The 57,671-nt window shown below is 38.0% G+C and carries 55 protein-coding genes, 2 pseudogenes and 1 riboswitch (1 of these 58 running past the window's edge); of the genes and pseudogenes, 15 read left to right on the forward strand and 42 right to left on the reverse strand.

The features are described from left to right. Positions 1-8 precede the first annotated feature (8 nt). The 12 genes from N178_RS18650 to N178_RS18705 all read right to left on the reverse strand — a co-directional run bounded on the left by N178_RS18650 (position 9) and on the right by N178_RS18705 (position 13,491). Positions 9-1,388, reverse strand: coding sequence for a DUF6612 family protein (locus N178_RS18650; protein ID WP_045293998.1), 1,380 nt, complete (start codon positions 1,386-1,388; stop codon positions 9-11). 213 nt (positions 1,389-1,601) lie between these two features. Then, positions 1,602-1,979, reverse strand: a complete 378-nt coding sequence (locus N178_RS18655) for an FAS1-like dehydratase domain-containing protein (RefSeq protein ID WP_013055587.1) — start codon at positions 1,977-1,979, stop codon at positions 1,602-1,604. Between the two features lie 104 nt (positions 1,980-2,083). Beyond that, entirely contained in the window at positions 2,084-2,902 is an 819-nt protein-coding gene (gene nei / locus N178_RS18660; protein ID WP_045294000.1) for an endonuclease VIII, read from the reverse strand. A gap of 192 nt (positions 2,903-3,094) precedes the next feature. Beyond that, positions 3,095-4,111, reverse strand: a complete 1,017-nt coding sequence (locus N178_RS18665) for a FecCD family ABC transporter permease (RefSeq protein ID WP_045294001.1) — start codon at positions 4,109-4,111, stop codon at positions 3,095-3,097. A gap of 6 nt (positions 4,112-4,117) precedes the next feature. After that, on the reverse strand, positions 4,118-5,152 hold the full coding sequence (locus tag N178_RS18670) for a FecCD family ABC transporter permease (RefSeq protein ID WP_045294002.1): 1,035 nt from the start codon (positions 5,150-5,152) through the stop codon (positions 4,118-4,120). Between the two features lie 79 nt (positions 5,153-5,231). After that, positions 5,232-6,176, reverse strand: a complete 945-nt coding sequence (locus tag N178_RS18675; protein ID WP_045294004.1) for an ABC transporter substrate-binding protein — start codon at positions 6,174-6,176, stop codon at positions 5,232-5,234. Between the two features lie 171 nt (positions 6,177-6,347). After that, a complete protein-coding gene (locus N178_RS18680) occupies positions 6,348-7,007 on the reverse strand; it encodes an HAD family hydrolase (RefSeq protein ID WP_045294006.1) in 660 nt (219 codons plus the stop codon). A gap of 113 nt (positions 7,008-7,120) precedes the next feature. Beyond that, positions 7,121-8,500: an APC family permease gene (locus N178_RS18685; protein ID WP_045294008.1), complete on the reverse strand. Its 1,380-nt coding sequence runs from the start codon at positions 8,498-8,500 to the stop codon at positions 7,121-7,123. A 298-nt stretch (positions 8,501-8,798) separates the two neighbouring features. Beyond that, positions 8,799-9,755: an agmatinase gene (gene speB / locus N178_RS18690; RefSeq protein ID WP_045294009.1), complete on the reverse strand. Its 957-nt coding sequence runs from the start codon at positions 9,753-9,755 to the stop codon at positions 8,799-8,801. A gap of 122 nt (positions 9,756-9,877) precedes the next feature. Beyond that, positions 9,878-11,254, reverse strand: coding sequence for a putrescine aminotransferase (locus N178_RS18695; protein WP_028407593.1), 1,377 nt, complete (start codon positions 11,252-11,254; stop codon positions 9,878-9,880). 25 nt (positions 11,255-11,279) lie between these two features. Then, entirely contained in the window at positions 11,280-12,767 is a 1,488-nt protein-coding gene (locus N178_RS18700) for an aldehyde dehydrogenase family protein (protein ID WP_045294011.1), read from the reverse strand. Positions 12,768-12,903: 136 nt separating this feature from the next. Continuing rightward, positions 12,904-13,491 carry a TetR/AcrR family transcriptional regulator gene (locus N178_RS18705; protein WP_080890218.1) on the reverse strand — a complete coding sequence of 196 codons (588 nt, stop codon included), beginning with the start codon at positions 13,489-13,491 and terminating at the stop codon, positions 12,904-12,906. A gap of 240 nt (positions 13,492-13,731) precedes the next feature. Here N178_RS18705 and N178_RS18710 point away from each other — a divergent pair. Beyond that, positions 13,732-14,171: pseudogene (locus N178_RS18710) on the forward strand (ABC transporter permease); the annotation flags it as partial. Positions 14,172-14,209: 38 nt separating this feature from the next. Here the strand turns inward: N178_RS18710 and N178_RS18715 are convergent. Further along, complete coding sequence (locus N178_RS18715; RefSeq protein WP_045294015.1) at positions 14,210-14,983, reverse strand: class I SAM-dependent methyltransferase; 774 nt, start codon at positions 14,981-14,983, stop codon at positions 14,210-14,212. Positions 14,984-15,048: 65 nt separating this feature from the next. Then, on the reverse strand, positions 15,049-16,167 hold the full coding sequence (locus N178_RS18720; RefSeq protein ID WP_045294017.1) for an AbrB family transcriptional regulator: 1,119 nt from the start codon (positions 16,165-16,167) through the stop codon (positions 15,049-15,051). A 140-nt stretch (positions 16,168-16,307) separates the two neighbouring features. Between N178_RS18720 and N178_RS18725 the strand changes: the two genes are divergently transcribed. Then, on the forward strand, positions 16,308-17,180 hold the full coding sequence (locus N178_RS18725; protein ID WP_045294019.1) for a LysR family transcriptional regulator: 873 nt from the start codon (positions 16,308-16,310) through the stop codon (positions 17,178-17,180). Between the two features lie 238 nt (positions 17,181-17,418). Here the strand turns inward: N178_RS18725 and N178_RS18730 are convergent, their stop codons facing one another. From N178_RS18730 to pdxR, 9 genes are all read right to left on the reverse strand, one after another. Further along, positions 17,419-18,387 (reverse strand): tripartite tricarboxylate transporter substrate binding protein, encoded by a 969-nt coding sequence (locus N178_RS18730; RefSeq protein ID WP_045294021.1) that lies wholly within the window; start codon positions 18,385-18,387, stop codon positions 17,419-17,421. 24 nt (positions 18,388-18,411) lie between these two features. Further along, on the reverse strand, positions 18,412-19,083 hold the full coding sequence (locus tag N178_RS18735) for a response regulator (protein ID WP_029324842.1): 672 nt from the start codon (positions 19,081-19,083) through the stop codon (positions 18,412-18,414). Between the two features lie 27 nt (positions 19,084-19,110). Beyond that, positions 19,111-20,700 carry an ATP-binding protein gene (locus N178_RS18740; protein ID WP_045294024.1) on the reverse strand — a complete coding sequence of 530 codons (1,590 nt, stop codon included), beginning with the start codon at positions 20,698-20,700 and terminating at the stop codon, positions 19,111-19,113. A gap of 153 nt (positions 20,701-20,853) precedes the next feature. Continuing rightward, positions 20,854-22,158 (reverse strand): CitMHS family transporter, encoded by a 1,305-nt coding sequence (locus tag N178_RS18745; protein WP_045294026.1) that lies wholly within the window; start codon positions 22,156-22,158, stop codon positions 20,854-20,856. Positions 22,159-22,484: 326 nt separating this feature from the next. Continuing rightward, positions 22,485-23,048, reverse strand: a complete 564-nt coding sequence (locus N178_RS18750; protein WP_045294028.1) for an ImmA/IrrE family metallo-endopeptidase — start codon at positions 23,046-23,048, stop codon at positions 22,485-22,487. A 239-nt stretch (positions 23,049-23,287) separates the two neighbouring features. Then, on the reverse strand, positions 23,288-23,788 hold the full coding sequence (locus tag N178_RS28050) for a CBO0543 family protein (RefSeq protein WP_420329710.1): 501 nt from the start codon (positions 23,786-23,788) through the stop codon (positions 23,288-23,290). Between the two features lie 310 nt (positions 23,789-24,098). Continuing rightward, on the reverse strand, positions 24,099-24,731 hold the full coding sequence (locus N178_RS18760; RefSeq protein ID WP_045294032.1) for a fumarylacetoacetate hydrolase family protein: 633 nt from the start codon (positions 24,729-24,731) through the stop codon (positions 24,099-24,101). A 294-nt stretch (positions 24,732-25,025) separates the two neighbouring features. Then, positions 25,026-25,961: a homocysteine S-methyltransferase gene (gene mmuM / locus N178_RS18765; protein WP_045294034.1), complete on the reverse strand. Its 936-nt coding sequence runs from the start codon at positions 25,959-25,961 to the stop codon at positions 25,026-25,028. 134 nt (positions 25,962-26,095) lie between these two features. Next, positions 26,096-27,493: a MocR-like pyridoxine biosynthesis transcription factor PdxR gene (gene pdxR, locus N178_RS18770; RefSeq protein ID WP_045294086.1), complete on the reverse strand. Its 1,398-nt coding sequence runs from the start codon at positions 27,491-27,493 to the stop codon at positions 26,096-26,098. A gap of 111 nt (positions 27,494-27,604) precedes the next feature. On the opposite strand from pdxR, the gene N178_RS18775 reads away from it, so the two are divergent. After that, a complete protein-coding gene (locus N178_RS18775; RefSeq protein ID WP_045294036.1) occupies positions 27,605-28,075 on the forward strand; it encodes a GNAT family N-acetyltransferase in 471 nt (156 codons plus the stop codon). 229 nt (positions 28,076-28,304) lie between these two features. Continuing rightward, positions 28,305-28,505 carry a YolD-like family protein gene (locus N178_RS18780; protein ID WP_074893948.1) on the forward strand — a complete coding sequence of 67 codons (201 nt, stop codon included), beginning with the start codon at positions 28,305-28,307 and terminating at the stop codon, positions 28,503-28,505. Positions 28,506-28,581: 76 nt separating this feature from the next. On the opposite strand, the gene ltaS is transcribed toward N178_RS18780, so the two are convergent. Then, positions 28,582-30,510 (reverse strand): lipoteichoic acid synthase, encoded by a 1,929-nt coding sequence (gene ltaS, locus N178_RS18785; RefSeq protein WP_045294040.1) that lies wholly within the window; start codon positions 30,508-30,510, stop codon positions 28,582-28,584. Positions 30,511-30,903: 393 nt separating this feature from the next. Between ltaS and N178_RS18790 the strand changes: the two genes are divergently transcribed. The 6 genes from N178_RS18790 to N178_RS18815 all read left to right on the forward strand — a co-directional run bounded on the left by N178_RS18790 (position 30,904) and on the right by N178_RS18815 (position 34,040). Further along, on the forward strand, positions 30,904-31,086 hold the full coding sequence (locus tag N178_RS18790) for a YolD-like family protein (protein WP_013081871.1): 183 nt from the start codon (positions 30,904-30,906) through the stop codon (positions 31,084-31,086). A 148-nt stretch (positions 31,087-31,234) separates the two neighbouring features. Continuing rightward, positions 31,235-31,453, forward strand: coding sequence for a helix-turn-helix transcriptional regulator (locus tag N178_RS18795; RefSeq protein WP_013081870.1), 219 nt, complete (start codon positions 31,235-31,237; stop codon positions 31,451-31,453). Continuing rightward, the gene (locus N178_RS18800; RefSeq protein WP_045294043.1) at positions 31,443-31,913 is read left to right on the forward strand and encodes a DUF2178 domain-containing protein; all 471 of its coding nucleotides are present in this window, start codon (positions 31,443-31,445) and stop codon (positions 31,911-31,913) included. The genes N178_RS18795 and N178_RS18800 overlap by 11 nt, the downstream gene beginning before the upstream one ends. 215 nt (positions 31,914-32,128) lie before the next feature. Then, on the forward strand, positions 32,129-32,551 hold the full coding sequence (locus N178_RS18805; protein WP_045294045.1) for a hypothetical protein: 423 nt from the start codon (positions 32,129-32,131) through the stop codon (positions 32,549-32,551). 12 nt (positions 32,552-32,563) lie between these two features. After that, positions 32,564-33,487, forward strand: coding sequence for an FAD:protein FMN transferase (locus tag N178_RS18810; RefSeq protein WP_045294046.1), 924 nt, complete (start codon positions 32,564-32,566; stop codon positions 33,485-33,487). Further along, positions 33,462-34,040: a ferric reductase-like transmembrane domain-containing protein gene (locus tag N178_RS18815; protein WP_045294048.1), complete on the forward strand. Its 579-nt coding sequence runs from the start codon at positions 33,462-33,464 to the stop codon at positions 34,038-34,040. Before N178_RS18810 ends, N178_RS18815 begins: the two co-directional genes overlap by 26 nt. A gap of 32 nt (positions 34,041-34,072) precedes the next feature. Here N178_RS18815 and gdh read toward each other — a convergent pair whose 3' ends face one another. The 4 genes from gdh to N178_RS18835 all read right to left on the reverse strand — a co-directional run bounded on the left by gdh (position 34,073) and on the right by N178_RS18835 (position 38,223). After that, a complete protein-coding gene (gdh, locus tag N178_RS18820; RefSeq protein ID WP_045294049.1) occupies positions 34,073-34,858 on the reverse strand; it encodes a glucose 1-dehydrogenase in 786 nt (261 codons plus the stop codon). A gap of 17 nt (positions 34,859-34,875) precedes the next feature. Continuing rightward, the gene (locus N178_RS18825) at positions 34,876-35,736 is read right to left on the reverse strand and encodes a RhaT/GlcU family sugar-proton symporter (protein WP_045294051.1); all 861 of its coding nucleotides are present in this window, start codon (positions 35,734-35,736) and stop codon (positions 34,876-34,878) included. 219 nt (positions 35,737-35,955) lie between these two features. Next, positions 35,956-36,642, reverse strand: coding sequence for a response regulator (locus N178_RS18830; protein WP_045294052.1), 687 nt, complete (start codon positions 36,640-36,642; stop codon positions 35,956-35,958). Between the two features lie 12 nt (positions 36,643-36,654). After that, positions 36,655-38,223, reverse strand: coding sequence for an ATP-binding protein (locus N178_RS18835; protein ID WP_045294054.1), 1,569 nt, complete (start codon positions 38,221-38,223; stop codon positions 36,655-36,657). A gap of 108 nt (positions 38,224-38,331) precedes the next feature. Between N178_RS18835 and N178_RS18840 the strand changes: the two are divergent. Both N178_RS18840 and N178_RS18845 read left to right on the forward strand, forming a co-directional pair. Continuing rightward, a pseudogene (locus tag N178_RS18840) lies at positions 38,332-39,391 on the forward strand (DctP family TRAP transporter solute-binding subunit). A 145-nt stretch (positions 39,392-39,536) separates the two neighbouring features. Next, on the forward strand, positions 39,537-40,805 hold the full coding sequence (locus N178_RS18845) for a dicarboxylate/amino acid:cation symporter (RefSeq protein ID WP_013055541.1): 1,269 nt from the start codon (positions 39,537-39,539) through the stop codon (positions 40,803-40,805). Between the two features lie 75 nt (positions 40,806-40,880). Here N178_RS18845 and N178_RS27205 read toward each other — a convergent pair whose 3' ends face one another. After that, entirely contained in the window at positions 40,881-41,018 is a 138-nt protein-coding gene (locus N178_RS27205; RefSeq protein ID WP_169746692.1) for a hypothetical protein, read from the reverse strand. Positions 41,019-41,152: 134 nt separating this feature from the next. Next, positions 41,153-41,818: a TerC family protein gene (locus tag N178_RS18850; RefSeq protein WP_028412106.1), complete on the reverse strand. Its 666-nt coding sequence runs from the start codon at positions 41,816-41,818 to the stop codon at positions 41,153-41,155. A 383-nt stretch (positions 41,819-42,201) separates the two neighbouring features. Between N178_RS18850 and N178_RS18855 the strand changes: the two genes are divergently transcribed. Then, positions 42,202-42,384: a YolD-like family protein gene (locus N178_RS18855; protein WP_013081858.1), complete on the forward strand. Its 183-nt coding sequence runs from the start codon at positions 42,202-42,204 to the stop codon at positions 42,382-42,384. A gap of 79 nt (positions 42,385-42,463) precedes the next feature. Here the strand turns inward: N178_RS18855 and bioA are convergent, their stop codons facing one another. The 5 genes from bioA to N178_RS18880 all read right to left on the reverse strand — a co-directional run bounded on the left by bioA (position 42,464) and on the right by N178_RS18880 (position 48,220). After that, positions 42,464-43,837, reverse strand: coding sequence for an adenosylmethionine--8-amino-7-oxononanoate transaminase (bioA, locus tag N178_RS18860; RefSeq protein WP_045294056.1), 1,374 nt, complete (start codon positions 43,835-43,837; stop codon positions 42,464-42,466). Then, entirely contained in the window at positions 43,818-44,540 is a 723-nt protein-coding gene (gene bioD, locus N178_RS18865; protein ID WP_045294058.1) for a dethiobiotin synthase, read from the reverse strand. Before bioD ends, bioA begins: the two co-directional genes overlap by 20 nt. A gap of 32 nt (positions 44,541-44,572) precedes the next feature. After that, positions 44,573-45,136 (reverse strand): biotin transporter BioY, encoded by a 564-nt coding sequence (locus N178_RS18870; RefSeq protein ID WP_045294059.1) that lies wholly within the window; start codon positions 45,134-45,136, stop codon positions 44,573-44,575. Positions 45,137-45,272: 136 nt separating this feature from the next. Further along, the gene (locus N178_RS18875; protein WP_045294061.1) at positions 45,273-46,709 is read right to left on the reverse strand and encodes an amino acid permease; all 1,437 of its coding nucleotides are present in this window, start codon (positions 46,707-46,709) and stop codon (positions 45,273-45,275) included. A gap of 317 nt (positions 46,710-47,026) precedes the next feature. Continuing rightward, positions 47,027-48,220, reverse strand: coding sequence for a NupC/NupG family nucleoside CNT transporter (locus N178_RS18880; protein ID WP_045294062.1), 1,194 nt, complete (start codon positions 48,218-48,220; stop codon positions 47,027-47,029). Between the two features lie 137 nt (positions 48,221-48,357). Continuing rightward, positions 48,358-48,459, reverse strand: a riboswitch (purine riboswitch). 387 nt (positions 48,460-48,846) lie between these two features. Between N178_RS18880 and liaG the strand changes: the two genes are divergently transcribed. Continuing rightward, a complete protein-coding gene (gene liaG, locus N178_RS18885; RefSeq protein ID WP_045294063.1) occupies positions 48,847-49,716 on the forward strand; it encodes a LiaG family protein in 870 nt (289 codons plus the stop codon). 320 nt (positions 49,717-50,036) lie between these two features. Here the strand turns inward: liaG and N178_RS18890 are convergent, their stop codons facing one another. From N178_RS18890 to folP, 3 genes are all read right to left on the reverse strand, one after another. Continuing rightward, the gene (locus N178_RS18890; protein ID WP_013055532.1) at positions 50,037-50,231 is read right to left on the reverse strand and encodes a hypothetical protein; all 195 of its coding nucleotides are present in this window, start codon (positions 50,229-50,231) and stop codon (positions 50,037-50,039) included. A 236-nt stretch (positions 50,232-50,467) separates the two neighbouring features. After that, positions 50,468-51,601 carry a zinc-dependent alcohol dehydrogenase gene (locus N178_RS18895; RefSeq protein WP_045294065.1) on the reverse strand — a complete coding sequence of 378 codons (1,134 nt, stop codon included), beginning with the start codon at positions 51,599-51,601 and terminating at the stop codon, positions 50,468-50,470. Between the two features lie 119 nt (positions 51,602-51,720). After that, positions 51,721-52,569 carry a dihydropteroate synthase gene (folP, locus tag N178_RS18900; RefSeq protein WP_080890220.1) on the reverse strand — a complete coding sequence of 283 codons (849 nt, stop codon included), beginning with the start codon at positions 52,567-52,569 and terminating at the stop codon, positions 51,721-51,723. A gap of 353 nt (positions 52,570-52,922) precedes the next feature. On the opposite strand from folP, the gene N178_RS18905 reads away from it, so the two are divergent. After that, the gene (locus tag N178_RS18905) at positions 52,923-53,909 is read left to right on the forward strand and encodes a S8 family peptidase (protein ID WP_080890221.1); all 987 of its coding nucleotides are present in this window, start codon (positions 52,923-52,925) and stop codon (positions 53,907-53,909) included. 69 nt (positions 53,910-53,978) lie between these two features. Here the strand turns inward: N178_RS18905 and N178_RS18910 are convergent, their stop codons facing one another. The 4 genes in view from N178_RS18910 to yknW are tightly spaced (each overlapping or abutting the next) and all read right to left on the reverse strand, a layout consistent with a single transcriptional unit that may run on beyond the window. Beyond that, complete coding sequence (locus tag N178_RS18910) at positions 53,979-55,175, reverse strand: ABC transporter permease (RefSeq protein WP_045294069.1); 1,197 nt, start codon at positions 55,173-55,175, stop codon at positions 53,979-53,981. Next, positions 55,172-55,861, reverse strand: a complete 690-nt coding sequence (locus N178_RS18915) for an ABC transporter ATP-binding protein (RefSeq protein ID WP_045294070.1) — start codon at positions 55,859-55,861, stop codon at positions 55,172-55,174. Before N178_RS18915 ends, N178_RS18910 begins: the two co-directional genes overlap by 4 nt. Beyond that, entirely contained in the window at positions 55,858-56,988 is a 1,131-nt protein-coding gene (locus N178_RS18920) for an efflux RND transporter periplasmic adaptor subunit (protein ID WP_045294071.1), read from the reverse strand. Before N178_RS18920 ends, N178_RS18915 begins: the two co-directional genes overlap by 4 nt. Then, on the reverse strand, positions 56,989-57,671 hold the 3' portion of the coding sequence (yknW, locus tag N178_RS18925) for a YknW family membrane protein (RefSeq protein WP_045294073.1). It continues 4 nt past the right edge of the window; only the last 683 of its 687 coding nucleotides appear in the window; its start codon lies beyond the right edge, outside the window; its stop codon occupies positions 56,989-56,991.

Below are 57,671 nucleotides of genomic sequence, written 5' to 3' on the forward strand. Positions count from 1 at the left end.
ATGTCTATTTATGATTGTTGAGCAAATGTTAACAGATACTCATCTTGCATTAAAACTTCGTAATCTTTTTCACCATTTCTTACGACGTGTACAGGGACTGTTTTTGCCGGAAGTAATTCAACTGGCTCACGATAGCGTTTTGCTACTCCGTCAATAAGTTCGTTTACTAACTGCTCGTTACTCAGCTCACCCGCCTGATATTTTTCTGCAAGTGGTGTCATAACTTCTGCTAATACACTTGCATCGTTAAACCCTTGAATTTCGACTTGTACGACGTACGCATCATCTTCATCACTATACGCTGCATCTTTAATGGTATATTTTGTAGATGAAAGAGCTTTTAGAAAAGCGCTGCTTACTTCGTTTAACTGCTCGTCGGTTATATTTGAGCTCAATGATGATAAAGCACCTTTAAAATTCGTTTCAAAAAACTCTACAAAGGAACTCTTTTGGAACTCCCCTTTTTCTTTTACCTGTTTCTTATCTTGTTGATTCGGATGTTTAGCAGCAAATTGATCTGTATTTTGATAAACAGTTGCTTGAATTAAAGCATCCACGTATTGTCCCGCTTCCTTCGCATAAGCAGCTTGCTTTTCTTTACTTGGCGTTTCGGTGCTGCTATCTGTAGAAGCAGCACCGGCTTTTGCTTCCACTTTTGGTTTTGTTACATTGTCTAATCGGTTATATGTATACGTATACGTTTGCTTAGACGTTGAATTTTCTGTTTTTCCGTCTACTTTAACTGAATACGACTGATTTTTTACTACTTTCTTTATTTGCTTCGTTTCTTTATCAATTGTCACAACAAGCGAAAAATCTTTTCCTTTAATTTGCTCAAGGTCTACAGCGGTATCGCTGCCTTGATTTGTTATTTTATAATAAGCTTTGGCATCACCTGCTACAATTTTTTGCTTTTTGTCTTTGTCTCCGTTAAATGTTAATACATACTCTTTGTCTTTCTCGGTGACGTCAAATTCATTTGGAAGATTTTTATCATATTTTTGATAGTAGCGTATTGGATTTTGTTGAAGCTCCATGGCGTTATTAATTAAAGCCGTAACGTACTTTTTTTCTTCTCCCTGTACTTTTGTGTTTTCTTCTCCAGCCACGGCTAACGTTTCAGCACCGTCATGATACATCTTCAATTCTTCGCCGTTCATTTTTGTGTTTACATAGCCTGCTTTATTTTTGAAATCAAACTCTTGTACTCCGTTTACTTGGTAATCAGAGGATCCTTCTTCTTTCCCCGTGACCTTCACTTGAACATTTTTCACCTTTTCTTGTGCTTCTTTTACGTCACCCGTTAATTCCTCTGAAGACGGCATCCTACATGCCGAAAGCAATAGAGCGAATAATAGTGCTAAGCCTGTATTCATTATTTTTTTCATATAAGAACTCCTTTTTAAATATTTTTCCAGAAATAAGAATCTATGTACTTAATAAATACACAATTTTACCATTTAAAAAACCCAACTTTACTAAATTACCATATTTACATTTAAATGGTAACCAACAAAAGAAGGAAATTGCACAATAAAAAAGTCACGAATCCGTGACTTTTCTAGCAACATTCATAACTTATTTTTGTTAACGTTTTCATTTCAATCTCTAATAATTCCATTACTTGTCCCTATCAGTACTTCTTTACCTTGTTGATTTCGATATACTGATTTAATTTTCACTTTTTGAAAGCCATCTGCTTTTTCTACTTCAGTTAATATGCATTCACAGGTAACTGTATCTCCCGCAAAAACTGGACGAAGAAATTCACTCACCATTTCTCTTGCAATGTAGTTTAAGTCTCCTCCTATTTTTGTCCCAATACTAGCAGTCATAAGTCCATGTACCATTAGCCGCCCTTTTTCGTCACGTTCTATATGATGTTTGCCCCGGTCTCCAGTCATCTCCGCAAACTGCATGATTTCTTCCTCTTGAAACGTTCTTTGCCACGTAAATGTATCTCCTGCTTTACATTCCATCTTATCCCTCCTCTTAAGATTATGACTTTACTTTTTAACTATATCACAGAAATGAATAGTCGTTCATTTCCACATCAAAAAAATAGCAGAATAAATATATCCTGCTATTTTTGACAAGTAGGACAGTAATAAAGCCTTCTAGAAGCAGCCTGCACTTTTAAGATAGGCGTGCCGTCAATTCGGCAAGCTTCTCCTTCACGATTAAAAACCCAGTGGCGGTATGCAGAGCGCTTTTGGCCTTTCTTTTTTAACGTTTCAGCAAGCTTTACATCGTTTGTAATGCCGCCTGTTTTATAGGACTGTTTTACAAGAGAAATGGTTGCTTCAGCTGCCTTTTTAAGCTGTTCTTCCGTGCAGTCTACTGGACGAGCTGCAGGATTAATTCCCGCTACAAATAGAATTTCACTGCGCAAATAATTTCCAATCCCAGCTATAAAGCTTTGGTCTAACAGCAGCGACGCCCATTTTCTGCGGTAAAATGGTTTAGAATAAAAACGATCTAAAAGCTCACCTGCCGTTACTTCTTCACTTAAGATATCAGGACCAACTCTTGATACGAAAGGATGAGCTGGAACTTCTTCATCACGCAATACTTCAATATCAGAAGCGCTATAAAGCAGCGCTGATTTTTTTTCATTATGAATCGCAAGACGCAGCTGTCTGTTTGTAGATGGATAATTGTAAGATGAACGAACATACCATTTTCCATAAAGCTGATTATGTGAGTAGATGGTATAGCCGTTGTCAAAACGAATAAGCATAGCCTTTCCTTTTGTATCTACTCTTTTAATGCGAGCTCCTGTTAATACTTCTTCATAGTGCTGCAAAGATGGAAAAGCAAACCATATCTCGCTGACGGGAAGACTGATAATCGCTTTTTCCACTTCGTCAGCTGCTCGTCTAATTTCTGGACCTTCTGGCATATAATGAAACTCCTTTCTTGCCTGACTTTCTTCATTTATTATTTCGGTTTTGTTTCTGCTTTGCAAGAAAGAAGCGGTTGAGTTCTTCTTTTCCTAAAAGAACCTTTAAATTATGCATGACGATTACTCTTATAGTAAAATGTTGATGGATAGTTCGTGTTTAACTTTAACCACACTGCTTTTGTCACAGCCTCATTTTTTAGATTCTCTCCACAATAAATAAAGAAAATACGGAGCGCCGATAATGCCAATGATTAATCCGGCCGGAATTTCAAGCGGAGGAGCAATTCCTCGCCCAATCAAATCTGCTGCTAGTACAAATAAAGCGCCAAGCAAAGCGGCTGTAGGAATTAGTTGTTTATGTCTCGGTCCCACTAACCGTTTGGCCACATGAGGAATAATAAGCCCTACAAATCCGATGGTGCCAACAACCGATACAACAGCAGCCGTCATTGCCACTGCACTTGCTAGTAATACTAGACGAATTAACTCTACTCTAGCCCCTAGTCCTCGAGCCACTTCATCACCTAAATGAATTAAATCTAATCGGGCAGCTAACAGCCAAATCAGCGGTAATAATATAATTATCCACGGAAGTAAACCAATTAATTGATCCCATGTTCTTCCCCATAAGCTGCCGCTCAGCCAAATCAGTGCTGCATTTACGTTTGGGTTCGCTTTTGAAATTAACAAGTGAATACCGGATGAACAAAAAGCGCTGACCGCTACACCTATTAATGCAAATCGAATAGGTTCTACTCCTTTTTTATAAGCAAGCAAATAGACGATTACAAAGACAAGCGAGCCTCCTGCAAACGCAGCGGCTGATAAAACAGACGGGCTTGCTAAAGGCAGTAAAATAGTGACTGCAACAGCAGCTAATCCTGATCCGCTTGAAAGACCTAATGTATCTGGACTAGCCAGCGGATTTCTCATAATAGACTGCACGACGACTCCGGACACAGCTAGACCGATTCCCGTTAAAATAGCCAGCAAAATACGAGGCAGGCGAAATTCTACCAAAATAGATGTCAAGTCAGGATCGCCAATGCCAATAAAAGACGTAATAATGTCTAGAGGAGGTATGTTAATGTCCCCTAAGCTAAGGCTTATCAAGCTCAGCGCTATAATTAAGACAGAAAGAATGATAAACAGGCCGACAGACTTGAATCGAGATGGCTGCTTTTTTGTTTTATTGACAGTCTGCATATATACTCATGCCTTCCTTTCTGTTTTTTTGCGTCTCGCTAAGTAAATAAAGTACGGCGTTCCAAGCAATGCTGTTACTGCACCTACAGGAGTCTCATACGGGTATGTAATAAATCGCGACAATACGTCTGCTAATAGTAATAAAGATGCACCAAGCAGCGCGCTCATTGGCAAAACAACTCGGTAATCTACGCCTATTAAATAGCGCACCATGTGAGGAACAACAAGCCCTACAAAGCCAATAGGACCCGCAATAGCCACTGAAACACCAGCTAATACAATCACGACAAATGCCGTGAACGCTCTAATGGCAAAGACTCGCTGCCCGAGTCCTCTAGCTACATCATCTCCTAAAGACAACAAAGAAGACGCTCTTCCCAAACCAAAGGCAACAAGCAGACCTACGATGCTGAAAGGAAGCAATACGTGAACATGTCCCCAATCCCGTCCAATAACTGAACCGGTGAGCCAGAACATAACGCCTTCTGTTTTGCTTTCATTAAAAATCAGCAGCGTTTGCGTGAGAGACATAAGCATACCTTGTATAGCAACACCTGTTAGAGCAAGTTTTACATCACTGTCGCCTCCTTTAATCAACGAACTCATGACGTAGACAATAACAGCAGCAAAGGTCCCTCCTAAGAACGCACCAAATACCCCGCCAATCATGCTTACACCCGGCACTAAAACCGTTAAAAATACCATTGCTGCTGAGGCCCCGGCATTAATACCAAAGATACCAGGAGAAGCTAATGGATTTCTAGTTAATGCTTGCATCAGCGCTCCGGCGACCGCCAAGTTAGCACCAACAAATGCCGTTACCAATAAGCGAGGCAGGCGGACAGTTTGAATAATAGATTGTTCTTTTGACCCGTCAAAATTTAGTAAAGCTTGCTTAATCGTTCCAAAAGAAATATGTATAGAACCGATGGAAATAGATAAAAACATTGAAATCAGTAAAAGAATAATAACCGCAAGGAAAATAGCTATTATACGAAGTGGAGATTTGTTTCTTTTGGATAAACCGTGAACAGCTTTCATAGTAGACTGCGCCTCCTTCCATTTGAAAGTTCAATAAAAAGAAAAAAACAACCCCGCTGGATTGTTCTTTTCCTCGTTATTATTTGCCTTCAAATAATAACTTTTCTGCTTCATCTGCAATACCATTTGCACCTTGTACACTTCGGCGAAGAGACCATTTAAATACATCAACTTCATACACTTGATTATTTTTAACCGCTTTTAGCTCTTTCCATAATGGCTGTTTCGCTAAAGGCGTATGACCTTTTTCATTTCGCATAACAATGAGTTTGTCCGGATCTGCTTTTACAAGCTGTTCCATTGTCATTTTTACACTGTACTCTTTTGTAGGATCTGTTAATGCATTTTTGAAGCCCAATTGCTCAAGAACACCCGTTGTAAAGAAATTTGAAGTTCTAGCATTAATATTACCATTTGCATCAGCGATAACAAGTACATTGCCCGGATTTTTTGGCGCTTTTGCTTTTAAATCCTTCATTTTTTGCTTATGCTCTTCTATCACTTTTTCAACTTTTGCTTTCTTGCCAACTGCTTCTCCTACTTTTAACTCTGTATTTAGTAAATCATCATAATTAGCATTTAAGTTTTTTAGTTCAATCGTTGGCGCAATTTTCGATAATTCTTTGTATACATTTTTATGGCGTTCTGAATCAGCGATAATCAAATCTGGCTTCAGCAGTTTAATCGATTCCAGGCTTGGCTGTGCTCGCGTGCCAACTGATTTGTATCCTTTGATTTCTTTTAGTACATCTTTATCAATAAGCTGTTCTGCTTTATCATCATCAGCTACTCCTACAGGTTTGATACCAGCATCTAACAATGCATCAATAAAACCTAACTCTAATACGACTACTCGCTTTGGATTTTCTTTTACCTTTGTCTCTCCAAGCTCATGTTTGATCACTCTTGTTTTTTCATTTTTTTCATCAGCTGAATTTTCCTTATTCGTGCTGCTGCAGCCGATAAGCATTCCGATTGCCAGCATTGTAATAAAAACCAGCAGTCCTATTTTTTTCTTATTCAAATGTCATTCCTCCTGCTTGTATCTTTATGTAGATAATTGACTCTTGAAACTGATAATCGTTATCATTATATCAGTTTTATCTATTTAAACAAGCTGATTCGTTATTTTTTAATTAAAAAATTGTATCTATTCTATAAAAAAGAAAGGACGCAGCAGGAGCGTCCTTTCTTTTTAATCTTCAATACAAAGATACTGAATCACTTCTTTTAAACTTTTCTCTTTCATCGATTCGATATGTAAGTGATATCTTTCGAATGACAGATGTTTAGTTAACGGATTTGGTACAATCACACAGCGCAAGCCTGCTGCCATGGCAGCTTTTGCTCCATTAGAAGAATCTTCAAATGCTAAAGCTTCAGAGGGTTCTACTCCTAGCTTTTCAATTGCATTTCGGTAAAGAGCCGGATCTGGCTTCACTTTTTCTACATCATCGCGCGTTTGAATGACTTCAAAATAGTGCAGCAAATCTAGCTCTTTTAAAAATGCTGTTACCCAGTCGCGATATGAGCTGCTTGCTAAACCAATTTTTAATCCAAGTTCTTTTGCTTCTGCCAGGTACTCTGCTACACCTTCTCGGGCTACTAATAATTTCATTTTTTCTTGATGACGTCTTAACGATTCTTGAGCCAGTTCCTCTTTCGTGAACTCATTGTTAAACTGCTGAAGCAAGTAATCGTAAAGTGCCGTAGCATCCGTTCCCACATAAGAAGCAAATGTTGCAATCGGCAGATCTACTCCCCTGTCTTCTAACATTTCGCGGTACACCTCGTACCACACTGATTCTGTATCAATAATTAATCCATCAAAATCAAACACAACTGCTTTAATCATAATTTACCTACCTTTTTCTATCTTATCGTCCTTACATAGTAACACGTTCAAAATACGTAATCCATAAATGTGGCTTCCTTAATAAGATAGGCTTAAATAGGTGGTTTCTATCCTTACTTTTCTCCAACTTTCATCAAAGGTGACATTTCTTCTGTTTCCTTAAACTCAATGGAAGACAGCTGCCTTCTAAAACCTTTCGTTGCATACACCAAATAAACTAAACCAGCAATCGCCCAGCCAATACCAAGTAAAAATGAATTGCGCTCCAAGTTAAGCCATAAGACGCCAATCGCCGCTGCTCCTAATAGTGGCATAACAATGTATGACCAAAAACCCTTAGCCGATCGGTGCTGCTTTTGATGAACAGCATAGTGCGCAATAACCGAAATATTAACAAAAGAAAACGCAATGAGTGCTCCAAAATTAATAAATGACGTAGCCGTTGCCAGACTGAAGAAAATGGCAGTTGCTGATACAACTCCGACTAATACAATATTTCGCGAAGGTGTACGCAGCTTAGGATGAACATAACCAAAAAATGACTGAGGTAAAATTCGATCGCGTCCCATTACGTATAATAAACGCGAAACGCTTGCATGCGATGACATGCCCGATGATAATGTGCCTGCGATTCCTCCAGCTAAAAAAACAATTTGAAACAGCGTACCGCTCACATACATAGCAATTTCAGGAGCGGCAGCGTCTGGATGCTTGAATCCTTCTAACGTTGGAAAAACCGCTTGAATAAAATAAGATGTGAGGGTAAACATGACTCCTCCAATTAACGCAACTAAAAAAATAGCTCGCGGAATCGTTTTTTTAGGATTGGGCGTTTCTTCTGATAACATAGCCACGGCATCAAATCCTAAATAGGAAAAACACATAAGTGTAGCTCCCGCTATGAGCCCTGATGACGTCATGTTTTGATTAAAAAAAGGCTTCATAGAAAAAAGAGTACCTTCCCCCATTCCGCCTAGCAAGGCTTTGATTGAAACAGCAACAAACAATACTAAAATCGTCATTTGAAATATAACAAGAAACGTATTAAAATTGGCGGTGAAATTAACACTTCGTAAATTTAGCAGCGTAACGATAATGACGAAGCTGACAACCCAAATCCACGATGGTACCGAAGGAAAAATAGATGATAAATAAATTTGAAAAATAAGTGCGTTAACCATCGGTAAAAAGAGATAATCCATTAGTGCAGACCAGCCAACCAAGAACCCTAAATGCGGATTGATTGTCTTTTGCGTATATGTATAAGCTGACCCTGCATTTGGAAACACTTGAATCATCTTTTTGTAGCTTACTGCCGTGAGAAGCATCCCGACAAGGGCTATGATATAAGACGTGGGAACGTGTCCATTCGTCATATCAGACGCAATCCCAAACGTATCAAACACTACCATCGGAGTCATATATCCGATCCCCATTAATACAATCTGCCATAATTTCAACGACCTTTTTAATGTTACTGTTTCATGTTTCATTTATCTTCCCCCTTCTTTTATTAAGAACATTCTGACAATTAAATCCATAAATGCCTGTATTTCATTTCTTTATATAAAAATGAATGACTTTCATTCATTTTTATATAAAGGGCTGTTACATTTACTATAGCAAATATATGATTTATTTCTTTAAGTAGGTAAGGGTTGCTAACAAACTATCTTTTTCTTTTATCATATTATGAAAGCGCTCTATTTTAAATAGCTATATGTTCCTAATCTCCTGCTATATCAACGCAGAAATACCCTCTGAATAAGAGGGATTTCTGCTTACAAACCGTTATTCAATCATCGTATCCAATGACTCTCTTTTCGTTTTCACTGCAACCAAACTAGCAAAATCATGAATGATTGTAGCTGCAAGCAAAGAGGTTATCTGCGTTGGATCATAAGAAGGCAGCACTTCTACCAAGTCAAATCCTACATAGTTAAATCCCGTCAGAGAACGGATCATTTGCAGTGTTTCTCTGCTGCTGAATCCGCCTACTTCAAGCGTTCCCGTTCCTGGTGCACAAGAAGGATCAACAAAATCAATATCAAATGTTAAAAAGCACGGCGTATCTCCAATCGCTGTCTTCATTTGCTCTAAAATCACTGAAAATCCCTTATGTTCAAGCTCTCCTGCTGTCACAACATGATAACCAAGGTCTTTGCTTTCTTGAACATCTCCCGGATGATTTAATGTTCCGCGGATACCAATTTGAAAAACCTTCTTTGGATCTACTAGTCCTTCTTCATATGCGCGTATAAAAGGAGATCCGTGCCAATATTTTTCATCATAATACGTATCCCACGTATCTGTATGGGAATCAAAATGAATCATAGCCACTGGACCATATCTTTTAGCAGCAGCACGAAGACTTGCCAAAGTAACCGAATGATCTCCTCCAATTCCAATCGGAACGATTCCTCTATCCATAAGAGCTCCTACCGCTTCTTCCATTAATTCGTAGCTTCTGTGAATATTATGAGGAATAACCGGCACATCACCGATGTCGATGGCATTTGTATCATCGAATGGATATACGTCGTGTACCGGGTGATAAGGAAACAGCGTCATGGAAGCTTGCCGAATGGCTTGAGGTGCAAAGCGTGCACCTACTCTGAAAGATGCTGCCGTATCAAACGGCATCCCTACTAACCCTACTTTTGCATTTTCTCTTTCCGCTGGAAGCCTCATAAATGAGCCTGTTGTACAAAATTCTGGTTTGACATCTGGGGACAATGGATATTTCATAATTTACTCCTCCGTTTCGATGATTTCAGTTAGTCGCTAGGCTTTTCCATTACTAAAATCATAGAAAGCAACACAGGAATAAGAAACGTTTGCCGACTCATATTCATTGCTCCTTGTTACATTTATTGGTGGTTCAGCTCATTTAACACTTTTTCAAATGTAGAAATAACTTGATCTACTTCTTCCGCTGAAATAGTTAACGGCGGCTCAATACGAATTGTTTTAGAGTTTACAAGTGTACCGGCTACTAGAATTCCTTCATCAAACATTCCCTTCGAAAGCGCGTAGCCAATTTCATCTTGGTGGAACTCAATTCCAATCATTAAACCTTGCCCTCTGATTTCAAGTACTTTATCTCCATGTTTTTCAGCAGCTTTCTTTAAACCAGCAAGGAAATATTCCCCTAGCTCTTTTGCACGGTTTGGCAGCTGCTCTTCGATCAATACGTTAATAGTAGCAATAGCCGCTGCGCAGGCAAGCGGGTTGCCTCCAAACGTTGTTGTGTGCATAAACGGATTATCAAAGAAGCTTGAAAACACTTTTTCTTTGGCTACAACCGCGCCAGCAGGCATAACTCCTCCTCCAAACGCTTTAGCAAGACATAAAATATCTGGTACAACATCGTATAATTCTGATGCAAACATTTCACCGGTACGTCCCATGCCTGTTTGAACTTCATCAAAAATTAAGATAGCGTCGTACTCATCACATAGTGCACGCACCTCTTTTAAATAATTTTCAGGAGGAAGAATAATGCCGCCTTCTCCTTGAATTGGTTCTAATAGAACAGCTGCTACATCTTCTCCTACAAGCGCGCACGTTTCAAATGTTTTGCGCATCATGTCAATATCACCAAACGGGACGTGACGGAAACCTGGAATTAACGGCAGAAATGGTTTACGGAACATCCCTTTTGCAGTACCTGATAAAGAACCTAGACTTTTTCCATGAAAAGAACGTGTTGTAGAAATAAACGTTGTTCGATCACTATACATTTTCGCTAATTTTAAAGCGGCTTCTACACTTTCTGTTCCGCTGTTTGTGAAAAAGGAATACTTCAAATCACCCGGTGTAATATCTGCTAAAATTTTAGCAAGCATTGCACGAAGTGGATCTAATAAGTCTTGGCTATGAAGCGCTTGACGCTGAAGCTGATCTTGAACAGCTTTGACTACTTTAGGATGACGGTGCCCCACGTTATAAATTCCAAATCCGCCCAAACAATCAATGTATTTTTTACCGTTTACATCAGTAAAACAAGAACCTTCATCTGACCATTCAACAGCTGCAAACTGCGTATCCACCGTTACTGTTTTACGATATTCTAAAAAGCCTGGGTTAACATGCTCGCGAAATCCGTCTACTGTTTCTTTCGTAATCCACTGTGCTTCTTCAGCTGACACTTCGCTTTTTTCAATAAGTCCTAGCACTTTGTTGATATATTCATTTACTTCACCGTATGCTTTGTTTACCTCTTGATTTTTCGTCACTGTATTCATTTTAATATCGCTCCTTCTCTACTTTTTAATTTTTAAACCAGCCGATTGGCTCTACTTGTAAGCTAATGTTAATTTGTTTTACTTCTTGAAATTCTTCCAAACCAAACGTGCCTAGTCCTCGGCCAATTCCGCTCTGCTTATATCCGCCCCAAGGCGCTTCATTAAACGTAAAATGGTACGTGTTTATCCAAGTGATACCCGCACGCAGCTTTTTAATCACCCGAAGAGCTTTTGCACCGTCTTTTGTAAACACGCTGCCTGCCAAACCATATTCCGTATCATTTGCAAGCTTAATAGCTTCTTTTTCATCTTTAAACGTTTGAATAACGACAACGGGCCCAAAGATTTCCTCTTGCACAATTTTCATATTTGACGTAACGCTACTAAAAACCGTAGGTTCTACAAAGAATCCTTTTTCCAATCCACTGCTGGTGATTCGATCGCCTCCGCATACAAGGTGGGCGCCTTCTTGCTTTCCAATTTCGATGTATTTTAATACTTTTTTCATATGTTCCTCACTTACAAGAGGACCCATTTCAATCTCTTGATCCATTCCATTTCCTACTTTAATTTTTTGAGCACGTTCTGCAAAACGTTCGATAAATCGCTCAGCAATGCTTTCTTCTATTAAAATACGAGAACCTGCAGCGCAAATTTGGCCGCTCCCTGCAAAAATTCCAAATAAAGCATAATCTACAGCTGTTTCAAAATCAGCGTCAGCAAATATAATGTTCGGTGACTTTCCTCCAAGTTCTAAAGAGACCTTCGTTACATTTTCTGCTGCTTGACGCATAATGTGTTTTCCAGTTACCGTTCCGCCTGTAAAAGAAATCTTATCAACACGATTATCTTGAATAAGCGTATTTCCCACAGTATCTCCGGCTCCCATAACAAGGTTTGCTACTCCTTTTGGTAATCCTACGCTTTCTAAGATCTCAAAAAGTTTTGTAGGAGTAACCGGTGTCACTTCAGAAGGTTTAAATACAATCGTATTTCCTGCAGCTAAAGCAGGTGCAATTTTCCACACGCTCATCAATAGCGGATAATTCCAAGGTACAATCAATCCGCACACGCCGATTGGTTCTTTTATAACCATTGCTTGCATAGGTGCAGGCACACTGTACGTTTGACCGTCTGGCTTTGTAATTAACCCAGCGTAATACCTAAAACAAGCAGCTGCATCTTCCACATCAGCCTCAGCTTCACGATATGGCTTTCCGTTATCCATTGTTTCTAATGCTGCTAGTTCTTCTTTCGCTTCCTCAAGCTTATCGGCAATTTTGAATAAGATGGCTGCTCTTTCAGATGCAGAAGTCTCAGACCAAATTCCGCTGTCAAAGGCTTCTCGTGCTGCTTCAATTGCTGCTTTCATATCTTCTGCGCTGCCTTCTGCAGCATATCCAATCACTTCACCTGTAGCTGGATTAACAGTAGAGCGCTGCTTCTCTGCTTTTCTCCACTCTCCGTTTATGTACATATTCAAGGTTAAAGTTTTAACAGCTGTACGATCCATAAGATACCTCCTTATTGAATAACGACTGATTGTCAGTCATTTTAAACGATTAAAAAACTTATAATTCTGATAATTTATTGTATGTTTTGAATGAATGTCAGTCATTTTAATAGGTGTAATATCAGCAGTGCTAATATTACACGGATGGCACAAGAGAACGCTTTAAGAACTGAAATAGTTCTTCCTTTGATTGCTGAAGTGTGACATCTTGCTCTCGCCCGATATAAAAAAGTTCAGCAGCATTTTCAATCAAATTAATCATCGTCTTAGCTGTCCATTTAACGTTAAGCTGCTTGATGACTTCTTCCTTTCCAACAGCCTGATTTAATACCTCTTCAAACCAGTTGTAATAAGGTAAATAAATTGCTTCCCATGTTTCTAATGAATAGTCAAAAGCGAGCCCTGAATAACATAAAACAAGAACATCCCTATACTCATCTGTTGTTTTATACGTTTCGTCAATCATTACCTCTAATGTACTTAAAAAATCCGTTGCAGTTTTAGCTCGTTCTTTGATTTTTTCAAGTGACAAAGAAAGTAAGTTTTCTGCAATAGCCGGAACAAGAGCATTTTTAGATCTAAAATAAAGATAAAAAGTCCCTTGTGCTACGCCTGCACGCTTTACAATGTCTGAAATTGATGTTTTATCAAGTCCTTTTTCAGATATGACTTCAATCGCTGCCTGTAAAATTTTATCGTATTTTTCACTTGTGCTTGTAACCAAATCTTTCCCTCCACCTATAAAATGAATGACTTTCATTCATTTTACTATAAGAAGCTGAAATTATGCAAGATAAAATTTTCTGAATCTTTAAATTTAATCAAAAGTTCATCCGTATGGTGCTTCAAAAATATTTTTTATTGTATCAATTTTCTCTCACGTTTCTTCTATGTCTCACTGTTTTTTTTCTTCTTTTTACAATTCAAGGTAAAAGCTGATGCAAAGCTCTTTAATCAATTATTAATGCCCGCATTTGTTTATTTGATTCCAGCCTTTTCTTCTTTGGAATCGGTGTGGTGCCAGGTGTTATCTCATCTGTTATATTTGCAATGCCTCCGACGTTTCGCTTCACGAACCTAGGTATTCGTGAAGTATCCGCTGACTTAGTAGAAGCAGCAAATGCCAACGGTTCAACAACAAAACAAAAATTATTTAAAGTACAGCTTCCATTAGCTACAAAAACAATTATGGCAGGAATTAACCAAAGCATCATGCTGTCTCTTTCAATGGTTGTTATCGCCTCTCTTGTAGGTGCTCCGGGACTTGGTGCGGAAGTATATCGTGCAGTTTCTCGACTTGAAGTCGGCATGGGCTTTGAAGCTGGAATTTCAATCGTTATTTTAGCGATTATTTTAGACCGTATTACAGAATATTTTGGAAATCGTTCAAACCAACGAGCATAAGTAAAAAAAGAAGCCAACTCCGGTGAGTTGGCTTCTTTTTATTTATTTTTGTAACACGCTACAAAGATTGCTTCTCCTTGAAACGATTCAATTCTCTGCTGATTCGTTTTGATGTCGAAAAACTGTTTAAATCCGCTTGGTATATTCAGCATATATTGAGTAAGCTCACGCTTTGTCTCTTCCGGAACATTCATCATTCCACACCAGTCATCAAATAAAAAGCGCTTTGGAAAAGTTGTCAGCACTTCTGTACGGAATCCTTGCATTTCAAGCATAGAAAGCCACTCTGTTTTTTTATAAGCACGATAATGGCTTGGATCTCTTGTCTTTTCAACTCGATTATAAAACTCGTCATAAGCATTCACTTCCGGTGCTACATTATCAATGAGCAAGAACTGTCCGCCTGGCTTTAACACTCGGTATACCTCTTTGATGAACTGTTTAATATTAGGAAAATGGTGCGGTGCAATTCTGCACGTTACCGTATCAAACTCGTCATCTTGAAATGGCATATCCTCAGCATCTCCTTGAACAAACGATACATTTTCATAACCATTTTCTTTAATGAAGCCTTCAGCACTTTGCAACATTTGAGGAGTTAAGTCAAAAGCCGTTACTTCTTGAAAGACAGGTGCTAACTTATTTGCCACGTGTCCTCCTCCTGTCGCTACATCAAGCAGCTTTCCTCCTCTATTTTCTTCAGCAATTTCCGCTAAAACCGCTAAATCTTTGCCTTTTGCATGACCTTTACTTTTGACATACTTTCCGGCATTCCCCCCGAACTGACTGACCACCATTTCTTTATTACTCATCTATTCTCCCTCCATTTCTCTCTTTAAACCTCTCTCTTACTTTGCCTAGTGCATTCACATATTTATTATGAAACGTGTGAATGTATTCTTTTTCTTTCTCCCCACTGATGAAACAATCGAAACAGCGGAGGAAGAAGCAGCCAAATGGTTAAAATCCGAAGCACTTGGACTGCTACTACTAACGTCGAATCAGCCTGCAGTACAATGGATGTAGTGGCCATTTCTGCAATGCCTCCAGGAGCAAACGCTAAAATAGACGTGATAAGCTCAATTCCAGTTATTTTGGAGACTACTAGTGCACATACGAACATAGCGGCGATTAAGCCGATTGTATTAATAAGCGCAACAACTATAATTTTTTTTACGCCAATAAACATTTCTTTATGAAAGCGAGAACCAATGCTTGAAGCAATAAAAATTTGCGATAAAATCATCACAGAATGAGGCCAGTATGCTTGAAGGTTATAGCCCGCGTACGATGAAGCAGCTGTTTGAACAATCGCAACAGTAAGCATTCCTCCTACTAACCAAGGAGCAGGAAATTTTAGTTTTTTCCCTATATAATAGCCTACTACTGCTGTAACGATTAAAACGCCTGTCCATAACAGTGAGCCCCATTGAAAAACACTTGGGGTAACTGACACTGCATGCCGTCCTGTATTACTTCCCCAATAGACCACAAATAAAGGAACAGCAAGCACAACTAAAAACACGCGCATCGTTTGAATGATGCTTACAACTGCCGTATTGGCTCCTACCTCTTCAGCCATGCCTGGCATTGCGCTCATTCCACCCGGAGTCGTACCGAAAAAGCTTGTTAATAAGTCGGTGGAACTGAACTTCCATAGCAAATAACCGGATAAAAGAGAAAAAACAACGGACAGCAAAAGCATAATCGTAATGGTGGACCAGTGAGCCTGAAACGTAGTCAACACAGATAAGTTAATCTTTTGACCTAATTCAATCCCTAAAATGCACTGTCCAGCGTACAGCCAATATTTTGGAATGCCTTTTTTGCTTGTTTGAGATAAAAAACGCGGCTTTCGAAAAGCTAGAATAGCTGCTAAAATGAGGGTCCCAAGCATCCAGCCAATGGATAAGCCTGTTAACGATAAAAGAAATCCTCCCACGCATGTTAATAAAATAAAAAATATAGATTGTAAAAAAATAATTCTTGCGTTCATATCTACTTCCTTCCTTCTACAAGGCTTTTCTTTCTTACACCGAACATTCTTCTTCTTAACTATAGTATAATTTTAGAGATAATTAAAATATCGAAATTTTATTATAAACCATTCATTTTTTTTATTCCTGGAGGGGTAGTATGGACGATCGAGATTGGCTTATTCTACAAGTGTTGTATCGAGAAAAAAACATTACAAAAGCAGCCAAGGAGCTGTTTATCTCTCAGCCTGCGCTTACGCATAGACTGCAGCAGATGGAAAAGGAATTTCATGTTCAGATCGTGAACAGAGGGCGCCGCGGAGTTCAGTTTACACCGCAGGGAGAATATTTAGTGAAGTGCGCAGAAGAAATGCTGCTTACGGTTCAAAAAATAAAAGAAAATGTGTTAAACATGGATGATCAATTAACCGGTACTTTACGTCTAGGAGTATCTAACTTTTTTACTGACTACAAACTCCCTGGGCTATTACGCTTATTTAAAGAGCGATTTCCCGACGTAGAATTCAAAGTCACGACCGGATGGAGCAGCGACATGGCTCATCTTCTTTATAAGCACGATGTTCATATTGCGTTTGTAAAAGGTGATTATAACTGGCAAGATCAGAAAGAGCTACTTTTTAAAGAAACCATTTGCATTGCGTCTGCACAGCCTGTCGACATAAACAATCTTCCCAATCTACCTCGAATTGATTATCATCAAGATCGGTTTTTAAAAACATCCGTTGATAACTGGTGGGCTGAAAATTACTCTCAGCCTCCCCTTGTCAGCATTGAAGTAGATAAAGCAGAAACATGTAAAAAGATGGTTGTAAACGGACTAGGCTATGCGATTTTGCCGAGTATGCTGCTTGATGATGCAGCAGAGATTTACAGATACACGTTAAAAACAAAAGATCAAGAGCCTTTAACGCGCAGTACATGGATGTTTTATCATGAGGATTCATTAAAAATTAACATCGTAAAAGCTTTTATTGAGTTCATTCAAAACTTGGATTTAAAAGATGTACACTGATAGAAAGAGGTTGAGACATACCGAAATGAATTTAATCTAAAGACGTACAAATGAGATATATGAACTGAACTGCTTTTGACGCCGCAGTTGATTTCCATGCAAGACTGCTAGAAGGAACGAAACAGATAAAACTATGCTCACCAAAACAAAAAAACGAACCACGAATCAAAAGTCTTGATCAATGGTTCGTTTTTCACTCCGTCTAAAATCCTTTTACCCCAACCTCTTTCTATTGTATTTATTCATCATTTGTTCCGCCCATTAAGTCAGAATACAGCTTGCTTTGCTGTTCAAGAAAAACTTTAGCACCGCTGCTGTTTTTATAAAAAGAGGTTAAATCGTTATCTTTAAGCAGCTGTTCCCATTCTTTTGTATGAACCATTTCATAAACTGCTTTATTCCAATATGCTACTTGTTCTTTCGTCATATTAGGCGGTCCCATTAGACCTCTCCAATGACTAAACGTTACGTCAATTCCCGCTTCTTTCCACGTTGGTATCTCTTTTAGCTCTTCTAGCCTTTTTGGAGAAGAAACGGCGAGTATTCTTACCTGCCCTTGTTCATACTGCTTTTTTACTTCTGATAAGGACATGGGTGCTACATCTAGCTGATGATGAACAAGCGCATCGATCACTTTATGACTGCTGTTGTAAACAAAAAACTCAAGCTTGGAAGAGTCTACGCCTGCTTTTTTATTGAGCTGCATGAACGATAAATGATCGTCGTTTCCTAATCGGGGTGATATTCCCACTTTCATACTGGATTCACTTTGATTTAACGTGCGTATGAGCTGTTTTAAATTGTATATAGGAGAGTTAGCAGGGACTACGATGACCTCCCATTCAGATGTTAAAATAGCGAGCGGAGTAAAGTCTTTATAGGTTAATTGACTTTGCCCTAGCAAATTATTTGTAATCAGCAAACTGGAATTCCCGGAAACAATATTTCCTTCTTTTCTCTGTTTAATATATTTCCACCCTTCTTCACCTTGCCCACCTATTTTATTACTAACAGAAACCGTTACCTTCACAATCTTCTTTTCCGTTAGCACTTGTTGAATGGCTCTTACTGTTGCATCTGCTCCTCCGCCTTTTGCACCGGCTGCCACAATTTCAATTTTTTCCATACCAGTGCGGTCTTTTTTAGAGGGAGAAGAACAGCTAACAAGCAATACACTTATAAACACTATCATGAGCTTTTTGATCATATATACCATCCTTCAAGGCTAATGCTACGCTAAATAGTACTTACGCTCCGGCCGTCCAATAATCCCATAATCATATTCAACGTGACATTCACCAGTTGATACTAGATACTCTAAATATCGTCTAGCTGTCGTTCTGGATACTCCCATTTGCTGCCCCATCTCTTCGATTGTAATTCCTTTGATGCTTTTTAAAATGTCTTTTGACTTTTGTAATGTGATACCATCAATACCTGAAGGAAGAGATTTATCCGCTTTTGGCTTTGTTCTGACATGTCCAAAGTACGCATCAATAAATGATTGATCAACTTCTTCATGCGTACTAAACAGTTCCTTTTTCTCTTGATATTGTTTAATAGCATTAATGAAGGATTCCATCATAACCGGCTTAATCAAATAATTAACGACGCCGTTTCTCAAACAGATTTCTACAATGTTTTTTTCTGTTGCAGCCGTTACAACGATAACGTCAACTTGTGGAAACTGCGCTCTAATCTTTGGCAGTAAATCCGTTCCCATTTCATCTGGCATATAGATATCTAAAAGGAGCAAATCTACTTTCTTCTCCTTTAGCATTTCAAGCGTCTCTTTTGCATTCAACGCTTTGCCTACAACTTCTACACCATCTACTTCTAATAAAAATCGCTCTTGAACTTGAGCAATTCGAAAATCGTCTTCTGCAATTGCGACTCGTAACATTTCGACTCTCCCCTTACTTCTCATGATTCAGTTTTTTGGAAGGTAAACTGAAAAAATGGCTCCTCCTTCTGGCTGATTATACACTTCAATAGATCCTCCAAGTTCATCTACCATTTTCTTTATATTTGCCAGTCCGTATCCTCTGTCTGTCCCTTTGGTTGAAAAACCTTTTGTAAAAATTTGATTTAGCACTTCTTCTGATATACCTGGTCCGTTATCCATCACTTCAATAATTAAATCATGACCAATATCGGTAATGAAAAACGACACTTCTTTTTCAGACTGTTGACTCACCGCTTCAAATGCATTATCAATTAAGTTCCCAATAATGATAATGAGATGAGAAATTTCAATATGTTCTGGGAGCGTATCCAGCGTACTCTCCGGATCAACCGAAAAATGAATTTTCTTTTCAGATGCTTTTCCAATCTTCCCAAGCAATATTGCTTGGACTTTGGAATCTAATATCTGATCAAATAGAATACGATTTTGCGTTTGGTGTACGGCTGATTCTTTTTGAATAAACTCAAATGCATCTTTATACTGCCCTAACTGCAGCAAACCTGACAAAACATACAGCTTATTCGTAAACTCATGCGTTTGAGCTCGTAAATCCTCTGAATACTTTCGTACTTCTGAAATTGTATTGATTAAGCTTTTTAATTCTGTTTTATCACGAAAACTAGCGACCACTCCTACAATTCGTTGATGTTCAATAATAGGTGTTAAGTTTAAGATAAACGTTTTTTCATTTAGAAAAATCTCTTGGTCGCTTCGTGCTATTCCCGTATCTAGCACTTCAATCATATTCGTATAAGGAAATACTTCAATGATATGATGATGTAAATATTCCGTCTGTAACCCTAGCATATTTTTAGCTGATGTATTCATCATCGTAATAAAGCCGTGATGATCAATAGCAATAATTCCTTCTTTTATCGAAAGTAAAATCGCATTTCGTTCACGGTATAAAGAAGCGATCTCATGGGGCTCAAGACCGAGAGTATCTTTTTTAATACTTTTAGCTAAAAAAATACCCCCAATCATACCAAGCAATAAAACAGCTAGTGAAAATAGGATAATTTGCTGAATACGCGTAATGAGCTGAGCATGAACATGAGACTTTAAAAACTCAACCGTCACCACTCCCACGACCTCCGTATACTTTCCATGACTGATGACAATAGGCGCTTTCCCCATAATAGCAGGACCTGTGGTTCCCTCTCCATCAAGCGTATAATATCCCCCGAATAATAGTGCTCTATCGTTAACCGCTTCTTTATTTTTCTTTCCTATCCATTTTTGATTAGAATGAGAATAGATGATTTGCCCGCGGTTTTGAACCACAATACTTGCTGCTCCGATTTGTTCCCTCACTTGCTCGGCAAGCGGCTGAATATAGCGACTCGGCTGTTTTTTTTGAAAAGCAGCTTTGACTTCCGGCATAAATGATATTGATTTGGCTGCTTGAAGAGCCAGCTGCTCGGCTTGCCTTTTAGATTCTACAAACTGCATGTAAGAGAAAATACTTGCTAAAAGAACAATAACAGTTATGATTAATGCCGCGGATAAACCTACGATTTTTGTTTGCAGCGATACTTGAAACCATTTTTTCATTTCATCGCACCTTTAGCCTTTACCTTATAGTTCTATTCCTCTTTTATTTTATCAAAATTTTTTGTATATCCGCTCCTTATTCCAAAAGCTTTTTAGACAAAAAAACTTATCAATCCCAAAAGCGGAATTGATAAGTTTTTAGGTTCATGATCTTTACAGCGTAATAACACCTGTAATAATAGCTACTAAAAGCATCACCATCGCTGTTCCAATCGTCCACTTTAAAGTAAAGCGCTGGAATTCACCAAGCTCGACCTTTGCCATCCCGACCAATAGATACGTAGAAGCAACTAAAGGACTTAATAAGTGAACGGGTTGACCAATCAATGAAGCGCGGCCAATTTCTGCAGCATCAATACCGTATGCTGAAGCTGCTTGAGCAATAATTGGTAAAATCCCATAGTAGTAAGCATCATTTGACATAAAGAACGTAAATGGCATACTTGTGATGGCTGTAATCACAGACATGTAAGGCCCTAACGCATCTGGAATTAATCCTACTAAGCTATTACCCATTGCATCTACCATTTTGGTACCTGATAAAATGCCTGTGAATACGCCTGCTGCGAATACAAGAGATACAACAGCGAGTACATTACCAGCATGTGCAGTGATACGCTCTTTTTGAACTTCTAAATTTGGATAGTTAATCATGATAGCGATTGCAAATCCAATCATAAATAGAATTTGAAGCGGCATAACTGCTGTGATAAGTCCTACTAATAGTAAAGCTGTTAAAGCAAAGTTTACCCATAAAAGCTTCGGACGCTTGTACTCGATTCCTTCAGCTGCTGCTGCTTCTGCGAAAGCTACTTGAGCATTTGTAACGTCTTGAATATCAATAACGCCTAAGCGCTGGCGCTCTTTTTTCCCGAAATAGTAAGCCGTGAATAATAACCAAGCAGCTCCGCCAATCATGGCTGGAATCAGTGGTGTAAACACCTGTGAAGCATCTAACTTCAATGCACTCATCACACGAGCAGTAGGTCCACCCCAAGGTGTTAAGTTCATAACTCCACTACCCATAATCGCGATACAGGCTAAAATCATTGGCTTCATGTTTAGCTTTTTATAAAGCGGAAGCATCGCTGAGAGCGTAATCATATATGTTGTTGTTCCGTCTCCGTCTAACGAGATAATAAGAACTAAAATAGCTGTACCAATTGTGATTTTTAGTGGATCACCTTTTACGATTTTTAAAATTCTTCCTACAACTGGATCAAACAAACCAGCGTCAATCATAATCCCAAAATATAAAATAGCAAACATTAACATAACACCTGTAGGTGCTAATTCTTTTACACCATTTAAAGCCATTTCTCCAATACCGCTTGTGAATCCCCCTATGATTGCAAACAATACTGGAATAACCATTAAAGCAATAAGCGGCGTTAATCGTTTTGTCATAATCAGAAACATAAATGTACAAACCATCAAAAACCCAAGAATAGCTAACATATTACCCCTCCTATTTTTGAATCCGCTTTCATAACAGTGGAAGCGATTCGTTTGTATGTATGACTCGCATATGTATGCCAGTTCGTCTATACGATTACAAAATCGCTTGTTCACTACTAAGTTGTACCTTAAAACTTTAAAATTTTCTGTTTTTTCTTAAAATAATCATAATTTACAGGAGGGTATAGTGTAAATAATTCGTACTATAAAAACTTTTAAAACTTTATGGGTAATTAAATCCTTTTTGTTCATTGGAAGGATAAAAGAAAGGAAGAGGAAAAAGATAGGGAAGTAAAAAACGGAGAGAGAGGAACTATTCTCGTGAATTATTCAATTTGAACTCTAAGAGAATACGCTCCGGGATGAGGAGTTTTATTCCATTGAGTAAGAGATTCCTCTAAAAATGGAATGTTTTTTAACTTCTTTGTTTGAAACTTTTCTATTTTTGAATATTTTTCTAAAGCATACGTATTCGCAAACATTTCTTGCGTTCGATTTCCTTCTTTTAAAAGCGTTCCATTTGTCATACGATCCACATGATGGCCTAATTCATGCAGAATGATAAAGGCAAATTGATGAGGCTTTTTGTTTTTTGTTGTATCGATAAAGACAATAGGACATTCCGTTACTGTATATTTAATATAGTCAATTTCAAACTGCAGTTTGCGCTTCTCTTTTGGAAGGTTATCATTAAATTGGCCATAGTACACACCTAACACGTCTTTTCCTTGCACCTTTACACTGCCTAAGCAATACACACCTTTTAGCCCATTCCAATCTTTTTCGTCTGTTACATTAGCAATTTCCTGCAGGGCGGCTTTTTGCTTCGCACTCATGACTCCATGAAACGTTACGCCATGAATTTGGATTTTTTCACTGCGCTTAAACATCTTCTTGCCTCCTTTGCTAAATTCCTTCTTCAGCATGTTATTTATTAATAAGTATATTCAGTCATTCACAATACATGGTTAAAAATTATGAAGTTAATGTCAAGATTCCCGTTTTGATGTTTTTTAACCCTGCGTATATGCTGCCTCGTTTATTTTCTATTTTTACTATATTACATATGTAGCCATTAATAAAATATCATTTTTTTATGATTTATCATTACTTTTTTTTATTTCTATTTTTACTTATCGATAACCTGGAGCCTGCGTATCATTTTTAAATTTAAAACCATTGCTATATAAAGAAAAGGATAGCAAAAAAACGAGTATATCGGCTTCCATTCGTTATAATAAAACACTTCTGTTTGGCCAGAAACGTATTCAAACAAAGTCGTAAGAATTACCCATACTGTAAGATATAAAGCTTTTCTAGACAAACTTTTGCTCTGCGGATAAAAATTCAAAAATACACTATTCGTCGCAGGATAAATAAAAATAAAAATTAAAAGATATTCAAAATCTACTCCTTTTGTAAAAAATCCATAAAAATCATATTTAACATCAAGATATATATCTGCTACCGATCCTAAAAACATAACAAACAAAGACGTTGTGTATATTTCTATCCAGCTGATACGCTTTGGCATAACCAATACGCTCAGAATAGAGATTACCGTTGTAAGGATTAATAGCACCATACTTACGACCTCGTTTCCTATAGGAGATAGAAACAGCTTTCCCATTGGATATTAAATTCATTCTGAAGGCTACAAATTAACACTTCGCAAAAAAAAGATGGAGACATAACGAAATCAAGCCAATCTAAGAACGAACAAATGAGATAAATGGGCTGGACTGCTTTTGACACCGCCGTTGATTTCCGTGCAAGATTTCGCCTCGCCTCTCCAATCAACAGCTAGAAGCAACTATATATAAAACCTACGTTCACCATCACAATAAAAAATCCGAACGAGCTGGATTCTCTGTCAAGAATCTCGCTTCATCGTTCGGATCTTTCTTCAACTAAACTACCTTTGCTTTAAGCTCTTTTTGTTAACGAAAGGAAATGACGCAGGAACCAAGCTCTTGCTGCCCCCATTTAAGTGAAAGCTCATCATGATGAGAAAGAGGACCTACTCCCTCAGGTGTACCTGTAAAAATAAGATCTCCTTTATCAAGACCAAAATGTTTTCCTGTGAAATCAATAATCGTTTGCAAGTCAAAAATCAAATCTTTGATATTTCCCAGCTGAACGCGTTCATTGTTTTTCACTAACGAAAAGTCTTTCTTCTTAGATGCTTCCACTCCTTCAAACGGAATAAAGTTTCCCACGACCGCTGAATGTTTGAATCCTTTTGCAAGCAGCCAAGGGTGCTTTTTTTGTTTTAATTCACTCTGCACGTCTCGAAGCGTCAAATCTAATCCAATCGTCATCTCGTCAACAAGTTCATCCACTGTTATGCCTTCTTTGTAAGATTGTCCAATATGAAGAATCAGTTCGGTTTCAAAGTGCACCTCTCCTTGGTCGCTAGGAAGAGTGATTGATTGTCCAGCTGCTTCAACAAGAGCGTGAGTAGGTTTTGAAAATAAAAAAGGTGATGTTGGAATATCATTATGTAATTCTTTTGCATGCAGTGCGTAGTTTCGCCCTACACAATAAATATTTTTAATATCTTTCACTTTCATCATCCCTTCTTTCGTTCAAATAAAGATTTTTTAACTTGTATTCTTTTATTTTACAAGAAAAAAAGATTGGGACATAATAAAATAAATCCAATCTAAAGACGGAAAATGGGGATAAATGAGCTGAACTGCTTGTGACACCCCTATTGATTTCTGTGCAACAGCTAGAAGGACCTGCGCACACGAAACCTACGTTCACCGTGACCATAAAAAAACACGAACTATCTATTTTTGATAGATAGTTCGTGTTGAACGTTAGCGAAACAACTTTTCTCACATTCTCTTTCTTTCAATCCGTTATTTTCTAGCCCATTTTGTAATGCCTTTGATATCATCTGGAGTTGTACGGCAGCACCCTCCGATTAACTGAGCACCTGCTTCATACCAGCTGTGAGCGCTGCAGCCATACGTTTCGCCCGCCGATGTCCCGTTCCATGTTTTAGATTCAGCATCATAATGCTCTCCTGAATTTGGATACACAACGACTGGCTTATCCGTTTGAGATTTAATTTCTTTAATAAGTGAAGAGATATATTGAGGCGGCGTACAGTTAACTCCAATAGCCGCTACTTGCTCATAGGAATCCAGATAGCGTGCACACTCCGAGATTAATGTGCCGCTGCTAATGTGCAGATCATCTTTTGCGCTGAACGTAATCCATGCGTACGCTCCTTCAAATTCTTCCAGCAGCCTCGCAATGGCTCTTGCTTCCATTACATTAGGAATGGTTTCACAAGCTAATACGTCCGCTCCTGCTTCAATTAATGTTTTCATACGAGGACGATGAAATTCCATTAACTCTTCTTCTGTTACGTCATACTGTCCAGTATATTCGGATCCGTTTGCTAAAAATGCTCCGTAAGGCCCTACCGAAGCGGCGACAATTGGTTTTGGACGATTAAGACGATTCTCTTCTTGCTGCCAAAATTCATCTCTTGCTTCAGCCGCAATTTTTACAGATGCTTGAATTAACTCGCGAGCCTCTGCTTCACTTAAACCACGTTTAGCAAAACCTTCAAACGTGCTTTGATAGCTTGCTGTAATGGCACAGTCAGCTCCCGCTGCAAAGTAGTCTTGGTGCACTCTCTTAATCAATTCCGGCTGCTCCATCAGCACTTTTGCAGACCATAAGCTGTCGTTTAAGTCACAGCCATATCTCTCCAGTTCAGTTGCCATTGCACCATCTAGTACAATCACAGGAAATGTATGTAAAATTTGTTGGATAGGATTCATTGTTTAATCTAGGGTTGTCCACTAGCAGTTAGCTTCGATTACCCTATCCTCCTTTCAGATAATTTAAAATATATGCAAAAAAGTCTAAAGGACTAGGCAACTTTTGTCAAGAAACCAAAGAAATGAGGAGAGGCTTATAACCAAGCATTTTTCAACCGCCTTATTCCTTCTTCTATTTCTTCTCTCTCCAAACTTCCAAAACCTAATAATAGATGAGTCTTTTGGTGAGGTGATTCCGTAAGCCAATAACGAGAAGTGCCGTAGACAGAGACATCTTGCTTTCGAGCTGCGTTAATTAACTGCTGTTCGTTCATATCGTTGTGCACGCGGACAAGTATATGCAAACCTGCATATTCTCCTGACACCGTGATGTTTTTGTTAAACTCCTTGTGTAAAGCCGTTAAAAGAGTACCGTGTTTGAGTTGATAAGCAGTTTTCACTCTTCTTAAATGCTTGCTCCACTCTCCGGTTTTCATCATCAGCCCGAGCGTCCGCTGATGAAGGGCTGGAACAGCTTGCTCGTATAATGAGAAACGTTCATGATATTCCTTTAGAAGCACTTCCGGTAATACAAGGTAGCTGATTCTTAAAGAAGGCATAAAAGATTTTGAAAATGTCCCTGTATAAATGACGCGCCCCTTAGAGTCTAAGCTTTGCAATGAAGGGATGGGAGAGCCTTTATAACGAAATTCTCCGTCATAATCATCTTCAATAACAAAACCATTGCAGTCATTCGCCCATTTAAGAAGCTCTATTCTTCTTGAAACAGGCATGATCATTCCGTATGGAAACTGATGAGATGGTGTGACATAAACAGCTCGTGCTTGGCTGTCATAAAGCTCTTGGATGTTTATGCCTTTGTTATTAAGCGACACGGGTTTTAAGGAAAATCCATGCTGTTTAAATACAAAGCTAGCCCCGTCATAGCAAGGATTCTCAAAGGCAATATCTCTGATGCTTGGCTTTAACACCTGCGCTAGTAAACTGAGCGAGTGCTGCGTACCTGCTCCGATAATAATTTGATGTTTCGAACAAACCACTCCTCTTGACTGATAAAGGTACATAGCAATTTCTTCTCGCAGTGATTCTTCTCCTTGACTTTCTTGGTACGTGAACAGCGCTTCTCTATAAGTTTGAAGACTTTCATTGTATCGTTTTTTCCACTCATTTAAAGGAAACAAACGGCTATCAACTTTTCCATACCGAAAATCATAGGTACACGACTTTGTTTCTGAGTGAGCGTGTAAAAATACAGTCGGCTTTTTATCTGTTTGCAGTAAATCAAACTGTGTATTCGTTACGTACAATCCACTTTTGGGCCTGCTTTCTACATATCCTTCAGCTAAAAGCTGCTGATAGGCCATATCTACAGTATTTCGACTTACGTTTAAGTAATCAGCAAGAGACCGGATAGAAGGCAGTTTGTCCTTTACTTTCACCCTTCCGGATACAATTTCTTTTTTTATATATTCATACAGCTGGTGATACAACGGCGTATCATCCTTGCGATTTAATAAAGGTGTGAACTTCACGCTAGCTCCTTTCATCTGTCCCTATCTTATTTTTAAAATCTGGCTCTTTTAGAAGGGATACATTTCTTTTACTATAAGTGTAGATCATCTGATTAAAAAGGAGAAGATTTAATGACTATTATTACAATTCGTCAAGCTAATGCTGCTGACATGGAAGCACTTATTTCATTAATGAACGAATACATTGTTGATTTTTACAAGCGCCCTCAGCCTGCCAAAAAGCAGCTGAGAAATTTAATTAACCACTTGTTTCACCATCCGGATGCTGGCGTTCAGTTTATCGCGACTCAAAATGACGAGGCAGTAGGTTTTTCAACGCTTTATTTTACATTTAGCACCACGCGTGTAAAACCTGTAGCGATTTTAAATGACTTGTACGTTACTGAAAAAGCAAGAGGACAAAAAATTGGGGAAAAGTTATTTTCGATTAGTCACCAGTATACGAAAGAACATCAGTATGCAGCTATGTCTTGGGAAACGGCTTATGATAATACAAGAGCCCAAACGCTGTACAGAAAAATGGGCGGAAATGTAACGAACGATGAGTGGATTCACTACGACATTTCAAACGATAGTTTATAATATTCTTCCATCCATAAAGTTTTAACACGTTCTTAACACTCCTTTCATAAATGTGTTTTATGATGAATACGACAAATAAATCAGTTTCTGTATGTATTTGTCACATTCTCTGTTAAAGTTTTCACAAAGTGTTCAAACTTTTAGTGAAAACGCTTTCTATTTTTGTGTATAATAAACATATGCAAATGAAAATGAATGTTACAGCTCGTTAATCATACACATTTTAAATATGGAAGGAGTTTTGAAAATGATTTTAAAAGCATTAAGAAAAAACGGGGCCGTTACAATTAACTATTATAAAAACGGTTTGCTTCAAACGTTTAAAGGAAAAGTACAGCGCCTAGATTTAACAGACCAAACGCTTTCATTAAAAGATGAACAGCAAAATACTTTCTCTATTCGCTTATCGGGAATTAAAGAAATTTATTGATGAATAGTTTACAGTAAAAAAGAACATGATGCTCATTCTGCTTTGCAGAAGTCATCATGTTCTTTTGATTTTAGCTTTATTTAGCTGATGTTTCTGTTTCTTCTTTCCCGTACATATATTTTGAAGGGTCGACTGTTTGGAAATCCTTCAGCTTGTGGAAACGAAGTAAGTCACCATAAAGCACTTGATCAGATAGCTCCAGTTCTTTCGCTACCTTCTGTTTATAAGCTTTCATTTGATTATTTTCTTTAAGCGCTTGGCCCGTTTTAGAATCATAATACGTTCCATCCACTAATGTATATTTCGGAGATACGTAGTTGCCATTACGGAACGCTACTACATCATCATGACCTTTAGAAAATAAATCTGTACCAAATTGGATAAACTCTTTGCTGTCAATCCCTACTAAATGAAGAAGAGTTGGCACAACATCAATTTCTCCACCGTACGTATGATTAACTCCGCCTTTTACTCCAGGAACGTGAATGAATAGAGGTACACGCTGCAGCTGAGCATTTTCATAAGGCGTAATTTCTTTTCCTATCACTTTTTCCATTGCCGCATTATGATTTTCAGAAATACCGTAGTGATCTCCATAAATCATAATCACAGAATTATCATAAAGGCCAGAAGCTTTCAGTTCTTGGAAGAAAGATTGCAATGATTCGTCTAAATAGCGAGCCGTTTGGAAATAGCGGTCAACTGTCGCATCGCCCGTGTTAGCCGGCTGTATGCTTGCCTCATTGTTTCCAAGTAAAAATGGAAAATGGTTTGTTAACGTAATTAAATGCGCATAGAACGGCTGTGGTAAAGACTGCAGCATTGGAACAGATTCTTTAAAGAACGGTTTGTCTTTTAAGCCATAATTAATTTTATTTTCACCCGTCATATTGTAATAACTTGCATCAAAAAACTTATCCACACCGAACTGCTTGTAAATTTCGTTACGGTTCCAAAACGTCTTATAGTCTCCATGCAGCACAGCGCTCGTATAGCCAGCTTTTTGATCTAAAATAGCTGGTGCTGCCTGATACGTATTGCTTCCTTTCAGCACAAAGGCGGAACCTTGAGGAAGGCCGTATAGAGAGTTGTCCATCATTAGCTCAGCATCTGATGTTTTTCCTTGTCCTGTTTGATGAAAGAAATTATCAAAATACGTAAAGTCATTTCCATGAGCCAACGAATTTAAGAACGGTGTCACTTCCTGGCCATTTAATTTGTAATCAATTAAAAAAGATTGAAATGATTCCAAATGGATTTTAATAATATTTTTCCCTTTAGCTTTTCCAAAATAAATGGGGTTAGGTTCCGCATAGTGACTGTTTTTAAAATTAACGACGTTCGTTAAATCATTGCTGCTTGCAAATGCTCGCTGTTTAGAGTTTTGAGCAGTCTGAACACCATCATACATCGTATAATTATAGGCGCCTAAATACTTTACCAAATAATTGCGGTCAAAAGTTCGAGATAGAAGCTGCGGGCGATCAATTTCTGCTAGTGTTAAGTTCACAGAAAAAACCATGAATCCTAAAGAAAGAATGGTTACAGCATTTTTAACCGATACTTTTTCATTATTCCAGTCAATCTTTTTACTAAAAAAGAAGAAAAAATAAATAATAAAATCAACAAAATAAAAAACATCATGTGCTTTTAATAAATCCATAATGCTTCCGCCCATACTTCCTGCATTACTTGTCTGCAATAGTGTAGGAAGCGTTACAAAATCGTTAAAAAAACGATAATAGAGAATGTTGCTGTATAATAGCAGCGTCATAATGAAACTGCCTGCAAGAATCCAAGCTCCTGCTTTCTTTCCTTTAAAAAACAAGCCGATTCCTAAAAAAATCAGCACTGAACTTACAGGGTTTATGAACAGCAGAATTTGCTGCATTACGCCGCTTACGCCTAAGTTAAATTCAGTTTTATAAGCCACGTACGACTTTATCCACATTAAAACAGCGGCTAATATGAAATAGTGCAGCGGCTTAGAAACGATTCGCTTCATTTTGATTTTCCTTTCTCGATTAGTTTATGAGTAGATTCACAAAGAACATATAGAAAACCTTTATCATTATACTCATAGAAAATGAAAATTAAATGAAATCCTAGCCTTCACAACTATAGATAGATTCTTTAAATTCATCTACTAGTTTACCTAATACCCACAAATAAATAAACTAAAATCACCTTTTTTATCATAAAACCCCTTCTCCCCTCATATACTGTATTCTGTTGCAACACCCGTACTGCAAACTTGTGCATTTTTTCACAATTTATCTACAAACTATCCTCATCTTGCTGTATAATAATAATTCTGCCTTGAGCATTCTCTACATTCGTATGCTTAAGTCACAGCTTTCTTTTCATAAAAGATGCACACATGAAAGGAGATGAATAAATGATTTTAAAAGCGTTAAAGAAAAACAAACATGTAACCGTGAATTATTACGAAAATGGCCTGCTTCAAACCTTCAAAGGAAAAATCCAAAATTTAAACCTAACCGACCAAACCCTCTCCCTACGAGACGAAAAACAAAACATTTTTTCCATTCGTTTGTCTGGCATTAAAGAAATTTATTAACAAAAAAGATCCTGAAGAATTCTTCTAGGATCTTTTTTGTATTTTTTATCCATAAATTATTGAAAAATAATCCAATTAATGTTAAATTAACTTTACATAATGTTAAATCAACTTAACAAATTTATTAAAAAGGCAGCGGGTGATCATATTGACTCTTATTAATCACGTAAAAGAGCTTAGAGCTAAACATGGATATACGCAAGGAGATTTAGCTGAAAAAGTTGGAGCCACTCGCCAAACCATCGCAGCTATTGAAAAGGGAAATTACGTTCCTTCCCTACTACTTGGTTTAACAATTTGTGATGTCTTTCAATTAAAAATGGAAGATGTTTTTACACTTCAAAAGGAGGAGAAAAATGTTGAGTAATGTTATTAAATCTTATTTGTTGAATGTAGTGTCTCTACTATGCGTAGGGTGGTTTTTATATGATTTTTTAAGCCTAAATATTCAATTTAGTGAAGTTATGACCCACCCTGAACCCCCGTGGGAAATTACTATGTCTATAGGCTCTTTTGCTTCCTTAATTGTGCTTTTAATCGTCTCATTGTTTTACTACCGCGCGCGTAAAAAGACGAAGAACGTTTCGCCTTTATTATTTCCTTTTGAATTTGCAGAAGAAGATGAACGTGAAAAGATGATAACAGCAGAGGCTTGTAAAAAAGCCTTTGTTTTTCTCCTATTTTCTATTCCTATAGGTGCTATATTAATAGCTTTTTATCCGCTGTTACCTAATTCTTTTAGCTTCTATCCCATTGCCGTTCTTTTGCTTCTTTCTCTTGTACAGTTAACGGTTTATTACGTATCAATTAGTAAGATTTATCGCTGATTAAAAAAAGGTTGTTACTAAAAAGAACAACCTTTTTTTAATCTAATAATTCACTGAACTCCCTACAAAAATAATCCAACCTACATCTATTTCACTATTTTTTCATTTTTTCTGTCTATATTGAACTATAACAATTGAACGATGTATGTTACCTTCCACTGCAGTTTTTCTTCAGTGTTCAGTTGCAAAATAGGAAAGATAAAAGGAGCATATCAATGGCAGCTAATAAATGGACAAAATGGATGGTTGGTTTATCAAGCGTTGCTGCATTTACCACTTTTGTAGGACTTTCTCAAAAATATGATCAAACAAATTCAACAGCTACAGCACTAAATAACGATACATCAGCCAGTAATTCATCGCAAACCCAAACGGAAGATGAGACGGACCTATTTCCAAATTCAGGACCTGACTCCAATACGGACAATGGAACTAACGGGCAAGATCAGTGGTCAAATGACAGTTCTAATGAGCAAAGTGATCAATGGTCAGACGATAATTCAAGCAGTCAAGATAATCAGTGGTCAGACGATGATTCGAGTAATCAGCAAGACCAGTGGTCAAATGATAATTCCCCCAATGGCCAGGATAACTGGGGGAATAATAATGATTCTTCTATGCAATCAAGACCTTCTTAAGGATGTGATGTAATGAGCTACTCATTTAAAGCGATGAATACCGAATTTAATGTATATCAGCTGGAAGCACCTGTAATTAAAAAAGTGGAGAGCTGGTGTTATCTTGTAGAAGAAACCCTAAGCCGCTTTCTTCCAACAAGCGAGCTTTCACAGCTTAATTCACTGAACGGAAGATTATTTTTACCGTCAAAAATGTTGTATGAAGCTGTAAAAACAGCCTCTTACTATTACAATGAGACAAACGGAATTTTCAACCCATTTCTGTATCATTCTATTCAAACTCTAGGATATGACCAAAGCTTTGAACAACTGCCTAACAACCAGCTTCCTCAAGAAGTAGCAGCTTTTGATGCTGTCAATCCTATCATGATTCATAAAGGAATGAGAAGTATTCAGCTTGCTTCTAATGTCGGTCTGGATTTAGGCGGAATCGCCAAAGGTTGGAGCATTCAGCAAATGGCGAATCAATTAAAGAAAAAAGGAACTTCACTTGGAGCAATCGATGGAGGCGGTGATATTGTAACGTGGGGGCCTGCTAGCAAGAACTGGTCCATTGCTCTGTCTCATCCATTCCATTCATCCAAAAATCTCATGAGCATTAAAGTAAAGAGTAACAGCGGCATTGCTACAAGCAGTGTGGGCAAGCGATTGTGGAAAGTCAACGGACACACTCACCATCATATTATTGACGGCAGAATCAGCAAGCCTAGTTCATCAGAGCTTCTGCAAGTAACGGTTGTTTCAGAAGACTTGACCGTTTCTGAAGTCTATGCAAAATGCATGCTTATTCTCGGATGGGACGCTGGATTAAGATTAGCTAAAATGCATCACCCTTCTTTAGAGGTAATTGCGGTTACAAAAGAAGGCAGGGTGTTAATCGAAAAACATGTGAAAGGTCAGGTATACCATTATGGCTACTCTCCTCGCGCAATTTAGTGCCCACTTTCTCGTTTGGAATACCATTCGGGCAGCCGGCTTAACTTCTTATTTACTAATGTTTGTATCAGTTGCCGCTGGCATTTCTCACAGCTTTTCGTTTTTTAAACCAAAACGAAAAAAACAGCTTTTGCTGGTTCATCAATCATCAGGGTGGTTCGGGTTATTATTTGGCATGATTCACGGACTTGTTTTATCATTTGATCAATCTATTCATTTTTCACTTTCTGACATTTTAATTCCGTTCACTTCCGATTACAAACCAATTAGCACAGGTCTCGGTACTATTTCACTCTACATTTTATTCGTACTAATTAGTACATCCGACTTTATAAAACAGCTTAGGAGAAAAACATGGAAAGCCATTCATTTTCTTGCTTTTCCAGGCTATTTGCTAGCACTGTATCACGGCATTTCTTCTGGAACAGATACACAGCAGCCGCTTATTCTCGGGATGTACAGCATCACTGGCTGCATCGTTTTAATTTTGCTTTTTTTGCGAATTCAACACCAGTCAGCTCCTAAGAACCAAAAAAAAGCTCAGGAAAACTAAAAAACGCACTCTATTATAGAGTGCGTTTTTCCTTATCCGCGTCCTGCTTGGAATGATGGGTACTGTGTCATACCGCCGTCAGCAAAGAGCGTAATCCCTGTTACATAACTTGCCTCTGAAGAAGCTAGCCATGCAGCAACCGCTGCAATTTCTTCCGGCTCTCCGATGTATCCCATTGGAATCATGCTTTCTACATCTGCACGCTGCTCAGGATCAGCAAATTTCTCAGCGTTAATCGGTGTATTAATCGCTCCCGGTCCAATGTTATTTACACGAATACCTTTTGGAGCGTATTCTAATGCAAGTGTTTCAGTCATGAGCTTCATACCGCCTTTACTTGCCGCGTAATGAACAAATAATGGCCAAGGAATTTTCTCGTGAACACTTGACATGTTAATAACTGTTCCCTTAACATCATTTTCTACAAAATATTTAATCGCTTCACGGCTGCCTAAGAATGCTCCCGTTAAGTTCGTATCAATGACTTTATTCCAATCGCTTAAAGGCATTTCATGAGATGAAACCGGATTTTCTAACCCTGCATTATTAATCATAACGTCGAGCTTTCCAAATTCTTTAATAGCAGATTGAACTAAATTGATAACGTCAGACTCAACTGTTACATCACCTTTGACAGCAATTGCTTCTCCGCCAACTTTTTTAATTTCTTCTAAAACGCTGTTAGCTTCCTCTTCTTTAGAACGATAATTCACAACTACTTTGGCTTTTTCTGTCGCAAAACGAATCGCCATTGCTTTTCCTAAACCTGTAGATGAGCCCGTTATGACAACTACTTTTCCTTCTAAATCTTTATACATTGTTAATACCCTCCTAGTTAGCTTTTGGCGAGCCCTAACATGACTCCTGCTATGATGATCAGTATAATTCCAATAATAATCCCAACTAACTGACGCTTCGTTTTCTTCTCACCTAAAATGATGATCCCGCCTAATGTTGAAATGACGATTCCCATTTGAGAAAGCGAAAAGCTTGTCGCTACGCCTACTTTAGGTTGCGAGATGAATAAAAACATATTACCAGCGGCCCAAATAAGACCTGGGATAATATTGCGAATTGCATATTTATTAAATGGCTTATGCTTAAACGTCAGCAATACTCCTCCAATAACCATACCAATTGCTTGAGGTAACAAAGCCGACCATCCGTCTACATTAAATAGACGGGCTACTACAACATAAACTAAATAACCAACGGTTGAAATTAATAAAATAACAATTCCTTTTTTGAAGTTTCCTTTTCCTTCTCCAGCCTCTTTCTCTTCTTTGCTTTGAAGTGATGTTAAAACAATCCCTACAATAATAAAGATAAGAGCGAGCACACCAAGAATGATTGAAGTTTTTGTAGACCACTCGTGAAACACAATTACTCCAAATAATGAAGTGGAAACTAACTGAAGCCCAGTTGAAATAGGCATTGTTTTAGAAACTCCAATTAAATCAATACTTTTCAGCTGATTACTTTGTCCAACTGCCCAAAATAGCCCCGATACAACTCCAACCCCAAAGATTAAAGGTGTAAGCGTAGGGTGTACAAAAATATAAATACCGATGGAGAAAATCAAAGCTCCTAATGTGGTTCCAAGCGTTTGGCTATAAGGTCCTCCGCCTAGTTTCACATTGAAAAGCACAATGCTTCCCCAAAATATGGCTGGTAAGACAGCTAACAATATGTCCATGTTTCAAAACCTTCCTGTGCTAAAATTAAATGTCAAAGTGCATATTCCCCAATTTTTCCGCCATTAATCCTTTCTCAGGGACATTTTATGAATTAATGACTGCACGAAATATTCTTTGGATAGCGAAAACTGTATACCTTAATTTGTTCTAGGAGAGAAAAAGATATACTTTCTAACGCAAAAAAACAGCTTTTCCAAATAAAAGCTGTTCTGTATGATTTAATTTATTTTTAACATATAGCGGTTAATAGGTCTCCCCACTCTGCCGTATTCAACTGATAATTTCAGCTCGTTTTCCTGTTCTAAAAACTCTAAATACCTTCTTGCCGTAACACGCGCAATTCCTACGCCGTCCGCCACTTCTTCAGCAGAAATCGGATGATTTTGTTTGGAAAGATATTGTTGTATCCTCCTTAACGTAACCGCATTTAGCCCTTTTGGAAGCAAATCGGATTTTTCTTCGAATTGCTGAAACAGCATAGAATCTAATTCAGACTGAGTAATATGTTCTTTTTGACTTATTTTAACTTGAAACGAACGATACTGCTCAAGCGCTTGCTTCATTCGTTCAAACTTGAACGGTTTCATAATATAATCCACCGCGCCGTACTGAAGAACTTTTCGTACGGTTTCAATATCACTTGCAGCCGTAACTGCTATCACGTCTGTTTTATAGCCATTTGATCGAATTTGCTGTAAGGTGGTTAGGCCATCTTGACTAGGCATGTACATATCAATAATCGTTAAATCAGGCTGATGCTGTTTAATGAGCTGTATACCTTCTAAACCATTCGAAGCTGCAGCGATAACGATGAATCCTTCAACTTGTTCAATAAATTGGCGGTTCACTTCTTGTACCATAGGATCGTCTTCTATGAGAAGCACCGTCCATTCTTTTTTATTCATTTCCCACTCCCCCTATAAAAAGAATGTAATGATAAAAGTCGTTCCAACATCTAATTCTGACTCTACTTCGATCTGACCGTTTCCTTTTTCAACAATTTGTTTTACTAAATGCAAACCAATTCCTCTATTTTCCTTTGCTTTGGTTGAAAAACCTTCATCAAAGATTCTGTCTACTTGATCTTCATTCATGCCACATCCGTTATCTTCAACTAATATAGAAAGAATGCCGTCATTTTGTTCCATACTTATATAGACCTTCCGTTCACGACGCTCCATATGCTGATACGAATCAAAAGCGTTCTCAATTAAGTTACCAATAATAATCACAAAATCATGATGATCTAAGTAAGGAGGAAATGAGTGAAGCTCGCTGTGGCGATCGATAGCTAACTCAATTCCAAGTTCTTTGGCACGGCTGACTTTACTCAACAGCAACCCCGATATACTTTCATCTTTAATATGTTTATGAAGAAATTGGGTGAGCTCTTCTTGCTGTTCAGACACTTGAAAAACGTACTGCAGAGCCTTGTCCTTATTTCCAAGTTGGATAAGTCCTGCAATCGTATGAAGTTTATTCATGTATTCATGGTTTTGAACTCTAAGAGCGCTTACAAATGATTTAACTCCTGTTAGCTCTTCAGCTAATTTTTTAACTTCTGTTCTGTCTTGAAAAATAGCGACCGCACCGACTGTGTGATTATTAACCTTAATCGGCACACGATTGCTTAAAATATTCAAATTTCGAACTTGAAGCTCTCGATTATAAACAGGCTGATTAAGCTGCAGAATTTCTGGCAGTCTTGTATCTGGAATCACATCATAGATCTTTTTTCCAATTACCTCATCGGGTACATCCATCATAATTTTCGCTTTATGATTAAAAATAGTGATGTTCTCCTCTTTATCAATGGCAATGACTCCTTCATGCATGGCATTAAAGGTCTCCGTTCGTTCTACGAACAAACGGGCAATTTCATGGGGTTCAAGCTCAAACATCTCTTTTTTAATACGAGATGCAAGCGCCCACGCTCCCCATCCTCCAAAAAAAAGAGCAAGACCTGAGATAAGAGAGATTTCTTTTTTTAAACTTAAAATGACCTCTGTAAATTTCGGAAGAAGATAGCCTGAGACAACCACTCCTACTTGTTCATGCTGATCGTTTACAACGGGCACAAAAGAGCGAATGACCATTCCGCCTTCTCCTTTTGCTTTATCGGTATAGGTATGTTCTGCAAACGCCTGTCCCTCATCATCTCCTTTAGAAATTTTTCCAATCATGCTTTGCAAAGGGTGAGACAAACGTTCATGATTCATATTCATAACCACTACATAATAAGCACCGTGAATAATGCGAATCGGCTCTACAATTTGATTAATGTTCTTGCTATCTTTTTCAATTTTTTCTCGAATTTCAGGCATTTCAGCAACTGTTCTCGAAGTGATTAAAGCCCTTTGCTCTAAATCATTTTCTTTTGACTGCACAAAATTATTAATCACGACAATACTTGCTAAAAACAACGAAAAGACCACGATAAAAAAGATTAACCCCGTCATTTTCGTTTGCATTGATAAGCGCATCATAGCGGAACACCTACTGCTGATTGAAGTTTATTTTAATTTTACCACGTTGAGAAATTGCGTGTTAGAATATTCGTAGAGAAAAATTATTGAATCGCGGGGTTGGACATTTTGAAGATGTTTATAGGGGCAAGTATCATTGTTAGCGTTTTCTTAATGATCTATGTTTTTTTGCAGTATACGGTTATAAATCAGGATAATGTGTATCATGATGATGAGCAAAAAGGATTAAATAAACAAATTGTGATTAATTTTAGCCACGTTGTAGCTGAAAACACTCCAAAAGGCTTAGCCGCTCAAAAATTTGCTGAAATCGTTAATCAAAAATCGGATGGTAAAGTTAAAATTGAAGTATATTCAAACGGTGTATTGTATTCAGACGACGAAGAACTTGCCGCCCTTCGCCGAAATGATGTACAAATGATTGCACCTTCCATTTCAAAGCTAAGCGACCTCTCCCCTACGTGGCAACTTTTTGATCTTCCCTTCATTTTCGATGATTACAGCGAGGCAAAACAAGTGTTTACGGGCAAAATCGGACAGGATTTGTTGAGTACGCTGCAAGAGAAAAACATTAAAGGGCTTGCTTTATGGAGCAACGGCTTTAAACAAATGACTAGCAATACAAAACCTTTGCTCCATCCAGCAGATTTTCAAGATCAAACGTTTCGCATTATGCCAAGTGGAGTAATCAAAAAACAATTCGAACTTCTTGGCGCCAAGCCTCAGGCTGTCTCGTTTAATAAAGTATATCAATCCCTTGAACGACAGGAATTTGATGGTCAGGAAAACACCATTTCTAATATTTATTCAAAACGTTTGTACGAGCTGCAAAAATATATGACCATCAGCAACCATGGATACTTAGGCTATGCTGTTTTAATGGATGAAAAGTATTGGGACAGACTCCCTGAAGATGTAAAACAACTATTAAGTGATGCAATGGTAGAAACAACTAACTGGATTTGGAATCAATCAAAAATGATGAACGATAAACAGCTGCAGCAAATAAAAAATAAAATCTGGCATGCGCGTTTATTACTTAAATGATACACAGAAAGCCGAATGGAAAAAGCAGTTTACCTCTCTTTATCAATCGTTTGAAAACAATGCAACAAAACAAACGCTTGATATCATTGAGCAAATAAAGAATATCGAAAGCCAAAAGTGATGACTATATGTTCATCACTTTTTTTGACCAAAATGACCAAAAAGAACATTATCACCAGAAATATAAATAGTTAAAATTATCAGTTAATATAAGGATAAGGATAATGTAAGCGTTAACAAAAACATTCTCGAAAGGAGCATTACGTATGAAATTAAGTTTTAAAAATCTAACTGTTCAAGTTGTTATCGGTATCCTTCTTGGTATTGCAATTGGCTTCATGTTTCCTGAATTTGGAGCTAAATTAAAAGTATTGGCTGATATCTTCATTAAATTAATTAAGATGGTGATTGCCCCAATTATTTTCTTAACAGTGGTCATCGGTATCGGAAGCATGGGAGATTTAAAGAAAGTGGGACGAATTGGAGGTAAAGCTCTTTTATACTTTGAGATTGTCACTACTTTTGCCTTAGCAATTGGAATTATCGTTGTAAACTTTATCAAACCAGGGGCTGGCTTTAATATCAACGGCGCAAGCGGAGCTGATGTTACTCAATATACGCAGCAAGCAGCTGAAGCGGAGCATGGCTTTATGGAGTTTATCATGGGAATTATTCCAGACAGCGTATTTGGCGCAATGGCAAATGGTGAATTATTGCCAATCTTATTCTTTGCCGTACTATTTGGAATGGCTACAGCTACACTTGGCGAAAAAGCGGCTCCTGTCATTACATTCTTTGAACGCTGTACAGATATTTTCTTTGGAATTGTTAATATGATTATGAAACTTTCACCTATTGCGGCGTTTGGAGCGATGGCTTATACGATCGGTAACTTTGGAATAGGCTCTCTTCAAAAACTCGGTTTCTTAATGGGATCTGTTTACATTACTATGTTCTTATTTATCGTATTTGTACTTGGAACCATTGCTAAGATTTATGGATTTAATATTTTTAAATTCATTGCTTTTATTAAGGAAGAAATTCTACTTGTATTAGGTACGTCTTCTTCGGAATCTGCACTGCCAAAAATGATGGACAAAATGGAGAAGTACGGATGTTCAAAATCTGTAGTAGGACTTGTCATTCCAACTGGCTACTCATTTAATCTAGATGGAACAGCAATCTACTTATCCATGGCTGCTATCTTTATCGCTCAAGCGTATGGAGTCGACCTGTCGTTAATGCAAGAGATTACGCTACTTGGTATTTTAATGCTAACGTCTAAAGGAGCTGCCGGAGTTACTGGCTCTGGATTTATTACACTAGCAGCTACGCTTGCTGCATTCCCGATGATTCCAGTTGAAGGAATCGCGCTGTTAATTGGTGTAGACCGCTTCATGTCGGAAGCTCGTGCCATTACGAACTTAATTGGAAATGGTGTAGCAACTGTAGTTGTATCAAAAATGGAAAATGAATTTCATCCTCCTGTAGAGACGATACAAGACGTTAATTCTGCACCTCCATTAGCTAAGTAATAAAAAAAGAGGTTGAGACATAGCGAGATGAATCCAATCTAAAGACGAATAAATGGGATACATGAGCTGAACCGCTTATGACACCGCAGTTGATTTCCGTACAAGACTTCGCTTTCCGCGGGCGGCCGATGAGCCTCCTCGTCGCGTACGCTCCTGCGGGGTCTCATCTGTTCCGCTTTTCCCGCAGGAGTCTCCGCCTTGTCCTCCAATCAACTGCTAGAAGGATCTAAACAAATGAAGCCTACGTTCACCCCCAACCAAAAAACGAACCACTAATCAAACATTTTGATTAGTGGTTCGTTTTTCACTTCATCTTAAACACTTTTGTCCCAACCTCTTTTTTAGGATTAATGCGTTTCTTTTTTAGAACGTCCGCTAAGTTTCCCAACGACAACAACTAAAATAGCTAACAAAATAGGAACAATTGTATGCAAATGCGGATTTAATCCTTCTAATACATGTCCTACCGCTTTGTCTTTAAAGATCATTTCACCAGCAGTATAGCCAAGAAGCGCTGCTCCGGCAATGATGATAATCGGGAATTTTTCCATGATTTTCATTAAAAGCTGACTTCCCCAAATGATTAACGGAATGCTGATAACAAGACCAAGGATAATGAGTAGAATACTGCCGTTAGCCGCACCCGCAACCGCCACTACGTTATCTAAACTCATAACAAGATCCGCTATAATAATTGTTTTAATAGCACCTGCTAGAGTTGAATTCGCTTTAATATCTCCGTCATCTTCACCTTTTAAAAGACTAATCGCAATCCATAGAAGAAGCAGGCCTCCGATGAAATTTAAAAATGGGATTGTTAATAAATATACAGCGACAAACGTTAGCCCTACACGTAATACAACCGCTCCTAATGTACCGAAAACAACCGCTTTGTTTCGATGCTCGTCCGGAAGATTCCGACAAGCTAAAGCAATCACGACTGCGTTATCGCCACTCAGTACAATGTTAATCAGTAAAATTTCTAAAAGATTTAAAATAAAACTCTGATCCATAAAAAAACTCCTTGATTGATTTTTATTAGTCTATTTCTCTATCTCTTATTTCATTACTAGAAATAGAGAACTAAAACTCTATCAATATAACCTATAACCCGTTCTTACCCTTTAATGAAAAGAAGTAGTTATTTCACTAACAGTATTTTATCACTAAAAAGAAATTTGAAATAGGTATTTGTAAAGGAAAAGTCAGTTCATTACAATAAATCAAACCTTATTCTTTATCTTTCATCTGTTTTTCACCATCATCCTCTACTATTAGTAGAAGGAGAGCATTTATAAAAAATAGAGTACTTTTTATAAATAATACAAGCCTCCAATGCTTCTTCGTTATTTTGTAGTTTTTCGTCAGCTACGATATAAGAAGGGAGAAAACAGGTATGATTTTAAAAGCATTAAAAACGAATAAATTACTAACTATTAACTACCAAAACAACGGTTTTGTTCAAACGGTCAAAGGTTATATTCAAAACTTAAACTTGCTCGAACAAACTCTGCTATTAAAAGATGAAAATCAGCATGTGCGATCACTTCGACTATCAAGTATTAAAAATATTTATTGATTGAAAAAAGATCCGAACGATTCATCGTTCGGATCTTCTTTAAGCTAAATAAAATACTTTTGTCCCAGCCTCTTTTTATTTAGCTCACTTTATAGCGTGCGATCACTTCTTTAATTGATTCATATACAATTTCAACCATTGTTTTTAATTCTTCCTCCGCCATTGAAAGAATAGGCATCATTGTAATCACAGGACCTAGCTCTCTAATAATTAAACCTTTTTGGCGAGCCGCTAAAATAATGTCTCCAACGACTTTTTTATCTTCAAAAATCGATTTTGTTTGACGGTCTTTCACAATCTCGATTCCTGCCATTAAACCTCGTTGTCTAATGTCTCCCACATTAGGCAGGTCATAAAGCTTTAATAGATAGCGTTTAAACACTTTTTCCTTTTCTTTTATACTACGGATTAATTCTCTTTCTTCTATCAGTTCAATATTTCTAAGCGCTACTGCACAGGCTAATTGATTTCCCGTATACGTATGGCCATGGAAGAACGTTTTATTTTCATCCGGATGAGCTAAAAAAGCATTAAATATCTTTTCGCTTGTTAACGTAGCAGCAAGCGGCATATATCCTCCTGTTATCCCTTTTCCTACACACATAATGTCTGGTACTACGTCTTCTTGTTCACATGCAAACATCGTTCCTGTTCGTCCAAACCCAACCGCTACTTCATCACAAATGAGCAATACCCCGTACGCTTTGCACAGCCGCTCTACTTGTTTTAAAAAGCCGGGAGGATGGGTAATAATACCCGCTGCTCCTTGCACAAGCGGTTCAATAATCAAGCCGGCTACTTCTTCTCCGTTGTTCTGCAAGAGCTTCTCTAGCTGTTGAATACAGTAAGCTGAAGCTTGCTCTTCGGTTTCGAACCCGTCCATACGGTAAGTGTAAGGAGAAGGTGTGGGAATTCGTTCAAACAGCAACGGCTTAAAGATACGATGAAATAAATCCATGCCTCCTACACTGACTGCCCCGATTGTATCTCCGTGATATGCCTCATTCAATGAGATAAATTTACTTTTGTTTTTGTACTTTACAGAGTCGAGATTTTGCCAATATTGATAGGCAATTTTCAACGCAATTTCAACAGCGGCGGAGCCTGTATCAGAGTAGAAGACTTTCGATAAGCTGCCAGGAGTAATTTCCGCTAGCTTTTTGGCTAACAAAATGGATGGAACGTTTGCCGATCCAAGCAGCGTAGAATGCGCTAATCTTTCCACTTGTATATGTAAAGCTGTATTTAATTCCGGATCATTATGTCCATGCACGTTGACCCATAGAGAAGCGTATCCATCTAAATATTTGTTTCCCTCTACATCATATAAATAGCTTCCTTCTCCTCTTTCAATAATAAGAGGATTCGATTGACGGTAAGCTTTCATTTGTGTAAACGGATGCCATACATATTCTTTATCCCATTTCTCCAGCTCAACTTTTTGATACGGCACAGTCAAACACCTCCTGAATATGTTGAATAACACTTTTTTGCCTCATGATTTTCTCAATATATGCATCTAACTCTTCATCGATATGTGTGAATACTGGAACGGTCATTAAAGATGATATTTGAAGCAGCTTTTCAATCGTTCGAACATTGTCGTTATGAATGATACTGCTGTGATTAAAACGATTAAAAATGAGTCCGTTGATTTTAAGGTGATGCTCACTTGCATATGAAAAGGTAGAAAGCGCATCATGAATAGCTCCTAATCCCGTCGTTCCAACAGCAATAACCGGCATTTGTGCATCTATGATCAAATCTTTTGTCATATAAAACGTTGTTTCCTCCTCAATTAAAGGTACGGCAAGACCTCCCGCTCCTTCCACGAGCACTACATCAAATTTCTTTTTTAATTCATTAATGCGTGTTAAGACGATTGAAGGCTCCACTTGCTTGTTGCTCAGTGCAATAGCCAAATGAGGAGACGTCTCCGGCTTTAACTGATAAATACCCGTATCTGCTACTCCAAGCCTTGTTTCAAACCAGTGAATATCTGGATAACCTCCAATTTCGTCTTGATAGCCGGTTTGAAATGGTTTGCAAATTGTCGTTTTTATTCCTAGACGACCAAGTACTTTATACAAAATACTTGTAACCAGGGTTTTTCCAATATCTGTTCCAGTTCCCGTAATAAAATACGCTTTGCCCATTTTCTTTTCTCTCCTTTTTTTCTATGTCTTCATTACCCTGCTTTAACCTGCTTTAATGACAAGCGACTAAATTGAGGCTGCATTCGGTGAATCAGCACTGAACATAAAATGCACAATAAAAGGTCTCCAGGCATTGGCAAAACAGCTCCAAAAAGAAGTGTATCCCTCAGTGAAAGAGGCTTTTCAATTATCCATTTCATTGCTCCGTAAAGCCAGAAGCAGCCGACTGCATACACAATAGCTAACGTAGATAAGTTAGCTGAAAAGATAGAAAAAGGTTTCTTTAAGTCATATTTTTGAATAAGGTAGCCGTTCATAAATGCCCCTGCAGCATAGCCAATTAAATAGCCAAACGTTGGTTTGAAGATATAGCCCAAACCTCCTCCTTCTGCAAAAACCGGAACACCGATTAACCCAATACCTATGTAGCATAGCTGACTATACAAACCTAAACGCGGACCTAACAGCGCACCGGCTAAATAAACAGGAACAATTTGAAGAGTAAACGGTATGTAGGGAATAGGAATTTTTATAAATGCACCGATCGCCGTTAAAGCTGCAAATAAGGAAACATACGCCATTGTTTTCGGTTTCATATTCACCCTCCTTTCTCTTTTCGCTGCTTTAAGTTTGCAATAATTTCTTTTTATTTGTCAACTTTATTTTATTTTAAGTTTACAAATAAACAATAAAAAAAGACGCAAAAACCTGGGCTTTTGCGTCTTTTTGATTTTATAAAATTACTTTTTTGTCGTCTTTGAGCTGCACTTCTTGACGGCTGATAGATAAATCAACTTTCTTTTTTACACGTGCATGATAATAAGCATAAAACAGCAGCGCTAGTGGAATACCGACATACAGTGCCATTCGCTGTTCTGCATCAAATGCCATGCTTCCCAATACAATTGTATTTAATACTAATGCGATTAAAGGCAGCATCGGGTAAAGAGGGACTTTAAATTTTAAATCCTCGATTTGTCCTCCTTGATTTATATATCTTTTTCTAAATGCAAGCAGTGATGCAGCAATCGTAATCCAGCCGATTTGTGCACCTAAACCCGCTGCAGAAATAAGCCATACAAATACTGTTTCTTGAGCAAAGAATCCTGAAAGTAAAGATAAAAGCGCAATGCCTAATGTTAAAAGCAAGGCATTCATCGGCACACCGCGTTTATTTACTTTCATAAAAGCTGAACTTGCCATGTTATCTTTTGATAATGAATACAGCATACGCGTTGCTGCATAAAGACCAGAGTTAGCAACAGATAGCAGTGCCGTTAGGATAACAAAGTTCATAATATCGGCTGCATATGGAATACCAATTTGATCAAACACAACAACAAATGGACTTTCCACTACGCCTGCTTTTTCAAGCGGAATCATACCCGCTAAAACAGCTACAGCTAATACAAAAAATACAAGTGTTCTCCATACCGTTTGTTTAATGGCTCTTGGTACAGTCTTGTCTGGGTTTTCACTTTCCCCAGCCGCTACACCAATAAGCTCCGTACCTTGGAACGAGAAGTTAACGGTAATCATCGTAATCAGCACGGCACTAATTCCGTGAGGGAACACGCCGTGAGACGTATAGTTAGAGAAAAACGGCGCGCTGTCTCCACTGCTTAATGGAAGAAAACCAAACATAGCAGCTCCACCAAGCACGATAAATAAAATAATAGCTAACACTTTAATGCTGGCAAACCAAAACTCCGCTTCACCAAACGCTTTAGCTGACAGTGCATTTAATGAGAATAATAAAAGCGCAAATATAGCACACCAAATCCATACCGGAGAATCAGGAAACCATCTTTGCATAAGCTGACCTGCTGACAAAAATTCTAATGCAACCGTTACAGCCCAGCCCAACCAATATAACCACCCAAAAGCAAAACCAACGCCAGGGCCAATAAATTTTGTTGTATATGTCTGAAACGAACCGGAAACTGGCATTGCTACTGCAAGCTCCCCTAAGCAAAGCATTGTTAAGTACATAATGAAGCCACCTACGATAAACGAAAGGATCGCTCCAATCGCTCCTGCTTGGCTAATCGTGTATCCTGTTCCTAAAAAGAAACCTGTACCGATAACTCCGCCGAGCGAAATCATAAACAAATGTCTGCTTTTCATCGTCTTTTTTAATTCATTTGTTTGCTGTTGTCCTTCTATCATATTAACGACATTTCCTTTCAACCTATTTATTACGAGATATTACCTAGAAAAAAATTAATAAACCTTTGTTTTATATGCATATTTACTTACATATTTATGCGGTGTTCTCAATTTAAATGAAACAGTCTTTTGTAATCTTAACATAATGCTGACTAGATTTAAAATGTTTTTCTGCAAAAGTAAAATGAATTTTTCTTGAATAGTGTGTATTTTCTTTTACTGTTGATATTCATAACCGTTTTTCTTCAAATGAATAGATGATGCAATAAGAAAAAAGCTGTGCTTTCGAAGATGAAAGCACAGCTTTTTTTAACTTTTTACCAAACAAACAATCCAACAATCATAGCACTTAATAACGAAACAGCGATACCGCTCACAAGCAGTTTCCATACGTTCTTTCCGATAATCGTTGATTTACCTTCTGATAACGTAGAATTATACGTCCCATAAATCATACCTACCGTACTGAAGTTAGCAAAAGATGTTAAGAATGTTGTAGCAACTGCAATCGTATGCGGTGGAAGTGTATCTAGATTTTTCTTCAAATCCATCATCGCCACGAATTCATTTGTTGCTAGCTTGATACCCATCAGCTGAGCTACGTACATGGCATCATGCCCCGTTAGCCCTAGTAAGAATGCAAATGGACTAAAGATATAAGAGAAAATCTTTTGCACAGTCAAGCCGTCTACAATAACACCTAAAATACCGTTAAGCGCAGATGTAAGAGCTACATATCCAATAACCATCGCTAAAATAACAATTACCATGTTCATTCCGACTAACATACTGTTTGAAATGGTAGAGAAAAAGTCTTTTTTCTCCGACTTTGGCGGTACGTAAATCATATCTTCCTCTTTTGTAACATGAACTGGATTCAACAAGCTCACTAAAATAAGCGCATTTAAACAGTTCAGTGGAATTGCTGTAAACACGTACGTAGCGGGAACCATTGTTAAATAAGCACCGATAATAGATCCGCTAATACTGCTCATACTCATAATTCCAAACGTAAGCAAACGGTTGTCTTTTAACACAGAAAGTTGATTACGAATAACCGCCAATGCTTCCGTATTTCCTAAAAACATCATTTGAATAGCAAAAAAGCTTTCTAATTTAGGCAAACGTGAAACTTTCGAAATGACCCAGCCTACTTTATCAATAATCCACGTTAAAACACCAAAGTAAGATAAAATATCAAAAAATGTCACGACAAAGATGATAGGCAGTAATGCACTGAAGAAAAAGTCAACCGTTTCATTTCCCATTACGGATGGGAACGCAAAAGCAATTCCATCGTTAGCACAGGAAATTAGCCAAGTAAAGAACGAAGCAATTTTATTAATGATCCATGTTCCGATTGAAGTTCCTAACATAAACCAAGTAATGAGGACTTCAACGACCAACAGTGAAGCAATGGGACGCCACTTTATTTCTTTCTTTTTAGGAGAACATAAGAAGACAACACCCATTACTACAAAAACGCCTAATAAATTTAATAAAAAGTACATGCAAGCCACTCCCAGGTGTGTATTTGAAAACCAAAAAAAGCTCTTACTTTTCATAAATTCTGACAATAACAGAAAGTATGAAAAGTAAGAGCTTTGAAAGAAGGCTGTATCTAGATAATACGCCCTTCTTTTTGCTGCTTATATCCAAACTTTCTTGTAGTCTAGTTTTTTACGGTTACTAGGTAGAGACTATCAGACCATATTACTGATAATATACAAGATCGTAATCTTAGCTGTATTCAATTGATATGAACAAATTCTACCCTTTATTTTTTTAATAATCAACACTTTAAAAGTTTTTCGGAATAATAAAATTGGTATGAAAATTCTATTTATTTATTACTTCTTTTGAACTATTTAACCAAAAATTACACAAAAAAAGTGAATTTAATCGTTCTTTCAACTCAATTATTTTCCTATTTTTGAAGCAAAAAAATTGATTCTTTAATGATTATGTTTAAATATCCACTTCGCTTTTCATTTAATTCCTCAAAAAAATGTTTTGTTGTTACGACTTGAGACGTAGAAAAAAATAATCCTGCTGTTCGTTGAATTTAACCTCTTTTCAATTTACACTTTATGGTAGAAGAAAACAAATTTAATTTATGTAGAAAGCGGGTTATAATTTGAAAAAAATATTGGCTTTTATTTTAGTAATAGGTGGTATGGCAGTCCTCTTTTCTACTGTATTTGCACCTTCCTCTTGGTCGTTAAGCTCATTCAAGACGTCCAAGTCTGAAGCTGCGTTATCAAGTGATATTCAGCATATTCAAATTGACTCTCCAAGCATTAGTACAACTGTGGTTCCACAAGATCGTCAAGATATTAAAACAAAAGTAGAAGGCAAAGGAAAAGTGGATGTAAAACAAAATGGAGACACCCTAGTTGTCGCGTATCAAAAAAGTCCCTTTCAATGGCTTTCTATTTTTTCAAACACAAAAGTAACAATCTACATTCCTAAAGATTATCACCATAACCTTGCGCTTACGGTAGGTTCTGGGGACCTTCAAGTTGCTACGCATCCTGAACAAGCGCTTCAGCTGAAAGATGTTTCGATTAAAGTAGGTTCTGGAAATGCAAGCATTTCAAACTTGATGAGTACCTCTCTTCGTACAGATGTTAATTCTGGAGATTTACAGCTGAGTAATGTCGAGACCAAAACGGCTAAATTTGCTGTAGGCTCTGGGGAAATTAAAGGAACAAACTATAAAGGGAAACTTCAGGCGCGCATTGGATCTGGTGATCTCTATATGGATTTTAAAAAGCTAGAAGAAGCCGTTTCTGTAGATGTAGGATCTGGAGATGCCGTGCTGGTTCTTCCGAAAAGTGCTGGTTTTAAAGTGAATGGAAAAGTAAGCAGCGGTGACATTAACAATGACTTTAAGTTAAGCAATGCAACCGTAACGGAAGATGTATTAAAAGGAAAGCACGGAAATGGAAAATATTCGATCGATATAGCTGTTTCAAGCGGAGAATTAACCTTGGAATCAAAATAAAGAGGCTGGGACAAAAGTATTTTAACCCAATTGCAAAACAAACCATTAATCACCACGTTGATTAATGGTTTGTTTTTTGTTGTGGTGAACATCGTTTTATCTGTTTCGTTTTTTCTAGCAGATGATTGAAGGACAAGGCGAAGACTCCTGTGGTAAAAGCGGAACAGGTGAGCCCCCGCACGAGCGCAAGCGACGAGGAGACTCAGCGGCCGCCCGCGAATGCACAGAAATCAACTGCGGTGTCATAAGCAGTCCAACTCATGTATCTCATTTGTTCGTCTTTAGGTTCGGTTCATTTAGTCATGTCTCAATCTCTTTATTTATGGTCTCACTGCAATATACCATGCTACTCCTACGATTGATCCTATGAATACAACTCCGTAAATAATAGATAAATTCACTATACTTTTCTTTTTAGATTTCCCGTAATCTTCATCTACTTTCTTTGCAGCACTGATCGTACCTGCAAGGGCAGCAACGCCGATAATAATGACAAGAAGCAATGCTAATTTCATTCATTCTCTCCTCCATATTTCGGTGATTGAATAAGACTGAATACCAAGATGTTATTCATTTTAAGCAGCAAAATTTAATCAGAATATGAAAGCGTTATATCTTCTCTTTCTATCATAAAGCTAAATTATGTAAAATCAATCATCCAATCGGGCATTATTTTCCTCCACCACTTTACATACATAAAAAATTCCCGAGCTTCACTGCTCAGGAATTTTCACCTAATAGACATGACATTTTAGGGTTTTAAAATGACTTTAATGCAGTTATCTTGATGATCATTAAAGATTTTGTAGGCATTAGCCGCGTCTTCTAAAGCCACTTTATGAGTAATAATTTCTTTTGGATCGAATTCTCCTTTTACAATTTGATCATATAATTTCGGCATAACCGGAATGACAGGAGCTTGCCCCATTTTGAGAGTTACATTTCGAGAAAAAAATGCTCCTAACGGAAAACTGTTATAGTTGCTTCCGTATACCCCGGTGATTTGGACGGTTCCACATTTACGAACGGCTTTTGTCGCAATTTGAATAGGTCCGAGCGTTCCGCCTTGAAGCTTTAGTTTTTGTTCAATGTATTCAAGAGGCGACTTTTTGCCATCCATACCTACACAGTCGATCACCACATCAGCTCCGCCTTTTGTGATTTCTTTTAAATGCTCCCCCATATCTGGGTATTCTGTAAAATCAAAGGTTTCTACGGCATTCATTTTCTTTGCATGCTGCATTCGGTATGGAACATGATCTACTGCGATAACCCGTTTGGCACCTTTCATCCAAGCAAACTTTTGAGCCATTAACCCCACTGGCCCGCAGCCGAGTACGATAACGGTATCTCCTTTTTTAACACCCGCATGCTCTACACTCCAATAAGCAGTTGGAAGCACATCTGATAAAAAAAGAAGCGATTCATCTTCTAATTCGCACGATTCTGGAATCACAAACGGTGTGAAATTCCCAAACGGCACTTTTAAATATTCAGCTTGACCTCCTGGGTGATTTCCAAACTTTTCAGTATATCCAAAATAGCCCCCAGAATCATAATGTGGATTAGAATTATCACATTGGCTCGTTAAATCATCCTTACAGTACGCACACTGTCCGCACGCTACGTTAAACGGAATAATAACGCGATCTCCTTTTTTTACTTTTGTAACATCTGGCCCTACTTCTTCCACAATTCCCATCGGTTCATGACCAATAATATAACCGCGAGGCAATGGCATACTTCCTTGATATAAATGCAGATCAGAACCACAAATAGCGGTTGACGTTATTTTAATGACAATGTCATCTTTCTTCTCTAACTTCGCATCTTCTACTTCTGCTACTTTTACCTGATTAGGTCCTTGATACGTTACCGCTTTCATTTTTACCCTCCATTTTTAAAACCTTGATGCTACTTAAATTTATCTAAAGGCATGTATTCTATCCGGATAAATCAAGTAAAAATAAAAAAGCAGCGCTTACGCATCTGCTTTAATGATTATTAAAACTGAAAGACATGTTTTCCTACCAGTACATCTGCCATCTTTACAAAGCGCTTGATTTCTAATACGTCATGAACACGAACTATTTGAACGCCTTGTGCAATCCCAGCATATACAGTAGCTGCGGTTCCTTCCATTCTTTCCGTAGGAGGAGCATCGACTATTTGTCCAATAAATCCTTTGCGAGAAGTAGCAAGCAGCACCGGATAGCCCATATTCGTCAACTGATCTAGATGCTGAATTGCTTCTACATTATGGGCAGCCGTTTTTCCAAAGCCAACGCCTGGATCTAAAATAATTTGATCGTCGCGAACTCCTGCAGCTTTTGCAATGGAGATGCTTTCTCTTAAATCACTTATCATATCTGTGATCAGATTTGTATAGTTGGGCTCATGACGGTTATGCATTAAAATAATGGGAACATTATAATCAGCTGCCACTTGAGCCATTTTAGGATCAGCCTTTGCCCCCCATATATCGTTAATAATATGTGCTCCTGCTTCTAGCGCATGCTTCGCCACTTCCGATTTGTATGTATCTACGGAAATCGGCACCTCTACACGCTTCGCCACTTCAGAAATAACGGGCACAATCCGTTTAATCTCTTCTTCATCGCTAATTCTTGTATAACCAGGACGAGTTGATTCTCCTCCGATATCAATGATGTCTGCTCCTTGCTTTACCATTTCCTCAGCATGAGCAACTGCTTTATCTACATCGTAGTATTTTCCGCCGTCTGAAAATGAATCTGGGTTTACGTTTAAAATCCCCATAATAAGCGTACGGTTCGCATAATTCAGCTTATACTTTCCACATTTAATGACGGATTGAGACGTTAAAGTTGACACTATCCTCAGCCCCTTCGTAATTTGCAAATTAATGTATATTTATAAATATCATGTATTTTGAGAATGTCATACCGTTCGTAATTATATCAAAAGTCACCGGTCCTATGTGATTTTTCTTGGAGTTTCTTTCTTCTATAGTGTGAGATAAACATTAAAAGTGAATACACAGATAACATTAAAAATCTCTGTCGCGCTTATCTACAGGGTCTTTTTTCCTCTTCTCACATCTTTTGTGAGTCTTTTTATTCAAAAAGAAAGGATTCGCATAAAAAGCGTTTAATTTATAGCAATAGTTGGGAATTTATAAGTGAGTAACTTCCATTTTTATGGAATTCATTTTAAGGAGGATGACTATGACTCAACAACCGTTACAAGTCAAATTAATTCCTTATACAATTGAGTCGATTATCGATTCAACAAACGAAACGCCTAAAGGAGTAAGCTTAATTCAAGCGCCTGCTATTTGGGAACAAAGCAATCAAGGAGAAGGCATTGTAATTGCAGTTATCGACACTGGTGTTGACACAAATCATCCTGACTTAAAAGATTGTATTATCGGAGGAAGAAACTTCACTACGGATTATGACGGAGATTCTTCTGTATTTGAAGATAATAATGGGCACGGCACTCACGTGTCTGGTACCATTGCTGCTGCGCTCAACAATGAAGGGATCGTAGGGGTGGCACCCAAAGCAAAAATTCTAAGCTTAAAAGTACTTACCGGTGAAGGATCAGGAAATTATGAATGGATTATTGACGCTATTAACTACGCCGTCGAATGGCGCGGTCCTAACAATGAGCGAGCACGAGTTATTTCCATGTCACTCGGGGGACCACAAGACGTTCCAGAACTGCACGAAGCTGTTCAAAATGCTGTGAATAAAGATGTTTCTGTCGTTGTTGCGGCTGGAAATGAAGGTGACGACCGCGAAGAAACCTTTGAATATTCATATCCCGGAAGTTACAACGAAGTTATTCAAGTAGGAGCAGTGGACAGCAGCTTAAATCTTGCTCCTTTTACCAATGTCAATGAAGAAGTGGATTTAGTGGCACCGGGTGTTAACATCATCTCTACTTTTTTAGAAGGTAAATATGCGACTCTTTCAGGAACTTCAATGGCAACTCCCCACGTCGCCGGAGCTTTAGCTCTATTAATTAACTTATGTGAGAAAGAATTTGGCCGCTCTTTAATTGAAGCTGAAATCTATGCTCAACTTGTGAAAAGGACGCTCCCTCTTGGATACCGGAAAAGCTCTGAAGGAAACGGATTTCTCATGCTCGATTTGGTAGAGAAAATACATGATATTATTAACGTAGCACGTATCAATCCTAGTAAGTAATAAATAAGAAAAACGAGAAATCTTCTTAATTCTCTTTAACTTGAAATAAAGACATGCGAACGCATGTCTTTATTCATATCGTAATGCTTCGATTGGATCTAGCTTGGCCGCTTTGTTTGCAGGAAGCATGCCGAATACAATGCCAATCGTCATGGAGAACAACACTCCTCCAAGTACTACTTGCCACGAAATTAATGACGGCCAGCCAGCAAATAACGAAACAAGAGCTGCTCCGCCCGCGCCGAGACCAATTCCAAGCAAGCCACCAATTAACGTGAGGGTAATGGATTCAATCAAAAACTGAGTTAGAATTTGTCTTTTAGATGCTCCCAGTGCTTTTCGAATACCAATTTCTCTTGTACGTTCCGTTACAGAAACCAGCATAATATTCATAACGCCAATCCCACCAACAAGCAGGGAAATGCCTGCAATCGATCCAATAATCGTTGTCATAATTCGCGTTACATTTCCAATGCTATCTGCTATTTCTTCTAAGTTCTGCACTTGGTAAGCATCTTCCGCATCATGCAAATTATTTAACAAATCCGTTGCGTCATTGCCTACTTTTTTTAGTTGATCAGAGCTTTTTGCTTGAACGCTAAGGTTTGTATAGTCAAGCTTACCGAAGCTTGATTTATACGTATTATCTGGAATATAAATAGTTGGCATTTCAAATGCTAAAAAGCCCGTTGGCTTTTTTGTCACACCAATAATTTTAATAGGCTGTCCTTGAACCCATACTACTTGTCCAAGGGCTTCCTTTTTATCAAACAGCTCTTTTTTCATATCGTTTGTGATCACACCTACTCGATTACCTGATAAAAAGTCAGAGCTGTCTAACATTCTTCCTTTTGAAACCTCCAGCTGATTAACTTCAATATACCCTTCATTAATTGCATTAACAGTCGTATCTGATTCCTTGTCTCTATATCTTATTCCCATTCCCATTGAGCTAGAAGCCACCACATTCTTCACGCCGGGAATAGTCGAAAGAGCTTTAATATCATCCTCTGTAAAGATGGGCTCCCCCATCATTGAAAGGTCATCAACTTGCATCTCGTCTTCAGGAGGCTGATAGTAGACATCAACTGTATTGCTTGCTCCTGTTATTTCCGACTTAATCATCTGTTCTCCGCCTTGACCAATGGCTACAACGATAATAACAGCCGCTACGCCAATGATAATACCAAGCATCGTCAAAATAGAGCGCATTTTATGAGCAAGAACCGAAGAGAGAGCCATACGAATATTTTCTATTAAACTCATAAGCTATCGTTCTCCTTATCGCTATGACTTAGCACTTTACCGTCACGAACGATAACTGTACGCGATGTGTATTCTGCCACTTCAGGTTCATGGGTAATGACTACAACCGTTGTACCATCTGCATTAAGCTGAGAAAATTGGTCCATAATATCAGCACTTGTTTTTGTATCTAGAGCTCCTGTAGGTTCATCTGCTAAAATAAGCGTCGGATTATTTACAATAGAACGAGCAATAGCAACGCGCTGCTTTTGCCCGCCGGATAGCTCGCTCGGTAAATGTTTCATCCGTTCACTCAGCCCTACTTTTTCAAGTGCAGCTTCTGCTCTGGCTCTTCTTTCCTTACGCGTGACGCCGGCGTATACCATTGGAAGCTCTACGTTTTCTACCGCTGTTAAACGCGGCAACAGCTGAAATTGCTGAAAAACAAAACCGATATGAATATTTCTTACTTTTGCCAGCTGCTCATCACTGTAAGTGGAGATTTCTTGTTCATTTAATAAGTAGGAGCCTGAAGAAGCGCGGTCTAAACACCCGATAATGTTCATTAGCGTTGATTTACCGGAGCCAGAAGGACCCATAATTGCAACAAACTCACCGTCATAAATCTTCAAATTAATATCTTTTAAAATCGGCACTTCCTCTTTGCCCAGATGATAACTTTTATGAATATTTACAAGTTCAATCATTGAACAGTCACTTCCGCACCGTCAGTTAAGTCCTTTGAAGGATTTGTAATGACTTTGTCTTTAGAAGAAACGCCGCTTTTGATCTCAATAAATTTATTTGTGGTTTCTCCAATCTTTACTTCCTTACGAACCGCCTTTTTATCTTTCACTACGTATACATATTTTTCTCCGTCTTCATTTACAACTGCTTTTATCGGCAGTGATGAAGCTTTTTTGCTGCTTGTTTCAATTTCAAGCAGCAGCTTAAATCCCGGCTTAATCATCGTGATATCTTGGTCATCTACTTTTACTTCAACCGGATATTGATTAGCCGCATCATTGCCGGCTTCTGCTGATGCCTGCTGCTGAGGTAGATAGTCAATTTGTTTTACGCTCCCTGCCCATTTTTTATCAGGCAAAACATCCGATGTAATTTTGACAGCTTGACCGGTTTTAATTTTTAATGCATCGTACTCAGACAGCACACCAGTAGCTAAGTATTCATCGGTATTACCAATATGTATAAGCGGTTTTTGAACATCACTTGTGTTATTAACCGCTTCTTTATCTACTTCTAGCACCGTCCCATTAATATCACTCGCTACATCTAAATTACGTTCTTTTTTAGCAATTGATTTGGCTTCTAGTTTGTTTCGTTCTAAATCAATTTTAGCCGTTTCTAAATCGAGATTGAGCTGCGTACGCTCTGTGTCGATTTGATCTCTCGCTTCTTGTTTACTCATTTCTTTTTCTAATTCTTTTCGTTTTTTATTTAAATTTGAGATTTGTTTGCTTACGGAATCCATTTGCAGCTGACTGGATTTTTTTTCTAACTTATTTTGCTCTTGCTCTAAATCAAGCGCATCGCTTTCATACGTTACAAGCGAGGTTCCCTGCTGTACACGAGAGCCTTCTGTTACGTGAAATCGTTCAACCTCGCCTTTTTCAGCATCAAAATAGACATATTGTTCATCAGCAAGCTTTAACGTACCCGGAACCATAACTGTATTTCTTAACTTTTTTTCCTTTATATTTGCTACATGAACATTGACTGCTTTTCCACTTACACTTTGTGCACGATATACGTTAATCCCAATAACCGCAACAATAACAACTGCTACAGCTGTAATAATTATTCCTTTTTTCATTTACAACCCTGCTCCTTTAAGCGCTTCTGAAACAGCTCCTCCAACTCCTGAAATAGCCGCTCCTAAGATGAATAAAATAATCACTGTAATAATAGAAACAGCTTTTGATACATTTGCCACTTTTTGTAGTCCCACTGCTGTTAGAATAAGTCCCCAGATAGAAAAGATTTCAATGGAATTAAATACTCCTCCCATAGCACCTTTAGCATCAACCATTCCATTTAGCGAAGTCACATTCGCTGAAGTGTGTGCTAGTGCAGCGACTCCTGTATTAATTAGCTGACCGATTGCTGTAATGAACGTAACAAATAAATTCAAGCTAAACATTTGACGGTACGTTGTTTTTCCAGTTCCTAACTTTGCAATTAAAAACAGAATCAAACTTGTGAATGCCAGTGTAGCAACTACTGCAATAACTCCTCCAATCGCTCCGCCAATCATACTAAATGTTGAATTCACTTCAATGCCAGCTTCTTTTTGCTGTTGCAGCGCCTCTTGTGCCTGAGGAGTATAGACAGCTAGAATCGTTGTTGCAGCTGTTAAGATGAGGATAAGTAAAAGAGGTCCCCAGATGACCGGATTGCTTTTCATTTTCTCAAACTGTACAACCGGACTCGTAATAAAACCAAAAACAGAAGGCTTTCCTTTCTCTTGAACTTCCGAAGATACATTGACTTCTGTAC

Source organism: Priestia aryabhattai B8W22, from assembly GCF_000956595.1.
GTDB lineage: Bacteria > Bacillota > Bacilli > Bacillales > Bacillaceae_H > Priestia > Priestia aryabhattai.

Coding starts and splice junctions, on each gene's coding strand:
- N178_RS18650 (WP_045293998.1), bottom strand. CDS start 1,388: ATGAAAAAAATAATGAATACAGGCTTAGCACTATTATTCGCTCTATTG.
- N178_RS18655 (WP_013055587.1), bottom strand. CDS start 1,979: ATGGAATGTAAAGCAGGAGATACATTTACGTGGCAAAGAACGTTTCAA.
- nei (WP_045294000.1), bottom strand. CDS start 2,902: ATGCCAGAAGGTCCAGAAATTAGACGAGCAGCTGACGAAGTGGAAAAA.
- N178_RS18665 (WP_045294001.1), bottom strand. CDS start 4,111: ATGCAGACTGTCAATAAAACAAAAAAGCAGCCATCTCGATTCAAGTCT.
- N178_RS18670 (WP_045294002.1), bottom strand. CDS start 5,152: ATGAAAGCTGTTCACGGTTTATCCAAAAGAAACAAATCTCCACTTCGT.
- N178_RS18680 (WP_045294006.1), bottom strand. CDS start 7,007: ATGATTAAAGCAGTTGTGTTTGATTTTGATGGATTAATTATTGATACA.
- N178_RS18685 (WP_045294008.1), bottom strand. CDS start 8,500: ATGAAACATGAAACAGTAACATTAAAAAGGTCGTTGAAATTATGGCAG.
- speB (WP_045294009.1), bottom strand. CDS start 9,755: ATGAAATATCCATTGTCCCCAGATGTCAAACCAGAATTTTGTACAACA.
- N178_RS18695 (WP_028407593.1), bottom strand. CDS start 11,254: ATGAATACAGTGACGAAAAATCAAGAGGTAAACAAAGCATACGGTGAA.
- N178_RS18700 (WP_045294011.1), bottom strand. CDS start 12,767: ATGGATCGTACAGCTGTTAAAACTTTAACCTTGAATATGTACATAAAC.
- N178_RS18715 (WP_045294015.1), bottom strand. CDS start 14,983: ATGAGTAATAAAGAAATGGTGGTCAGTCAGTTCGGGGGGAATGCCGGA.
- N178_RS18720 (WP_045294017.1), bottom strand. CDS start 16,167: ATGAACGCAAGAATTATTTTTTTACAATCTATATTTTTTATTTTATTA.
- N178_RS18725 (WP_045294019.1), top strand. CDS start 16,308: ATGGACGATCGAGATTGGCTTATTCTACAAGTGTTGTATCGAGAAAAA.
- N178_RS18730 (WP_045294021.1), bottom strand. CDS start 18,387: ATGATCAAAAAGCTCATGATAGTGTTTATAAGTGTATTGCTTGTTAGC.
- N178_RS18735 (WP_029324842.1), bottom strand. CDS start 19,083: ATGTTACGAGTCGCAATTGCAGAAGACGATTTTCGAATTGCTCAAGTT.
- N178_RS18740 (WP_045294024.1), bottom strand. CDS start 20,700: ATGAAAAAATGGTTTCAAGTATCGCTGCAAACAAAAATCGTAGGTTTA.
- N178_RS18745 (WP_045294026.1), bottom strand. CDS start 22,158: ATGTTAGCTATTCTTGGGTTTTTGATGGTTTGTACATTTATGTTTCTG.
- N178_RS18750 (WP_045294028.1), bottom strand. CDS start 23,048: ATGTTTAAGCGCAGTGAAAAAATCCAAATTCATGGCGTAACGTTTCAT.
- N178_RS28050 (WP_420329710.1), bottom strand. CDS start 23,788: ATGGGAAAGCTGTTTCTATCTCCTATAGGAAACGAGGTCGTAAGTATG.
- N178_RS18760 (WP_045294032.1), bottom strand. CDS start 24,731: ATGAAAGTGAAAGATATTAAAAATATTTATTGTGTAGGGCGAAACTAC.
- mmuM (WP_045294034.1), bottom strand. CDS start 25,961: ATGAATCCTATCCAACAAATTTTACATACATTTCCTGTGATTGTACTA.
- N178_RS18775 (WP_045294036.1), top strand. CDS start 27,605: ATGACTATTATTACAATTCGTCAAGCTAATGCTGCTGACATGGAAGCA.
- N178_RS18780 (WP_074893948.1), top strand. CDS start 28,305: ATGGAAGGAGTTTTGAAAATGATTTTAAAAGCATTAAGAAAAAACGGG.
- ltaS (WP_045294040.1), bottom strand. CDS start 30,510: ATGAAGCGAATCGTTTCTAAGCCGCTGCACTATTTCATATTAGCCGCT.
- N178_RS18790 (WP_013081871.1), top strand. CDS start 30,904: ATGATTTTAAAAGCGTTAAAGAAAAACAAACATGTAACCGTGAATTAT.
- N178_RS18800 (WP_045294043.1), top strand. CDS start 31,443: ATGTTGAGTAATGTTATTAAATCTTATTTGTTGAATGTAGTGTCTCTA.
- N178_RS18805 (WP_045294045.1), top strand. CDS start 32,129: ATGGCAGCTAATAAATGGACAAAATGGATGGTTGGTTTATCAAGCGTT.
- N178_RS18810 (WP_045294046.1), top strand. CDS start 32,564: ATGAGCTACTCATTTAAAGCGATGAATACCGAATTTAATGTATATCAG.
- N178_RS18815 (WP_045294048.1), top strand. CDS start 33,462: ATGGCTACTCTCCTCGCGCAATTTAGTGCCCACTTTCTCGTTTGGAAT.
- gdh (WP_045294049.1), bottom strand. CDS start 34,858: ATGTATAAAGATTTAGAAGGAAAAGTAGTTGTCATAACGGGCTCATCT.
- N178_RS18825 (WP_045294051.1), bottom strand. CDS start 35,736: ATGGACATATTGTTAGCTGTCTTACCAGCCATATTTTGGGGAAGCATT.
- N178_RS18830 (WP_045294052.1), bottom strand. CDS start 36,642: ATGAATAAAAAAGAATGGACGGTGCTTCTCATAGAAGACGATCCTATG.
- N178_RS18835 (WP_045294054.1), bottom strand. CDS start 38,223: ATGATGCGCTTATCAATGCAAACGAAAATGACGGGGTTAATCTTTTTT.
- N178_RS18845 (WP_013055541.1), top strand. CDS start 39,537: ATGAAATTAAGTTTTAAAAATCTAACTGTTCAAGTTGTTATCGGTATC.
- N178_RS18850 (WP_028412106.1), bottom strand. CDS start 41,818: ATGGATCAGAGTTTTATTTTAAATCTTTTAGAAATTTTACTGATTAAC.
- N178_RS18855 (WP_013081858.1), top strand. CDS start 42,202: ATGATTTTAAAAGCATTAAAAACGAATAAATTACTAACTATTAACTAC.
- bioD (WP_045294058.1), bottom strand. CDS start 44,540: ATGGGCAAAGCGTATTTTATTACGGGAACTGGAACAGATATTGGAAAA.
- N178_RS18870 (WP_045294059.1), bottom strand. CDS start 45,136: ATGAAACCGAAAACAATGGCGTATGTTTCCTTATTTGCAGCTTTAACG.
- N178_RS18875 (WP_045294061.1), bottom strand. CDS start 46,709: ATGATAGAAGGACAACAGCAAACAAATGAATTAAAAAAGACGATGAAA.
- N178_RS18880 (WP_045294062.1), bottom strand. CDS start 48,220: ATGTACTTTTTATTAAATTTATTAGGCGTTTTTGTAGTAATGGGTGTT.
- N178_RS18890 (WP_013055532.1), bottom strand. CDS start 50,231: ATGAAATTAGCATTGCTTCTTGTCATTATTATCGGCGTTGCTGCCCTT.
- N178_RS18895 (WP_045294065.1), bottom strand. CDS start 51,601: ATGAAAGCGGTAACGTATCAAGGACCTAATCAGGTAAAAGTAGCAGAA.
- N178_RS18905 (WP_080890221.1), top strand. CDS start 52,923: ATGACTCAACAACCGTTACAAGTCAAATTAATTCCTTATACAATTGAG.
- N178_RS18910 (WP_045294069.1), bottom strand. CDS start 55,175: ATGAGTTTAATAGAAAATATTCGTATGGCTCTCTCTTCGGTTCTTGCT.
- N178_RS18915 (WP_045294070.1), bottom strand. CDS start 55,861: ATGATTGAACTTGTAAATATTCATAAAAGTTATCATCTGGGCAAAGAG.
- N178_RS18920 (WP_045294071.1), bottom strand. CDS start 56,988: ATGAAAAAAGGAATAATTATTACAGCTGTAGCAGTTGTTATTGTTGCG.